The 56665-nt window shown below is 62.1% G+C and carries 54 protein-coding genes and 1 pseudogene (2 of these 55 only partly in view); 28 read left to right on the forward strand and 27 right to left on the reverse strand.

Annotated features, from left to right (window positions below; all coding sequences use genetic code 11):
* The 6 genes from P9273_RS26990 to P9273_RS27015 all read right to left on the reverse strand — a co-directional run.
* Positions 1-1994, reverse strand: the 5' portion of a protein-coding gene (locus P9273_RS26990; protein WP_278051491.1) for a GumC family protein. Its footprint begins 211 nt before the window's first position; the window shows 1994 of its 2205 coding nt (coding positions 1-1994); it begins with the start codon at positions 1992-1994; its stop codon lies off the left edge, out of view.
* A 1-nt stretch (position 1995) separates the two neighbouring features.
* Positions 1996-3981, reverse strand: coding sequence for an asparagine synthase (glutamine-hydrolyzing) (gene asnB, locus P9273_RS26995; RefSeq protein WP_278051492.1), 1986 nt, complete (start codon positions 3979-3981; stop codon positions 1996-1998).
* Entirely contained in the window at positions 3981-5132 is a 1152-nt protein-coding gene (locus P9273_RS27000) for an O-antigen ligase family protein (RefSeq protein ID WP_278051493.1), read from the reverse strand. Before P9273_RS27000 ends, asnB begins: the two co-directional genes overlap by 1 nt.
* 107 nt (positions 5133-5239) lie before the next feature.
* The gene (locus P9273_RS27005) at positions 5240-6451 is read right to left on the reverse strand and encodes a glycosyltransferase (protein ID WP_278051494.1); all 1212 of its coding nucleotides are present in this window, start codon (positions 6449-6451) and stop codon (positions 5240-5242) included.
* A gap of 328 nt (positions 6452-6779) precedes the next feature.
* A complete protein-coding gene (locus tag P9273_RS27010) occupies positions 6780-7010 on the reverse strand; it encodes a hypothetical protein (RefSeq protein WP_278051495.1) in 231 nt (76 codons plus the stop codon).
* A gap of 284 nt (positions 7011-7294) precedes the next feature.
* Positions 7295-8794 (reverse strand): calcium-binding protein, encoded by a 1500-nt coding sequence (locus tag P9273_RS27015; protein ID WP_278051496.1) that lies wholly within the window; start codon positions 8792-8794, stop codon positions 7295-7297.
* A gap of 405 nt (positions 8795-9199) precedes the next feature.
* Here P9273_RS27015 and P9273_RS27020 point away from each other — a divergent pair, with 405 nt between their 5' ends.
* Together P9273_RS27020 and P9273_RS27025 are read left to right on the forward strand one after the other, a co-directional pair.
* The gene (locus P9273_RS27020; RefSeq protein ID WP_278051497.1) at positions 9200-10948 is read left to right on the forward strand and encodes a type I secretion system permease/ATPase; all 1749 of its coding nucleotides are present in this window, start codon (positions 9200-9202) and stop codon (positions 10946-10948) included.
* A complete protein-coding gene (locus P9273_RS27025) occupies positions 10941-12347 on the forward strand; it encodes an HlyD family type I secretion periplasmic adaptor subunit (protein ID WP_278051498.1) in 1407 nt (468 codons plus the stop codon). Before P9273_RS27020 ends, P9273_RS27025 begins: the two co-directional genes overlap by 8 nt.
* Before the next feature lie 689 nt (positions 12348-13036).
* Here the strand turns inward: P9273_RS27025 and P9273_RS27030 are convergent.
* The gene (locus P9273_RS27030) at positions 13037-13318 is read right to left on the reverse strand and encodes a hypothetical protein (RefSeq protein ID WP_278051499.1); all 282 of its coding nucleotides are present in this window, start codon (positions 13316-13318) and stop codon (positions 13037-13039) included.
* Between the two features lie 392 nt (positions 13319-13710).
* Here P9273_RS27030 and P9273_RS27035 point away from each other — a divergent pair, with 392 nt between their 5' ends.
* The 3 genes from P9273_RS27035 to P9273_RS27045 are packed head-to-tail and all read left to right on the forward strand — an operon-like array spanning position 13711 to position 15239.
* Positions 13711-14439: a DUF4142 domain-containing protein gene (locus P9273_RS27035; protein WP_278051500.1), complete on the forward strand. Its 729-nt coding sequence runs from the start codon at positions 13711-13713 to the stop codon at positions 14437-14439.
* A gap of 18 nt (positions 14440-14457) precedes the next feature.
* Positions 14458-15018, forward strand: a complete 561-nt coding sequence (locus P9273_RS27040; protein ID WP_278051501.1) for a hypothetical protein — start codon at positions 14458-14460, stop codon at positions 15016-15018.
* A gap of 8 nt (positions 15019-15026) precedes the next feature.
* Positions 15027-15239: a hypothetical protein gene (locus tag P9273_RS27045; RefSeq protein WP_052458971.1), complete on the forward strand. Its 213-nt coding sequence runs from the start codon at positions 15027-15029 to the stop codon at positions 15237-15239.
* A 45-nt stretch (positions 15240-15284) separates the two neighbouring features.
* Here P9273_RS27045 and P9273_RS27050 read toward each other — a convergent pair whose 3' ends face one another.
* From P9273_RS27050 to P9273_RS27070, 5 genes are all read right to left on the reverse strand, one after another.
* On the reverse strand, positions 15285-15548 hold the full coding sequence (locus P9273_RS27050; protein ID WP_041003375.1) for a hypothetical protein: 264 nt from the start codon (positions 15546-15548) through the stop codon (positions 15285-15287).
* 753 nt (positions 15549-16301) lie between these two features.
* A complete protein-coding gene (locus P9273_RS27055) occupies positions 16302-16904 on the reverse strand; it encodes a diguanylate cyclase (RefSeq protein ID WP_278051502.1) in 603 nt (200 codons plus the stop codon).
* A gap of 154 nt (positions 16905-17058) precedes the next feature.
* Positions 17059-17484, reverse strand: coding sequence for a hypothetical protein (locus P9273_RS27060; protein WP_041003371.1), 426 nt, complete (start codon positions 17482-17484; stop codon positions 17059-17061).
* Between the two features lie 258 nt (positions 17485-17742).
* The gene (locus P9273_RS27065) at positions 17743-18093 is read right to left on the reverse strand and encodes a response regulator (RefSeq protein ID WP_278051503.1); all 351 of its coding nucleotides are present in this window, start codon (positions 18091-18093) and stop codon (positions 17743-17745) included.
* A 370-nt stretch (positions 18094-18463) separates the two neighbouring features.
* Positions 18464-18901, reverse strand: a complete 438-nt coding sequence (locus P9273_RS27070) for a DUF6894 family protein (RefSeq protein ID WP_278051504.1) — start codon at positions 18899-18901, stop codon at positions 18464-18466.
* 139 nt (positions 18902-19040) lie between these two features.
* On the opposite strand from P9273_RS27070, the gene P9273_RS27075 reads away from it, so the two are divergent.
* A complete protein-coding gene (locus P9273_RS27075; protein ID WP_442920263.1) occupies positions 19041-19466 on the forward strand; it encodes a hypothetical protein in 426 nt (141 codons plus the stop codon).
* A 593-nt stretch (positions 19467-20059) separates the two neighbouring features.
* Here P9273_RS27075 and P9273_RS27080 read toward each other — a convergent pair.
* Together P9273_RS27080 and P9273_RS27085 are read right to left on the reverse strand one after the other, a co-directional pair.
* Positions 20060-20323 (reverse strand): DUF3606 domain-containing protein, encoded by a 264-nt coding sequence (locus P9273_RS27080; protein WP_041003365.1) that lies wholly within the window; start codon positions 20321-20323, stop codon positions 20060-20062.
* A 114-nt stretch (positions 20324-20437) separates the two neighbouring features.
* Positions 20438-20677 (reverse strand): hypothetical protein, encoded by a 240-nt coding sequence (locus P9273_RS27085; RefSeq protein WP_278051505.1) that lies wholly within the window; start codon positions 20675-20677, stop codon positions 20438-20440.
* Positions 20678-20857: 180 nt separating this feature from the next.
* Between P9273_RS27085 and P9273_RS27090 the strand changes: the two genes are divergently transcribed.
* Both P9273_RS27090 and P9273_RS27095 read left to right on the forward strand, forming a co-directional pair.
* Positions 20858-21643: an SDR family NAD(P)-dependent oxidoreductase gene (locus P9273_RS27090; RefSeq protein ID WP_278051506.1), complete on the forward strand. Its 786-nt coding sequence runs from the start codon at positions 20858-20860 to the stop codon at positions 21641-21643.
* 80 nt (positions 21644-21723) lie between these two features.
* Positions 21724-22902, forward strand: a complete 1179-nt coding sequence (locus tag P9273_RS27095; RefSeq protein ID WP_278051507.1) for a zinc-dependent alcohol dehydrogenase — start codon at positions 21724-21726, stop codon at positions 22900-22902.
* 362 nt (positions 22903-23264) lie between these two features.
* Here P9273_RS27095 and P9273_RS27100 read toward each other — a convergent pair whose 3' ends face one another.
* Positions 23265-23537, reverse strand: coding sequence for a hypothetical protein (locus P9273_RS27100; RefSeq protein ID WP_041003357.1), 273 nt, complete (start codon positions 23535-23537; stop codon positions 23265-23267).
* 184 nt (positions 23538-23721) lie between these two features.
* Between P9273_RS27100 and P9273_RS27105 the strand changes: the two genes are divergently transcribed.
* The 9 genes and pseudogenes from P9273_RS27105 to P9273_RS27145 all read left to right on the forward strand — a co-directional run bounded on the left by P9273_RS27105 (position 23722) and on the right by P9273_RS27145 (position 33167).
* On the forward strand, positions 23722-24828 hold the full coding sequence (locus tag P9273_RS27105) for an NAD-dependent epimerase/dehydratase family protein (protein ID WP_041003355.1): 1107 nt from the start codon (positions 23722-23724) through the stop codon (positions 24826-24828).
* 32 nt (positions 24829-24860) lie between these two features.
* Positions 24861-25898 (forward strand): NAD-dependent epimerase/dehydratase family protein, encoded by a 1038-nt coding sequence (locus P9273_RS27110; RefSeq protein WP_278051508.1) that lies wholly within the window; start codon positions 24861-24863, stop codon positions 25896-25898.
* The gene (locus tag P9273_RS27115; protein ID WP_278051509.1) at positions 25895-27187 is read left to right on the forward strand and encodes a TIGR04295 family B12-binding domain-containing radical SAM protein; all 1293 of its coding nucleotides are present in this window, start codon (positions 25895-25897) and stop codon (positions 27185-27187) included. Before P9273_RS27110 ends, P9273_RS27115 begins: the two co-directional genes overlap by 4 nt.
* A complete protein-coding gene (locus P9273_RS27120; protein WP_278051510.1) occupies positions 27172-28272 on the forward strand; it encodes a glycosyltransferase family 4 protein in 1101 nt (366 codons plus the stop codon). The genes P9273_RS27115 and P9273_RS27120 overlap by 16 nt, the downstream gene beginning before the upstream one ends.
* A gap of 2 nt (positions 28273-28274) precedes the next feature.
* On the forward strand, positions 28275-29405 hold the full coding sequence (locus P9273_RS27125) for a CgeB family protein (RefSeq protein ID WP_278051511.1): 1131 nt from the start codon (positions 28275-28277) through the stop codon (positions 29403-29405).
* Entirely contained in the window at positions 29402-30496 is a 1095-nt protein-coding gene (locus P9273_RS27130; protein WP_041003344.1) for a CgeB family protein, read from the forward strand. Before P9273_RS27125 ends, P9273_RS27130 begins: the two co-directional genes overlap by 4 nt.
* Positions 30493-31599, forward strand: coding sequence for a CgeB family protein (locus P9273_RS27135; protein ID WP_041003342.1), 1107 nt, complete (start codon positions 30493-30495; stop codon positions 31597-31599). The genes P9273_RS27130 and P9273_RS27135 overlap by 4 nt, the downstream gene beginning before the upstream one ends.
* A gap of 23 nt (positions 31600-31622) precedes the next feature.
* Positions 31623-32585 (forward strand): annotated as a pseudogene (locus P9273_RS27140) (UDP-glucuronic acid decarboxylase family protein); the annotation flags it as partial.
* A 423-nt stretch (positions 32586-33008) separates the two neighbouring features.
* Entirely contained in the window at positions 33009-33167 is a 159-nt protein-coding gene (locus tag P9273_RS27145) for a DUF3309 family protein (protein WP_041003338.1), read from the forward strand.
* 296 nt (positions 33168-33463) lie between these two features.
* Here P9273_RS27145 and P9273_RS27150 read toward each other — a convergent pair whose 3' ends face one another.
* The 6 genes from P9273_RS27150 to P9273_RS27175 all read right to left on the reverse strand — a co-directional run bounded on the left by P9273_RS27150 (position 33464) and on the right by P9273_RS27175 (position 39122).
* Entirely contained in the window at positions 33464-33706 is a 243-nt protein-coding gene (locus P9273_RS27150; protein ID WP_278051512.1) for a hypothetical protein, read from the reverse strand.
* Positions 33707-33767: 61 nt separating this feature from the next.
* The gene (locus tag P9273_RS27155) at positions 33768-34364 is read right to left on the reverse strand and encodes a cytochrome c oxidase subunit 3 (RefSeq protein ID WP_278051513.1); all 597 of its coding nucleotides are present in this window, start codon (positions 34362-34364) and stop codon (positions 33768-33770) included.
* The gene (gene ctaD / locus P9273_RS27160; RefSeq protein WP_278051514.1) at positions 34365-36278 is read right to left on the reverse strand and encodes a cytochrome c oxidase subunit I; all 1914 of its coding nucleotides are present in this window, start codon (positions 36276-36278) and stop codon (positions 34365-34367) included. It abuts the gene before it with no gap.
* Positions 36275-37357 (reverse strand): cytochrome c oxidase subunit II, encoded by a 1083-nt coding sequence (gene coxB / locus P9273_RS27165; protein ID WP_278051515.1) that lies wholly within the window; start codon positions 37355-37357, stop codon positions 36275-36277. The genes ctaD and coxB overlap by 4 nt, the downstream gene beginning before the upstream one ends.
* A gap of 170 nt (positions 37358-37527) precedes the next feature.
* Positions 37528-38580: a c-type cytochrome gene (locus P9273_RS27170; protein ID WP_278051516.1), complete on the reverse strand. Its 1053-nt coding sequence runs from the start codon at positions 38578-38580 to the stop codon at positions 37528-37530.
* Between the two features lie 89 nt (positions 38581-38669).
* Positions 38670-39122 (reverse strand): c-type cytochrome, encoded by a 453-nt coding sequence (locus P9273_RS27175; RefSeq protein ID WP_278051517.1) that lies wholly within the window; start codon positions 39120-39122, stop codon positions 38670-38672.
* Positions 39123-39304: 182 nt separating this feature from the next.
* Here P9273_RS27175 and P9273_RS27180 point away from each other — a divergent pair, with 182 nt between their 5' ends.
* The 11 genes from P9273_RS27180 (at position 39305) to P9273_RS27230 (ending at position 48501) form a co-directional block, all read left to right on the forward strand.
* On the forward strand, positions 39305-40408 hold the full coding sequence (locus P9273_RS27180) for an inositol-3-phosphate synthase (protein WP_041003328.1): 1104 nt from the start codon (positions 39305-39307) through the stop codon (positions 40406-40408).
* On the forward strand, positions 40405-41001 hold the full coding sequence (locus P9273_RS27185) for a histidine phosphatase family protein (RefSeq protein ID WP_278051518.1): 597 nt from the start codon (positions 40405-40407) through the stop codon (positions 40999-41001). Before P9273_RS27180 ends, P9273_RS27185 begins: the two co-directional genes overlap by 4 nt.
* Before the next feature lie 13 nt (positions 41002-41014).
* The gene (locus tag P9273_RS27190; RefSeq protein ID WP_278051519.1) at positions 41015-42115 is read left to right on the forward strand and encodes a CgeB family protein; all 1101 of its coding nucleotides are present in this window, start codon (positions 41015-41017) and stop codon (positions 42113-42115) included.
* A complete protein-coding gene (locus P9273_RS27195; RefSeq protein WP_278051520.1) occupies positions 42115-42918 on the forward strand; it encodes a nucleotidyltransferase family protein in 804 nt (267 codons plus the stop codon). The genes P9273_RS27190 and P9273_RS27195 overlap by 1 nt, the downstream gene beginning before the upstream one ends.
* A gap of 2 nt (positions 42919-42920) precedes the next feature.
* Entirely contained in the window at positions 42921-43682 is a 762-nt protein-coding gene (locus tag P9273_RS27200) for a TIGR04290 family methyltransferase (protein WP_278051521.1), read from the forward strand.
* Positions 43675-44607 (forward strand): beta-xylosidase, encoded by a 933-nt coding sequence (locus tag P9273_RS27205; protein WP_278051522.1) that lies wholly within the window; start codon positions 43675-43677, stop codon positions 44605-44607. Before P9273_RS27200 ends, P9273_RS27205 begins: the two co-directional genes overlap by 8 nt.
* 192 nt (positions 44608-44799) lie before the next feature.
* Positions 44800-45864 carry a glycosyltransferase gene (locus P9273_RS27210; protein WP_041003316.1) on the forward strand — a complete coding sequence of 355 codons (1065 nt, stop codon included), beginning with the start codon at positions 44800-44802 and terminating at the stop codon, positions 45862-45864.
* A complete protein-coding gene (locus P9273_RS27215) occupies positions 45861-46847 on the forward strand; it encodes a GNAT family N-acetyltransferase (protein WP_278051523.1) in 987 nt (328 codons plus the stop codon). The genes P9273_RS27210 and P9273_RS27215 overlap by 4 nt, the downstream gene beginning before the upstream one ends.
* Before the next feature lie 50 nt (positions 46848-46897).
* The gene (locus P9273_RS27220; RefSeq protein WP_278051524.1) at positions 46898-47758 is read left to right on the forward strand and encodes a class I SAM-dependent methyltransferase; all 861 of its coding nucleotides are present in this window, start codon (positions 46898-46900) and stop codon (positions 47756-47758) included.
* A gap of 64 nt (positions 47759-47822) precedes the next feature.
* The gene (locus P9273_RS27225; protein WP_278051525.1) at positions 47823-48041 is read left to right on the forward strand and encodes a hypothetical protein; all 219 of its coding nucleotides are present in this window, start codon (positions 47823-47825) and stop codon (positions 48039-48041) included.
* 283 nt (positions 48042-48324) lie between these two features.
* On the forward strand, positions 48325-48501 hold the full coding sequence (locus tag P9273_RS27230; protein WP_278051526.1) for a hypothetical protein: 177 nt from the start codon (positions 48325-48327) through the stop codon (positions 48499-48501).
* 3 nt (positions 48502-48504) lie between these two features.
* On the opposite strand, the gene P9273_RS27235 is transcribed toward P9273_RS27230, so the two are convergent.
* The 6 genes from P9273_RS27235 to P9273_RS27260 form a co-directional block, all read right to left on the reverse strand.
* Positions 48505-49089, reverse strand: a complete 585-nt coding sequence (locus P9273_RS27235) for a sigma-70 family RNA polymerase sigma factor (RefSeq protein ID WP_278051563.1) — start codon at positions 49087-49089, stop codon at positions 48505-48507.
* A gap of 262 nt (positions 49090-49351) precedes the next feature.
* On the reverse strand, positions 49352-49732 hold the full coding sequence (locus P9273_RS27240; RefSeq protein ID WP_278051527.1) for a response regulator: 381 nt from the start codon (positions 49730-49732) through the stop codon (positions 49352-49354).
* Between the two features lie 25 nt (positions 49733-49757).
* Positions 49758-53318, reverse strand: coding sequence for a CheR family methyltransferase (locus P9273_RS27245; protein ID WP_278051528.1), 3561 nt, complete (start codon positions 53316-53318; stop codon positions 49758-49760).
* Complete coding sequence (locus P9273_RS27250; RefSeq protein WP_278051564.1) at positions 53272-54348, reverse strand: chemotaxis protein CheB; 1077 nt, start codon at positions 54346-54348, stop codon at positions 53272-53274. Before P9273_RS27250 ends, P9273_RS27245 begins: the two co-directional genes overlap by 47 nt.
* A gap of 150 nt (positions 54349-54498) precedes the next feature.
* Positions 54499-55404 carry a YihY/virulence factor BrkB family protein gene (locus P9273_RS27255; protein ID WP_278051529.1) on the reverse strand — a complete coding sequence of 302 codons (906 nt, stop codon included), beginning with the start codon at positions 55402-55404 and terminating at the stop codon, positions 54499-54501.
* A 279-nt stretch (positions 55405-55683) separates the two neighbouring features.
* On the reverse strand, positions 55684-56665 hold the 3' portion of the coding sequence (locus tag P9273_RS27260; protein ID WP_278051565.1) for an SDR family oxidoreductase. Its footprint extends 8 nt past the window's final position; the window shows 982 of its 990 coding nt (coding positions 9-990); its start codon lies beyond the right edge, outside the window; its stop codon occupies positions 55684-55686.

Consider the following 56665-nt stretch of genomic DNA (forward strand, 5'->3'; position numbering starts at 1 on the left):
CTTGCTTCCGGTCCGGCGAGGCCGGATGGCCCGTTGATAATGACCAGGCTGTACTCAGCCTGCAGTTCATCCCTGCATTCAAGGCTATCTGCGCGCGCGAGAAGCTCGAGCAAATCCTCGGCCGGCGCAACGGTCATCAGGTCGATGCCCGCACCGGGCACACTCACGATCGCATCCTCCAGAGTACAGCGATTGCGGATAAAATCGCCGAATGAGCGGTGAGCCTTCGGCCCGCCGCCCTGGCGGACGAACTCCTGCGTTAGTTGATGGCGCGTGGGTTCCAGATCGATCAGAAGAACCGGGCCACCCAACCGTATAGCGGCCAAAGCCAAACTCCAGGCAAGCTCGTTCGCACCCTCATAGCGCAAGCTGGACGTGACCATGATGGTACGTGGGGAACGCAACCTTGCTTGGTTTGGTGCCGCGCTAACCAGAAGCGACGTGACGGCACGACTGTAAGCGGATTTGGGCTGATCCAGAATCAATTGCCGCAGTTGCTTCATTGCGATCTTGCCAGGCTCAGGAATGAGGCCAATGCAAGGAATTCCGAGCGCTGCCTCGGTCTCGGCCTCCCCGCGCAGGGCGCGATTGAACCTGTTGCGGAACAGCACGAAGGCTGCACCGAGTATGGCGAAAGCGATCATCCCCGGAGGCACCAGGAAAATCGGCGGCAAAGTCTGCGGTTTGGCCGGCGGCCATGCCGGGGAAAGGATCGAGACGCCTGCTGAAGGAGCGGCGATGCGCCGCGTCAGATCCTGCTGCCGGCTCAGGAGCTCGTTGTATCTTTGGGTTAGCAGGTTGACCTGGGGTTCGAGCGCGCGCAAACCGGAAAGCCGGCTGGCGGTGTCGGCCACCACGACATCGAGAACATTCTTGCGATCTTCCAGCGCCTTGACCTGAGCCCGGTAAGTGTTCACCTGCGTCTCGGCGCTCGCCAGGCCCTGCTGGATCTCGTTGTCGATCCTCGCGCTCAGATCCTTGTCCGCCGGCGTCTTGGCCTGGCGGGCCGCAAGGTCGGCCAGATCCGGAGTACCCATGGCTTCGGCCAGCGAGGTGATTGGCGCACCCTGTTTGCGAAGATCCTGGATATGTTGAAGGCGCGCCTCCATCGCCGCGAGATCGGCCTTGGACATCGATATCTGCTGGCTGAGATCAGCCCTTTCCCTGGCCGCATTGTCAGCCGCGCCTTGATCGACGGCCCCATGGCTCAGCCTGTATTTCTCCAGCCGATCGGTCGCCGAAACAAGGTCGCTTTGCACGGCGGGCAGACTGGCGACCACTGTATCGAGTTCTTGCCTGTCTTCGGCTTGTCGCCTTTTCGCGAGCTCATCGATATAGACTTGTGAAAATGTATTGGCGACCGTGGCGGCTCGTACCGGATCTTCGTCCGCGAAGGCAACGGAGATCACCCTTGAGCGCAACTCCTGCCCAATCCTTATCCTATTCCTCAGCAGCTTCAGGTCGGGATCGATGGCGGCTTCCCCACTCTGGGGCCAAAGTCGCTCGATGATCTCGGCAGCACGCGACCTTATCGACACAGGAGCTGGACCAGGCCCGGACGTTCCGGTTGTAGGCGAACCCTGCGCCGCCGTGGTGCCTTCGAGTTTGTGCAGCGCAGCCGCTACGCGGCGCAGATGGCCCTGAGACGAAAGCATGGTGATGTGGTCATCGATGCTGGAATCGACAAGGTCCTGCGCGGACGACCCGCCCGGAGCAACGGAACTGCGCGCCGGCGGATCGATTATCAACTGGCTGGTCGCCTCGAACATCACAGGGCGGACCAGGCCGGCCAGCGCCACGAGGATCCCACCGACAAGCGCAAAGGCAAGGATCAGCCATTTTCTTCTTGCCAGGGCAGCCATCAGTTCGTGCGTGGGCGTAGGTGGTTCGTATTCGCGCCGTTGCCGGATGCGATCCCTCTGTTCGACAACTGTTGGAGCAGGTTGGGGAATGCCTTGCGGAAGTTTCATTCGGCTGACGGCGGAACCTGCCATTTCATACTCCTGCCATGTCGAGTTCACGCGACCCGGTCGCGATTGGCGCTTGCCTTGTCTCATAGCGCCAGGCCTGAAACATCAAGGCGGACCACAATTCGCGCGAGCGATCCTGCCCCCGCATATGATCGCGCCAGCAACCGTCTACCTTGGCGCTGTCCAGCACGTCCTCACCGTCATGCCGGATATCGGCGAGAAGATCGGTCGCCCAGCTCCGCAGAGGACCTCTCAGCCATGCGGCAACGGGAACGTCGAATCCTTGCTTCGGCCTGTCGATCAGCCGGTCTGGAAGATAGCGACGCAGCAGATTGCGAAGGATCCACTTGCCTCTGCCGTCGCGCACCTTTGCATCCGACGGCAAGCGCCAGGCGAACTCGATGACGCGGTGGTCAAGCAAGGGACACCGCCCCTCAAGTCCGTTGGCCATGGTGGCGCGGTCCAGCTTCACCAGTATGTCGCCAGGCAAATAACCGGCCATGTCGTCGTAGAGAACGCGCGATAGCAGCCCGTCGAGTTTCGGCGCGGCGATCGATGAAGACTGGTCGTGCCGCGTGAGGCTGGCGGTCGGTGATGTTACCAACCGCTGATACAAATCATCTTCATGCCTTGCGCTGAGCAGGCCGGCGAACCGATTAAGCCGGTCGCTCCGCAGCATGTGGCGCATATTTGCGGCAAGCGGGAGCCTGTCGAGGATATCCTCGCGTGCCGCGCGGGCCAGCAAGTCCAGGCCGGTCGCTAGCGTGCGCCGCACTGCCAACGGAAGACTTTGCTGACGCTTCAGCCGGTCCGCCATGAAGTGACGACCATAGCCGGCGAAGCATTCATCGCCGCCGTCGCCCGACAGGGCGACCGTCACATGCTGGCGAGCGAGCCGTGCCACCAGCAGCGTCGGTATCTGGGATTCGTCGGCGAATGGCTCGTCCCATATCCGGGGCAGTTCCGGAATGACCTGGCGTGCCGCCTCGGGCGAAAGGTGAAGCTCCGTATGATCCGTGCCCAGATGTTTTGCCACGTCGGCCGCATAACCGCTCTCGTCAAATCCCCCCTCCGAGAACGCGATGGTGAAAGTGCGCACCGGGCTTCTGGATTGAGCCTGCATCAAAGCCACGACGGTGGAGCTGTCGATGCCGCCCGACAGGAAGCTGCCCAAAGGCACATCGGCGATCATGCGTTCGCGAACTGCGAGCCGCAGCAGATCGTCGAGCTCGTTGGTGAGATCGTCGTCACTGCCGGCGATCGGGTCCTCGCGGCCCTTGGTGGCAATTTCGGCCAGCGACCACCAGTGCTTGACACGCTGGGAAAGCGATGTGACGCTGCCCGCCTGTGCGATATCCGTCGACCTGACCGAGAGCACGGAACCGGGCGGCAACTTGAACGCATTCCGCCAGATGCATGCGTGATCCGGCACCCATCCTTTCGAAAGCATGGCTCCGGCGGCGCCGAAATCGAGCTCGGGAGAGAAGCTGGGAAAGCACCGGATTGCCTTGAGCTCCGACGCAAAAACCAGGGCATGCCCAGCTAATGCGACGTAGAGAGGTTTTTTGCCGATCCTGTCCCGGGCAAGGTGAAGGGTCTTGGTCTCCAAATCCCATAGCGCAAAGGCAAACATCCCCGCGCAGCGCCTCAGGGAAGACTCAAGACCCCACGTCTCAATGGCGCACAACAGGACTTCGGTATCGCCGGTCCCACGGAACTGTCGACCCGCGCTTTCGAGTTCGCGCCGCAGGTCGCGGAAATTGTAGATCTCGCCGTTGAAGGTGATCACGTAACGGCCGCTGGCGGAGCGCATCGGCTGCCGCCCTGTGCTCGACAGGTCGACGATGGCGAGCCGCCGGTGGCCGAAGGCAATCCCGGCGTCGCGATCCACCCACAGCCCCTGGCCGTCAGGACCGCGGAGCCGAAGCGAGCTTGTCATAGGCCCAATCGCCTCGAGCAACTTCGGGTCCATTTGCGCCGGTGAGATCAGAATTCCAGCGATACCGCACATCACGCCACCCTTACCTGCTGGGGCCGCAGGTGAATCTCGGGACGCATTCCTGCGACGAGGCAGAACGTCAGCGCGAACCACACGATCGGATGACGAATGATCAGATGCGGCATGCTGAAGACGACCACCGAAGCAAGAAGCACCGAGAGCGCGTCGAACCGGCTGCGCCAAGCAGACATGGCGGCCGACCCGACAATCCAAACCAGGGCGAGGACTGCCACCAATCCCCCCTGCAGATAGAGATCAAGAATGGTGTTGTGGGCTTCGAACGGCCGCTCCAGGAATTGCCTGTCCGCGACCGGCGGCCGCTCCAGGTGCGGACCGGGACCAAGGCCGAGCGACCAGGACTGCAGTCCCTTCTCGATCGCTTCGCCCCACAGAAAAACCCGCAGGTCAAACGTCTCCGCAGTCGCCTCGCCACCTCCGTCCTTGGTGAGGCTCTTGGCGAACTGCGCCACGCTGCTCTCCTCGGCGACGGCATATGGCGCAACCGCGACCGCCAGCGGCACGGCGCCGACGATCAGCAAGAGCGCAATCTGCCGGGAAAGACTGGCTCTGCCATCGGCGGATGCGAACCAGGCCCCGAGCCGCATTCCAAGAAACACGAGGCCGCTCAGAATGGTGGTGTAGAGATAGGTGTCGCTTTTGGTCAGCCGTCCGACGTAAAAGATCGGAATAAGGCTGGATAGTGCGAAAAACTGGGCCCACCGGTTGTTGGTGGTCACCGCAAGGTGCAGAGCCAGCGGGCCGAAGACGGCGCAATAAAGCGCGAGTTGGTTTGGATTTTCCGACCAGCCGCGGAAGCGATCCCAATACCACGGATCTACCCCCGACTGATGGACCCAACCCCAGGCAAGTCCGAGTTGGACCATGAAGGCGCCAAAAGCGATTGCGATCACCCACCAGCCGCTGCGCCGAAGACGGGACTCGGCGTCGGGTTCCAAGACGGCAAGACAGGTGACGCTCGCCAGGAGCGCATAGGCCATCGCGTCGTGCGACAGCCCTGTGAGATAGAGCACCGTGGTGGAGTAGCCGACGGCGGTGCCGATCGCCAAAGTCAGCGACAGAAGCAACCAGAACTTCGCCAATTTTAGAAAGGCTGGCGTCGCTTCGATCGGGCCGCCTGCCAGGATTCGGCCGATCGACAGCATGATCCAGAGCACGAGGAAAAGCTCGCCGTAGCCGAATGGCAAGCCCGGTACGGATATCTGCGACGCGAAGGACAAGACGACGCCCGCAGCGAGCAATGCATCCCTTATCATCGGCGTGCCTCGCCCAATCGGCGCTTGGCGATACGGCCCGCCGACGCGGAATGCGCAAGACCGCCCCTGGCCCGAGCCGCCAGCACGCTCCTGTAAAGATCGCAATACTGCTCGACCACTCCCGGTAGGGCAAAACGCTCTCTGACGAGCGCGGCGCTACGAGCACCCATAGCCTTGGCGCGCTTACGATCCGAGAGCAGGTCGACTATGCGATCCGCCAATGCGTCCGCGTCCCGCGGCGCAACCAGATAACCGTTCCATCCATCCTGGACGACATCGGTGCAGCCTGGCATTCTCGAGGCAACGATGGGCAGGCCCGCAAGCCCGGCTTCCAGCAGCACGCGAGGAACTCCCTCGCGGTATTCGGTTGGAAAGGCGAAGACGTCAGCCATGCCAAGAAGCGCAGGAACGTCCTGGCGTTTCCCCAACACAAGTACCTCTGGACCAAGGCGTCGAATTTCCGTTTCGTCGACGGCAAATGGGCCTTCGGATTGCCACGGTCCAATCAACACGAAGCGCGCGTCCGGCCGTTTGGCGAGAACTTTTGGCATGGCCTTAAGGAGGGTCGGAATCCCCTTCTGCCGGGTCAGTCGACCGACAAACATCACGACTTCAGCCGTCTGAAGCCCCAATTCCTGGCGCATCCTTGCAGGCGGCGGCCCAAGGTGCCTCGCCGCCGCGAATGCGCCTATGTCGACGCCTGAACCGGCGATGAGGCGCTTGTCGCTGTATCCAAGCAGCCGATATCGCTCGAAGAAAGTCTGATCGTCGCGGTTCTGGAACACTGTCGCCGCTGTCCAAAGCGACGCCAGCCACTGCAGACCGCAGAAGATCGGCCGAAGCGCCAAGGCGCGCGGCGCACGTGACGAGAAGGTCCAGCCCAGCCCGTTGATCGTGCGGACAACCGGCACCTGCCCTCGCACCGCGAGCGGGGTCAAAAGATTGGGCTTGGTGTCGAAACTCTGCACGATGTCAGGGCGCAACTCGGCCATCAATCCGCGCAGCGCCCTAATCGTGCCCGCTTTCCCGCTGCCGTTGCTGAAGCGGTCGAAGCCATAGCGCCTGTGCGCGATCCCATGCCTTAGGAATGAGGCGCCGTCGCAGGTCGAAACGGCAGTGATCTGGAAGCCCCTCTCACGCACCTCCATGAGAAATGGAATTCGCAGCGCGTGATCCTCGCCGCCAACGCAGACCAGGTGTGGCTTCATTTCACCACTCCCCAAAAGCTGCGGTCCACCAGCTGCCCGAAATGGCTGGAACTTGGATAGTCTTTCATGGCCCGCTGTCTTTGCGAGGAAAGCGTTCAGTCCACCATCAAAGCTAGGGGCGGCCCCTAGACTTGTCCTCGTCTGTTCGAATGACAGGACCAGTGGTCAGGGCAATGGGTATCGGAAACCGCTGCAGATTCGGCAGGACGCCCCGATGGTTACTGCTGGCTGGATGAGAGTCTCTCGCTATCGAGCGTAGAAATGGAGCCACAGCACGGCTCTTCGGAGGAAGCCGGCCGCAAACACGACGCCGACGGACGCCAAGGCTCTATGATGGCCCAGCGCGCGATACAAACTGCGGTCGCTCGATGACGGTGTATTCATACGCCCGGTGCCTTCGGTCTTCTTCAAAGACCCGTATCCATCGGACTTCGGAGTTTCGCAGCGTAACGTCCCGATTGGTTGCGAGCTTTGCGGCCCGGAAGGGCGTTGGCGCAACGATCTTGTGAGAGACGATCACCTTTCCGGCGAAGATCTCCTCGACCTCGTAATTCGGCATGTCACCCTCCGCCCCTTGCTCCACCACCAGCCCATCAACCTGGATCGGGGCAAAATGTTCCCGCGAGCCGCGAAAAACGCGAGGCTGCGGCCCGGCACAAGCAAGAGTTGATCGATTTTTGGAGCGGATGTCCAGGGAAAGTGGAGATCACAAAGGAGATTGAATACCGATCGACGGGAGCTAAGCTCACCGTCAGCTTAGGCCGAACTCCAGCAGGAACGACCTAGGCCGGTCTCGAGGGCTTGCCGGCAGGAGCTGGTCGCTCCCGCCGGTGAGGCATCTTGTCAGACTACAAGAAAGGAGTTTTCACCCAGGTGGAGATGCGGGGCCAGACTCGCAAATTGAGTCTGCGCATGGCCGCCAACTCCGTCGCTGTCGAAGGAAAGCGCTCCTGTCGAGCTGTTGTAGATTATGTGATCGCTCGCATCATGTGCGCTGCGGCCGATGTGGAAATCGCCGGCTGCAAGCGCTCCCTTCTGAAGCCCGGCGAATATGCCGTGGTCGAGATGGATCTTGTCTCGAGAGACGTCGAAACCGGCGATCCTGTCGATATTGTACTTTCCAAGTGCTGTGTTGAACACGAAGGCATCGTGTCCGCCATAGCCCTTCAGCAGGTCCGACCCGCCGCCGCCATTTATCTTGTTATCGCCATTGTTGCCGATGATCGTCTGGCCGAACTCGTTGCCTTTCAGATCGATGGCGGTTTTGCCAGCCTTATTGGAGGTGGAAAGTTGCTCGATATGCGAGCCGGCGGACAGGGCATAGCTGACCGACGCCATCACTTTGTCGAAGCCGCCACGGCTAGCTTCCATGACTTTGTCATGCACATTGTTGATGTGGTAGGTGTCGTTGCCCTTGCCGCCATTGATCACATGATCGTTGTGAGAAGAGTCTGTGGTCGTCTCCGGCGGCGTCGCGTCTGACGTTGGCGGCGTCGGCTGGGAGGTGGCCGGCGGTATCGGCTGGGAGGTAGCCGGCGGTGTCGACTCAGTGGTCGCCGGCGGTGTCGGCTCAGTGGTCGCCGGCGGCGTTGACGAGGTCGAGCTGGCATTGTGCTGCCGGAACACGGCCTGCAGTTCCGGCGAGTTCTCAAGCGCGGTGTCGCCGTTCTGCGAGCCCCATGCATAGGCGTAGTCGAACGCCGGCGACGGCACCAGCTTGGCCCAGTGATCCATCATCGTCTGCATTTGCGACGAGGTGGGCATGACGTGCTTTCCGCCCGTATCGGTTTCCCAGCCGCCGCCGCCAAAGGTCTGGTAGACGGGAATGATCTTGTCGATCGGGATACCTGATTTGACTGCGGCAGCCACGGCCCTGTCGATCATGTCGTAGTCGACGCTGGTTGTGCCGGTGCGCACCGGATAGGGGTCAAGACCGTAGTAGTCGATGCCGGTGTTTGCGGGATTGTAGGTGTTGGTGAAATCGGGGTTGGTGGAAGATCCCATATTCATCATCGTGATGAAGGTCTTCGCGCCCGGAAAATGTGAGTGAATCCAGTCCGATTCCGCTTTCAGATTCTCCGCGCTGGCGTAAGTCCCCCATCTGCCGGTCGGATCCGGCTCGTCCATCAGGAAGAATCCGAAAACCTTCGGGTTGTTGAGGAACGGAGTGACTTTATCGATGAAGGATTGGGTGACGCCATCATGGGCGCTGAGATAGACCAATCCCTTCATTCCGTCGGGAAGCGCGTTCACCTGGGAAAGATATTGGACATCGACCAGATTGAAACCGGCCGTTGCCACCTCGGCGGCCGAGCCGCCAGACGCGTAATGCAGAGTTGCCATGCTTGTCCCTTTTTGTGATTCGGCAACGCCCCCTGCACCCATCGCTTGCCTAGACGAAAGATATATTAGACAGAAATCACATACGGATTTCGCCGGTCAAAATAATTGATCGCAGCCCTTCCTTCGTGGCCACTCTTCACGAAAAACTTAAATGTTTTCAGTCCAGTCACGCTTCGTCACTCAACGTATCAGGAAAATTTTCTTTTGATATTGTCCCCGGTTTCCACCGATTTTACTGCGCCGTTTTGGGACAGAGCCACGATTTCGCTTCATTTGGATTAAAGTAGGCTACATTAGCGACGCTTCACGTCCGGCAATCGCCCGGACTTGGCATATCCAGTCAAAGTTTCCCATCTCGGGCAGCTCCAACAAAGCCGCGCGGTTATCCGCGTGAATCGGAAGGCAATGAAGAGCAAGCAAGAATCCTCCTCCCTTTTACGGATCGCAATGTCGGACTGCGCTCAGGGCTTGTTCGGTGTTGGGATTTTTTCAGCAGTGACGAACCTCCTGGCGTTGACAGGGTCTCTCTATATGCTCCAGGTCTATGATCGGGTGCTGCCCTCCCAGAGCGTTCCGACCCTTGTCGTGTTGACGATTGGAATGCTGGGCCTTTACGCAGCCTACGGGCTGCTCGACTTCGTGCGGCTTCGCCTGTTGGTCCGCATTGCCAGCCGGCTCTATAGAAATCTTCACCAAAGGGCATTCGCGATATCGGTGCTTCTGCCGCTCAAGGCCGGACGGGAGGCGGACAGGCTCAATCCGTTGCGGGATCTTGACCATCTGCGCGGCTTTCTGTCGGGATCCGGGCCGACCGTCATATTCGATGCGCCTTGGATTCCTTTCTACCTGCTGATCATCTATATGCTGCACCCGTCGCTCGGCGTGCTGGCGACGATCGGCGCTCTTGTCGTGGTGGCGCTGACCGCGGTCGCGGAGATCTTCGGTCGCGGGCCTGCCAGACTGACGTCCGAAGCCATGATCTCGCAGCGCGCCCTTGCCGAATCCGGCCGCCGCAATGCGGAGGTCGTCCACGCGATGGGCCTCTCTTCCAGACTGGCCGGGCGCTGGAGCGACATCGTTCATAGCTACCTGACGCATCAGGAGCGGCTCTCCGACATCATAGGAGGAACCGGTTCATTGTCGAAAGCGCTGAGGATGGCGCTGCAGTCTTCAGTGCTGGGCCTCGGCGCTTATCTGGTCATCGGCGGCGAAGCGTCCCCCGGTGTGATCATCGCATCATCGATATTGCTGGGTCGAGCGCTTGCTCCGGTCGATGCGGCGATTGCAAACTGGAAAGGCTTTCTGTCGACGCGGCACAGCTATTTCCAACTCAAGGCAATGTTGGATTCATTCGAAGACCCGATCGAGCCCTTGGAATTGCCCCGACCGCAGACGCGGCTGACGGTCGAGAGGTTAACGGTCGCGCCGCCCGGAATGCCAAAGCCGACCGTGCTCGATGTAAGTTTCCAGCTCTCCAGCGGCGCGGGCATGGCGATCGTGGGCCCGAGCGGTTCCGGCAAGACGACGCTCGTGCGGGCCTTGGTCGGAGCCTGGAGGCCGCTCAACGGCAAAGTAAGGCTGGACGGGGCCCCTCTCGATCAATGGGACCCGCATTCGCTCGGCGCCCATATCGGTTATCTGCCGCAGGATGTTGAGCTTTTCGATGGAACCGTGGCCGACAACATCTCGAGATTCGGCGGCAAGAGCGATCCCAAAGGGGTGCTCGCAGCCGCGAGGGCCGCGGGCGTCTACTCGATGATCATGCATCTGCCTGAAGGTTTCCAAACCCGCATCGGCGAGGGAGGCAGGGCCCTGTCGGCAGGCCAGAGGCAATTGATCGGCCTCGCCAGGGCGCTCTATGGCGACCCGTTTCTGGTCGTCCTGGACGAGCCCAACTCAAATCTCGATGTCGAAGGTGACGCGGCACTTGCCGGAGCGATTCTGGCCGTGCGTCAACGCGGAGGCATCGTGATTGTTGTCGCGCACCGGCCGTCCGCTCTCACCAACATCGACCAGGTTTTGGTGCTGGCCAACGGCATGGTCCGTTCGTTTGGTTCCCGCGAGGAGATCTTGGCGAGCATGACGCGACCACCCGCTCCGCCCACCCACCGTCCGATCATTCCGACCCAGAGAGGTGTAAGCGGACATGCGTGACGTCCTGCCTCGCCTCTTTGCGGACATGCGTGACGTCCTGCCTCGCCTCTTTGCGGACCTGCGCTCCTATGCTGGCTTCGGTGCTGTTTCGCCCTCCGCAGGCGCGAACGCGCTCAAGCCGCCCGGCAGTCTCGGCCCAAGCCTGGCCCTTGGCCTGGCGGTGACTTGCCTGCTTGTCGTTGGCGGAGGGCTGTGGCTCGGCCTGACCGAGATTGCCGGTGCCGTGATCGCCCCCGCGACCGTGGTGGTTGAAAGCAACACCAAGAAGGTGCAGCACCAGGCCGGCGGCACGATCAGCGGCATCTTCGCACAGGATGGCGATCATGTTCGGGCGGGCGACGTGTTGGTCAGGCTGGATGATACGCTGGCACGCGCAAACCTCGAGATCATCAGCGAGGATTTCGACCGCGCCACAGCCCGGCTTGCCCGTCTGGAGGCGGAGCGTCAGGGGCTGACGACAATGCAGATCCCAGCCGCCCTTCAAGCGGAGATGAACAAGCCGGGCGTGGTGGCGCTGGTCGATGGCGAGCGCGCCTTGCTGCAAACGCGGGCTTCGGAATTGGCCGGCCAAAAAACGCTTCTTCGCAGCCAGACCGAGCAGATCCAGCGACAGCTCGAAGGCCTGAAGGCGCAGCAGGCCGCGATGGACGAATCCGCGTCTTTGCTGGGCCGCGATCTCACCGATGTGGATGCCCTCTACTCCAAGAAACTGGTTTCGAAGGAGAGGCTCAGCAACGTCAGGCTGGACGCGACACGGGCCAAAGGCGAGTCCGGGCGGCTGGCGGCGGCCGTCGCGGAGGCGCAGGTCAAGATCACCGAAACCGAGTTGCAGGTCCTGCAGCTTGACGAGCAAAGGCGCAGCGAAGTGACAAAGGAGCTGCGCGAAACGGAAGCCAAACGGACCGAGCTCGAAGAGCGCAAGATCGTGGCTCAGGACGAACTGACCAAAACTGAAATCCGCGCCCCGCAATCGGGGACGATACAGCAATCCACCGTCCACACGATCGGCGGTGTAGTCGCTCCAGGCGAATTGCTGATGACGATTGTCCCCGATGCGGACAATCTTGTCGTCGATGCGCTCATTCCTCCGGCGCGGGTGGATGACATTCAGCCAGGTCAGCCGGTCTCGATCCGTTTCCCGGCCTTCGATGCCGGCACCACACCTGCCTGCCAGGGCGAGGTGAAGTGGATCTCCGCAGACCTGATCAAGGACCCGCAGCGCCAGCTCTCCTATTTCTCGGCACGCATCAGCGTCGAGAACAAGACGAGTTGCCTAAGGGATGCCAAGGTGCTCAAGCCCGGCATGCCGGCCGAGGTTCATATAAGCACAGGCCAGCGCAGTGTCTGGTCTTATCTGCTGAAGCCGCTCACCGACCAAATGTCACGCGCTTTCCGATAGACAGACATAGGGTCTAATCCGGCGCCTCCGAATGTCTGCAAGGCGGCATCTGGCTGAGCGCATCGGTCATGAGGAGCAGCGGGCATGCTTGGAATGATTGCGGGGGCATGAAAGGCGAGAGCGCCTGACCAACGGCGGCCGGATTCAATCATCCTGCCAGTCGCAGGTGCCGCTCGAAAATGGCGGGCTTGTCTCCACAGGGCAGCCGAACCGTTTTCTTGGCATCGCTCGCATTTGAATCTCGTCCTCGCCGCTGCTCCTCACTCTTGTGCGCCGTGCCTCCAAAAAACGCGGCGGCGTCCGGCCGTTCTTGCTTGGGCCGCCCCGCATCCTTCGTTCGCATGGCAAAAAAATTAGCGAACCCTGATATGTCTTGGTTCAGCCGGTGCCATGTTTTTCGTTCCAGCCCCCACCGGTTAGGCCCGGCGCATTGGCGACTCGAGCCGCCGAGTGCCGGGCCGCTCCCGTGCAGAACCGCTGAGCGACGGAGCAAGCGGTCGGGCTGGAATGGACAGGAATCCCCATTGTCGGCGCCGGGAAATCTCTAACGCCAGCCTATCCGGTGATCGATCGGAGGTGAGCCGCGACACCTTGATCCTTAGCGTGGCCTTTCCCGCGGCTCTTTTTGACGCGTTGGCTCATCATCCCTTGCCGCGCACGGCCCGGTTGCGCCTAAAAGAGATGGCCCGCTATGGCTGGAGCAGAGCGCCACCAAATCGCGCCCAAAGATGTTCGCAGTCCCACACCCTCAAGCTTGGTGTTCCTGGTTCGCCATATAAGACCATTGCACCGCGAACATCGTATCCAAGCACTGACGCATTCGCGACGAACTGGATGGCTTGTCCTAAGCTGATGGCGCTGATCCGGGTTTCGATTTTGCTGTTGAGATCGACGACGCCGAAGACCTCCGCGCCTGCACCTCTGCCGGCCAAAACAGCCGTTGAGATCGCATCGTCCAACGCAAGGAGCATCGCACAGTCCCCGCAGTCCAACTCCCCCTAACTTCGACACGCGAAATTTGTTCCGTGTCGCTGACAAGAATCTTCAACTGTCGCTCAAGCGCGGCTAAGCCGCCGAGGCGTCTCTTGGGGCCGCCGAAGCGGCAACCTTGAGAGCTTGGGTTTCTCGGCCAAGGCGACGCCGCGCCGCGCGCCAGGTCGGCGAGCACGGCCGGCGATGATACTATCTGCGCAACCCGGTCGCGACCATGGATGAGGGAAAATACGCAACCATATCGACCAGCTCCGAAAAGCGATCTTGAACGTGAACGGCAGCGCCATTCTCCAATCCGAACGGCTGCGATTGGAACAAAGCCCCAAGACGGTTGTTCGGCCCTATTCCATCGAGCAAAGGAGCTTGGGCCATGAACACGCGGACGCTTCTCGCATCATTGGCAATCGCTGCGACGTCGTTCGCCTTTCCGGCCGTCGCCGCCGATAACGCCCAGACCTTCGTCGACAAGGCCGCCGTCGGCGGGATGTTCGAGGTGGATTCCAGCAAGCTTGCGAAGGAAAGAGCCAAGGAGCAGCAGGTCAAGAATTTTGCGGAGAAGATGATTGCCGATCATGGCGCGGCGAATGACAAGCTGAAAAAGCTCGCCACGGAGCAGAAGCTGCAAGTGCCGGCTCAACTCGACGCCACGCATAAAAGCGACATTGAAAAGCTGCAGAACACCAGGACAGGATTTGACCAGCCTTACGTCGAGATGCAGCGCAGCGCGCATGCCGATGCGGTCAATCTTTTCCAGTCCTATGCCACGGACGGCGACAATCCAAGCCTGAAGGCGTTCGCCGCGGAGACCCTGCCGACACTGAAAATGCATCAGGACATGATCGAGAAGATCGCGGCAGCGAACGCAGGCATGCCGGCAGTCAAGTCGGCATCGACACCCAAGCCGCCTGCCCCCGTTCCGGGCGCCAATAGCTTCACCGAGTCTCAGGCAAAAAACCGCATCCAAGACGCCGGCTATACCGACGTCTCGCCGCTCGCCAAGGACGGCCAGGGGATCTGGCGCGGTCAGGCGAAGAAGGATGGCAAGACCATCTCCGTCGCGCTCGACTATCAGGGCAACGTCTTTGCCGGCCAGCAGTAATCATCACAGGAGCACCAGATGCAAACGATCACCGCGCTGTTCGACGATTATGACGATGCCGCCGATGCCGTCGGGGAGCTTGAGTCCATGGGCGTGCCGACATCCGATCTCAGTATCATCGCAAACAATGCCGATGGCAGACATTCCCCCGCGGCCGAAGACGCGGCCAGCGGAGCCGGCATCGGGGCCGTCGTGGGCGGTGCCGGTGGCTTGGCAACTGGTCTCGGCGCTATCGCAATACCCGGCGTCGGTCCAGTCGTGGCGGCTGGCTGGCTCGCGGCGACCGCCGCGGGCGCGGTCGCCGGCGCCGTCGTGGGTGGAGCGGCCGGCGGCATCATCGGCAGCCTGACGGATGGCGCCGATGTATCGGAACGTGATGCCCAGATTTATGCTGAAGGCCTCCGCCGCGGCGGCACGCTGGTCACCGCCCGCGTCGAGGATGACCTCGCTCCGCACGCACAAGCGATCCTTCACGGTTCCAGGTCCGTGGATATCGCCGAACGGCGGAACGAATACGAAGCGGACGGCTGGACGGGATTTGACCCGGCGGCCAGCGGTTACCGCCAGCAGAGCAAATAGAGGTCGGCGTGAAACGGGTACTGTGGCCCCTGATACTGACAATCGTGGTCCTGCTGGCGTGCTACGGGGCGTTCATCTATGTCGAGCGAGGCTGGCCAACGGCCCCGCTGAAGCGGACGCCCGAGCAGAACCAGGGTGGCAACGCACCGCAGGATACGTCCCCGGCGGCCGGCATAGAGAAGAACCCGCAAGACAGCAACAAAATGCCGGGCAATCAGTGAGCGCCAGGCGAGCGAGTGCGTTCGCCTGATCGTCTGGTGGCGCGCTCAACCGCGTTCGACGAATTTGTTGAAACGGCTGGGCACGCCTTCCGCAGTGATGTCCTGATGCACAAAGGCAAGTTCGTTGTCGTCCAGTATGGTGAAGAACTCTTCCCATTCGATGGGTTCCAGATCGTCTTCCTGGTCACCGAAGTCCACACGCAGCATCGCGCCCTTCGCCGCGGTCCGCGCGACCGCGGGTCTGCCTTGGCGGGCTTCTATCCACGCCCGGATCACCTCGTGATTTGTGGTTTTCAGTGGCTCGCTCATGGGGAATCCTTTCGACTCTGAATCTCCTTCCGCTCTCGCCAGCGAATAAAACTCAATCCTTGTCCGGCTCGCTCGTTCCCGCGGTCTCGCCAAAAACCCTTCGCGGCAGGCATCGACGGGCAAGACAAGGCTCAAACGAGCCTGGATGTCGCGGCTCATCATGCGTCGGCGATCCGGCCACAAAGCCGTTGGCCGGAGCAGACTTTTTCACGGTTCGAAAACTTTGTGAGCGCCTATGCCCTCGAGCTTTGTTGCCTCGAAGCAATCAGAAATTCCTCTATCGTTTCGCCCACCTGCCTTGGTGCCTCCGGGCGCAGCCTTGCACCACCGAGGGAACCAACAGCCGACCTACTGGTTCGGAGGGCATTCAGCGGGGCCTTACCATGCCAATGCAGCCGAAATTGTCGTCGATACCCTGATTGACGGGAACGTCGAGGCCGTGATGGGCCTGCCAGGCGACGGCATCAAGGCACTATGGAAGGCGCTGCAGAAATGCGGGATCAGATTTTCCAAATGCGCCATGATGGCCTGCTGCATTCGAGCACAACAGGCCGGGTAGCCGGGAACCCTTGGGAAAGATTTCAGATGTCTCGAACGTTTACGTGGGCCACGGCCGTGGTAATCGTGCTTATACTTGTCGCCGTCTGGGCTTGGACGGCTCGAGACTCCAGGCGCCCGCCCGGCCAGCAGCCTCCGCCTCACGCGATCAACCAGAACGGCTGATGACGGGCCTCGACGCGACCGGAGGCTTGCTCAGCGCGTTGCCGTCTCGCCCGCTTTGTTTCGCCGCGCCTTGGGAGGAACCAGCCGGCCGGACGCGGCTCGCAAACCCCTGAAAAACTCTTCCACATAAGGCAAGAGCTCGAACAGCAGAATCACCGTCATCACGGTTCCAATATACCCCACGGGCAGTGGCTGCTCCTTCCAGGCGAGGTCAAACCGAGCCTTCTCAGGCCCAAATCCGAACAGCGCCAGGAACTGGCCCCAGTGCAACGAAACCACGCTGACAAGGCCCATCAGCGGGATCATTTCCAGAAAACTGTGCACATGCTGTTCGATGGGAGTTACGGTGCGCGCGGTGGTCGCGTAACGCACATCCCATAGGGCGGTGGCCTCGTGGACAACGAACATGATCATCATCACGGCGATGATCAGTGCATTGATCTCCAAGAACATCGCCGCGAGCAAAGGAATGCCTACCTCGGCGAACATCAGCAGATGGATCAGCGATTCCTTCGCGCCGGTCGTCGATTCGATGTGCGTCGCGCGGTGGCAGAGCCAATCCGCAATTCCGGCAAGCAGCCAGAGGGGCAATACGAAGTACATCAGTATCAGCACCATTGGATCGCTCAGCATTGAGCCGCGCTCCAGCTCTGATCTTTCCGTGCTGCCACGTCTTCTAGGACATCCCTCATGTGAACTCACATTCACGCAAACACCGCCGGGGCCGAACTCCGGCCCGGCAATCGGATGCCGAGCGAGTTCAGGTGCTGCCGACAGCTCGCTTCAATCAGTGCGCAAAGCGGCTTCTCAGCCAGCCAAGCAGACGACTGCCGGTGATGATCCTGCGGACGCGCTGAGCAGCCCAACCTGCCTGCATGGTTGCGCCGGCATGGCAGCTGCAGACGATTTCATGCAACTGCCAATCGGACAGCTCAAAGAAACGTCTGGCTTCCCCGTAGGTGTCGGATCGCAAGCCTGACGCCCTGAGCAGCGGGTCCTCAAAGGCAACCGTGAGCGGGGATCCTGCCGCACGGGCTTCCTCGCGCATCCCTGGGTAAAGATATTCAGTGCCGGTGAGCGCGGCGAGACAGCGCAGCGGATTGCGGTCGAGCAGTTCTGCCCACCTCTCAATCTTTTCAGTCCGCGTGGCGAGCGGCACCAACGGGTTAATATCAGCGACTGTGTGCAATTGGTCGAGCGTTTGGTGTTTCATAGTAGGCTCCCATCCATCCTTCCGTGACCGGTTAATTCCAGCGAGAGGTCGGCGGGCCCGCGCCCGAGGGACCAAAGCGCGGGCCGATCAGTGTTGCCCACCGATCTTCGGCAGACGTCCAGCAGCGGCGCCTGCACAGCACCGAACTGACGGCCATCCCGAATGTTCCGAAGGAAGACCGAATCCCGCGCATTTGGCGGCCGTCGCGGGAAGCGGCGGCGTGTCGGACCGAGGCGTGCTCGGAAATTCGACTGGATCTTAGGCTCGAGCTCGACTTTCGATCATCCGATTTGCAAGCCTGACCAGATCCTGGATCGCCGCCGGCTTCGGCAGGTATGGCGCGTCGTGAAAGGCGGGTGCCTGAAATTCAGGCTCGTAGCCCGAATGCACCACGAAGGGCACACTCAGTGCTTTGAGAAGGCTGGCGGCAACGCCGCGCTGGCCGTCCAGCAATTGTATGTCGATTATGGCCAAATCCGGCCGGTGATCGGCCAGCCATGTTTGGGCTGCCCGGTCGGAGGCCACGCAGGCGACGTCGAAACCGCCGTCCATCAATCCATTCGCTACGTCCGAAGCGATCAGATACTCGTCTTCCACGATCAGAGCCAAGGGCGACCTCATATCTGCCTCCTAGCGTTCACTGCTTGTTGCGGTCTGGGAGGCGAAGGGCTCCTCGTTGGCGCTGGCCCTCGTCTAAGCCTTGCGGCGTCGCGCTTTGAGACCTTGCCGGGCGGGAAACCGAAGCACTTCCCCTTGCAGCTCCCCGTCGACATTGCCGACGGGGTTGGGACCGGCCTGAACCGGGCCGCTCTCCCGGGGCTGGTGGAGCATGACCACGCCTGGCATAGCCAACGCGAGGCGCGACCTGAGCAGGCAGGCAAGCTTTGGGTGCAACCCGTCGCCTTTGGGAGCCGCCATCGCGTCCAGCGAGAGGAAGGGGAGCATCATTTTTCCTTTCTTAGGCTGTGCGGCGCGGTCCTCATTCCGCCGCCGCCTTTACGCGCCTTGCCTCATTGAAGTCGACCGACGACACGATCTTGCCGCTTCCGTCGCGGACGCGGACGGCCCAGCCCTCTTGCCCGCCTTCGGTCCTGTCGTCCAACAGATCGATTGCCGAACGCAATGCCTCGTCATGCACGGCCTCCAGGCTCGCCAACTCCACCCCCTGGAGCTGGCGCACGCTGTTGTTGTCGCGATACTCGAATGTGAACGGACCCCGCGGCTTATCCGCAGGTCCACCGATGTCGCGATAGCTGTCCGGCCCGGATAGCTCGTCCGTATTGCCGAAAGCCGCACACTGGACCATCATCTCTGTGGCGCAGCCGACGAGGGCGGCTTTGTCAAGCGTCAGATGCGGGTCGGATATCGCCATTGTGACGGCAATCTTTTCGCCGCCCTCGCCGAGAAATTCGACCACCGTGCCTTCCGGCCCGGCATGTATTTCAGTTCCGAGAACCTGCATTGCTGCCTCGTCGTCTTCGCATCGGTGAAGATTAAAGCTGGCCCAATCGGAAAGGTTCCGGGTCCACTACGGCTCGTCCTCCGCGATGGGTGCCATGCCCGAAAACGCGCGCCACGTCGTGGCGGCATTCTTCTTCACCTCCGACGGCCTTGTTGGAACAGCAGGGCCGAACAGATGTTTGGTTGCGAAGGAGCTATCCATGATCTCGCCGAGCAAGCGAACATCTGCCGAAGACCGAGGCCAAATCCAGGCGGGCATGACCGAAGACAAGACGCCCGGGTTCGATCCGGCGGCCGCGCCCCAGGAGACGGATGCCGAAGCCGGCGACGGCGCCAATCCGACTGGCCCCGCGACACGACATGAAGCGAAGTTCACCAACCAGGCGACTTTCGCCAATGCAATGCGGCGCCCGGATAATGCGTCCGGCCTTCATCCTGAAAGGAAAGGGCCCGTCTTGGTGATCGCTGCAGCCGTGGTTCTCGCGGCCGCCGTGTTCCTGCTTGCCGCGCTGCTCGGGTAGCTCCCGTGCCGGGCTCTCGCCAACGGACGTGGCGTTCCAACGCTGAAATATCGTCTCCCATTCAACAGCCCAGGAGGTGATTTTTGATGTCAACGTTGAAAAAGCTCCTTCGCCATCTGTGGCGACGGAAAATCCAACCGACGGCTGCCCCGTCTCCGGTCGATGCGATCGTGCGGTTGTTGCGCGAAGCAAAGGACCAGGAGTTGCGCGGCGGCAAAGGGTAGAAATTTCGATCCTTTCGCGTCCTGCCGTTCGGAACAACCGCCCACCGGGCAAGTTGGGGGCGCTCCAACGGTTGCTGGAACAACGCACGGTGACGGCGCGAAAGATAGACAAGGGCAGACATGAGCGCACATCGGCTGCGGCGCGCGCGTTGGTTGAAGCAGAACGACTGACGCGCCAAGCAAAGACGGCTCGACTGCGGGAACAGCGTCTGGCGGCGACGCCGCCAACAGAGGCGCCCTCGCCCGCAAAACCGCCACCTCACGCGACTAGACCCAAGCCGCCAATGAAGAAGCGAAAAACAACCGATATCAGCTAGCATGTAGCTCCGGCTCAGTGCTGCCGCATCCTGACAAAATGGCGGGAAGAGATCAGTGCGGCCGGGTCGTCTTGCCCAGATGCATCGGCGTGGCCTGCTGGCGTGCCTGCCTTGTCACTTGGTCAGCCCCGCCGACATCTTGATCGCCGGACTCCTTCAGTGCCTTGGCAGCCTCGGTCAAAGTGGCGCGATCGTCCCCATGTTCAGCAATGAGCCGCTTTACCTGCTCGACAGCGAGCCCGTTCTGGCGGGCGAAATGCTCGATCTCGTGGTCTTGCTCGACTGCGTCTCGTGATTTGCCTGTGCTGTTCGCCACCTCGGATCCTCCTCGAAATGCATCGACGGAAGAGCAACGCCTTCCAGCGCCATTTGTTGCCACTACGCGGGAAGCAGGCCTTACACGGGCTGGCGTGATCGAGTGTTACGAAAACTAGTCCCCGGCCGCTGGATCTTCAGACCCGGTCTCGACCTCATCAAATATATGTTCGTGGACAATACCCAGGATTTGCAGCCTCACCGCCTCACGCGCCTCCGGCTGAATAAACGGCATTAGGAGGTCGACCGTCTCTACGACCCGTCGTGGCAGATCGGCGCTGCGGTCGGTCAAACGGCTTCCATGGTCGTAAATGTTTTCAGTTAGCTTTTTATCCAGATCCGAGAAAGTGCCCATCGCTATCGCTCCGAAGCTGACGTCGGAACGGCCGGATCCTAAAAATGGTTCCGTGCTTCGGGAGCACCACTGGTTTCGCCGCTGCAATGTTCGCCGGGCCCGCCAGATCACAAAACGCCCGGAACAATCGCACGCGTCGCATGTTCGGCCAGACCATTCTTGAACGGCTGGAGGAACCAAATGAATAACGAGAAGCTCGCGGTCGTGACCGGCGCCTCCAGCGGCATTGGCAAGGAACTCGCCAAACTATGCGCGAAGGACGGATACGACTTGGTGATTGCCGCTGACGAACCGGCGATAGAGCCGGCCGCGGAGGCGCTGCGGTCGCACAATGTCGCAGTCGAAGCCGTCGAAGCCGATCTCGCGACCGAGCAAGGCGCCAACGCATTGATCACGCAGGTTGGCGACCGCGATATCGACCTTCTGTTGCTCAACGCCGGGCGCGGCCTGGGCAGAGGTTTCGTCGACCAGGACTGGGTCAAGGCTCGCCGCGTGATCGATACCAATATCACCGGCACCGTCTATCTGGCGCATCGGCTCGGCCAACAGATGGTTCGTCGCGGCAGGGGCCGGATCCTGTTTACAGGCTCCATCGCCGGCTTCATGCCCGGCACTTTCCAGGCCGTCTACAACGGCACCAAGGCCTTCATCGATTCCTTCGCCATCGCACTGGGCCATGAGCTGAAGGACAGCGGTGTGACCGTGACGCTGCTGATGCCCGGCGCGACGCAGACCCGCTTCTTCGAGCGCGCCGACATGTTGGATACCGAAGTGGGGACGCAGGAGAAGGACAATCCCGCCGACGTGGCCAAAGATGGCTATGAAGCAATGATGGCTGGAGAAGCACAGGTCGTCAGCGGTTTGGCGAACAAGCTGCAGGCCGCCGCCGCCCACGTCACGCCGGCCGGCACCCTGGCCGAACAGCATCGCAAGATGGCAGAGCCGGGCTCCGCGAACAACGCGTGAGACGGGCGAAGCCTGCGGAACATTCGAGACAGGCGCAAGTTCGGCCAGCGATCCGGCAACATCCAGTCGAGGACAGTCCGATGAAAGCACTGACGTGGCACGGCAAAGGCGACATCCGGTGCGACGCGGTCGCCGATCCATCGATCGAGGACGATCGCGACGTCATCATAAAAGTCACATGCTGTGCCATCTGCGGCTCGGACCTGCACCTCATGGACGGCTATATGCCGACGATGAAATCGGGCGACGTGCTGGGTCACGAAACGATGGGCGAAGTGGTGGAGGTCGGCCGTGGCCACACCAAGTTCAAAAAAGGCGATCGTATTGTCGTGCCCTTCAACATCTCGTGCGGCGAATGCTGGTTCTGCCAGAAGGGCTTGTTTTCGCTCTGCGATCGTTCCAACCCCAATGCCGAGCAGGCGGCCAAGGTGATGGGCCAGTCGCCCGCCGGGCTGTTCGGCTATTCGCATCTCGTCGGAGGCTACTGGGGCGGTCAGGCAGAGTACCTGCGTGTGCCGTTCGCCGATGTCGGCCCGATCAAGGTGCCTGACGGACTGGACGACGAGCAGGTGCTTTTTCTGTCCGATATCTTCCCGACCGGTTATATGGCGGCAGAAAATGCCAACATCCAGGAGGGCGACACCGTCGCCATATGGGGCTGCGGACCGGTCGGCCAGTTCGCGATCCAGAGCGCGTGGATGCTCGGTGCTGGCCGGGTGATCGCCATCGACAAGGTGCCGGAGCGGCTTGCCATGGCGCGCGACCACGGCAAGGCGGAGACACTCGATTTTAGCACCTCCGATATCTACGACGCCCTAATGGACATGACCGAGGGGCGTGGACCGGACAGTTGCATCGACTGCGTCGGTACCGAGGCGAACGCCGGCGGCAGCTTCGATTCCATAGTCGATAAGGTCAAGGCCACTGTCTATCTCGGCACCGACCGGCCGCATGTGCTGCGCGAGACGATCTATTGCTGCCGCAAGGGCGGCACCATCTCGGTGCCCGGCGTCTACATCGGCCTTGTCGACCATATCCCATTCGGCGCAGCGATGAACAAAGGGCTCACATTCCGCATGGGGCAGACCCATACCCAGCGCTATCTAGAGCCGCTCCTGCAGAAGGTGCAGGGCGGCGATATCGACCCCTCCTTCGTCATCACCCACCGCGCCGGCCTTGAGGCCGGACCCGATCTATACAGGAAATTCCGCGACAAGCAGGATGGCTGCGTCAAAGTGGTGATGCGCCCCCAAGGCTGACATATCGCGTCTCGGCCAAATCCGCATGGGCGCCGCGTCGTCCGATCCACACACGGAGATTTGCCATGGCTCGACCGAAAAGTACATCCAAGCCGGCTGTCAGAACGCCCAATGCAGAAGGCCTGCCGCGCCCCCGTCGCGACGCAAGAGACAGCGATGCCGGTGCAAAACCGGTGGCTCCGAAAAACGCCGGCGCTGCCGAGAAGCCGTATTCCTCGCAGCTCGACAGCAGGGTTGCCGATCGGAATGCCGGGCGCAGGCACGAAGCCGGTGCGACGCCGCGGCCGACAGACAAGCCGTTGGATTGAGGCGCGGCGCCGGCCGTCGCTCCAGCGCGCTAAAATGGGTCCGCTGGCGCCTGGTCAGCTTTTTGCGCCGCGCTCGACGAATTTGTTGAAACGGCTTTCTCCTCCGCTTTCGGCCTTGTCCTGGTGAAGGAAAGCCAGATCGTTCTCGTCGAAGATCCTGAAGAACTCATCCCACTCGATCGGCTCGAGCGCTTCTTCCGGTTCGCCGAAATCGATGCGCAGGATGCCACCCTTGCCTTTGGTGCGGACCACGGCGGGATGGCCATCCCTTTCCTCCACCCATTTACGGATTTCGTCGTGATTGGTGGTCGTCTTCGCCTCGGACATGGCTTTTCCTTTCTCGCAGCGGGACCGACGCGGCCCTAACAGCGCGCAAAGGGCAATGTTCCAACCGATCGGCAGTCCGACAGCGGATTGTCACGCGCATTGCGGGAGGAACTTTGTTGAAGCAGGGAACAAACCTTTTGGCCCGCAGTTCGGGAGCCCAACGCCAAATCCGCAAGGAGTTCTCGTGAAACGTGTACTGGTTACGGGGGGCTGCGGTTTCATCGGCCGGCATGTCGCCCAGGAGCTCATCGAACATAACTATGAAGTGCGTATCCTGGACGTGCTTCTGGATCAGGTACATGGCAGCGAGGCCATCAGCATCCCAGCTGGCGTCGAGTTGATAAAGGGTGATGTGCGCGACGCAGGAGCAATGGCCGAAGCCGTTTCGGGTATCGACGCCGTCATCCATCTCGCTGCCGAGGTCGGCGTCGGCCAATCCATGTACGAGATCGCTCGCTACGTCGGCACCAACGATCTCGGCACCGCGACCCTGCTCGAGGCATTGATCAAGAAACCGGTCGAACGGATCGTCGTCGCGTCCTCGATGAGCATCTACGGCGAAGGTCTCTATGAGACACCGGACGGGCGGCGCATCGACGATGCCCGCCGCAAGCCAAGCGATATCAGGAACGGCCAGTGGAACCTGTTGTCGGCCGCGGGCGAAAGCCTGTCGCCGATTCCGACGGACGAGGAGAAGCGGCCTGACCTCGCCTCGATCTATGCGCTGACCAAATATGCGCAGGAGCGTGCAGTGCTGATCTTCGGTCAGGCCTATGATGCGGATGCGGTGGCATTGCGCCTGTTCAACGTCTTCGGCGCCGGACAGGCGCTCGCCAATCCCTACACCGGCGTGCTCGCCAACTTCGCCTCGCGCCTTGCCAACGGGAAGCGGCCGATGGTCTTCGAGGACGGCAAGCAAAAGCGCGACTTCGTCCATGTGCAAGACGTTGCCCGCGCCTTCCGTCTGGCATTGGAGCAACGCCAGGCAGCCGGCCACGCCATCAACATCGGCAGCGGCCGGTCCTACGCGATCAGCGACGTCGCCCGCCTGCTCGCCGAGGCGATGGGCGTGCCGAAGCGGCCGCCCGAAATTCTCGGCAAGGCGCGCTCCGGCGACATCCGCAACTGCTTCGCCGACATCGGCAAGGCGCGCGAGCTGCTCGGCTTCGAGCCGAGCCGCCGGCTGGAGGACTCGCTTGGCGAATTCGCGGCCTGGGTTCGCAACAGCGTCGCCATCGACCGCGGCGCCGATATGAAGCGTGAGCTTGAAGAGCGAGGGTTGGTGTCATGAGCCAACGGCATCGGAACCTTCGCAACCCGCCTGTGGCGATTGTCGGCGGCAGCGGCTTCATAGGCTCCAATCTGGCCGACAGCCTGCTGTCGGACGGCGAGCCGGTGCTGGTCATCGACAATTTCAGCCGTCCCGGCGTCGAACAGAACCTCGAATGGCTGGCGCAAAAGCACGGCAGCCGGCTCAGCGTGGAAACCGTTGATATCCGCGACGGGAGCGGCCTGACCTCAGCCCTGGCGCCGGCCAAGGCGATCTTCCACCTGGCCGCCCAGACCGCCGTGACCACGAGCCTGGTCGATCCCGCACAAGACCTCGACATCAATCTCAAAGGCACGTTCAACGTGCTCGAAGCGGCGCGACGGGTGAACGCGCCGGTAGTCTTCGCCAGCACCAACAAAGTCTATGGCAGCTTGCCTCAGATCGCGGTGCGCGAGGCCGCCGATCGTTACATTCCCGGCGACGAAGCCATCCGCGCCAATGGCGTGGACGAGACGATCGGCCTCGATTTCTGCACCCCCTATGGCTGTTCCAAGGGCGCTGCGGACCAGTATGTCCTCGACTATGCCAAGTCCTACGGCCTGCCGACGGCGGTGCTGCGCATGAGCTGCATCTACGGCCCCCGCCAGTTCGGCACCGAGGACCAGGGCTGGGTTGCGCATTTCCTGCTCAGCGCGCTCGACGGCCGGCCGATCACGATCTACGGCGACGGCAAGCAGGTGCGCGACATCCTGCACGTATCGGACGCGGTTGCCGCCTATCGCGGTGTGCTCGCCAGGATCGAAGATCTCAAAGGCCAAGCCTTCAACCTCGGCGGTGGACCGCACAACGCCGTCAGCCTGCGCGCGCTATTGTCGGAGATCGCCGCCATGACAGGTCGCGACATCGCACTCCGCCACGACCTGCAACGGACCGGTGATCAGCCCTTCTTCGTCGCCGATACCCGCAAGCTAGAGGCCGCGCTGGGCTGGCGGGCGCGCGTCCCATGGCGCGAGGGTATTTGCGACCTCGCCGAATGGCTGCGCCGGCACCGTGTACAGCCCCGCCCCGAAGTCGCGAGGTATGTCGCATGAAAGTCGCACTGGTCAACCCGCGCTGGACATACGAGCACAGCATCTATTTCGGATGCCGGCAGCCGCATCTGCCGCTGGAGCTTGGCTACTGCAAAGCGCTGCTGGAAGCCAACCGCCACGAGGTGCTGATGCTGGATGGACAGCTGCAGGATCTCGACAACGCCGCGCTCGCCGAGCGAGTGGCCGCGTTCGGGGCGAACATGACCGTGGTGACCACGGCGCCTACTTACCTGTTCTGGCGCTGCGCGCCCCCGGAGTTGCGGGTGCCGGCAGAGTTCCTCAAGCATCTCGCCGGACGCGGTGGCCGCACCGTCGCCGTCGGGCCGCATGGCTCGGCAACTCCTGCCCCCACCCTGCGCAAGCTTGGCGTCGACATCGTCGTGCGAGGCGAATGCGAGGAAGTGGTGGCCGAGCTTGCCGGGTGCGATGACTGGAGCGCCGTCCCCCACACGGCATGGTTGGACGGCGACGCGCCGTCCAGCAACGGTGGCGTCGCGGTCAGCCGCTTCTTGGACCACCCGGCCCTCCATTGGCCGTCCGATTGGATTGCCGCCCATGCACACCATCATCATCGGTTCGATGCAAACCAAAAGGGCTTCGGCGCGGAAGTAGAGGCATCCCGAGGCTGCCCATACAATTGCAGCTTCTGCGCTAAAATCGATTTTCGCGATACATACCGGCGCAGGAACCATGACGCCATCATTGCCGAGATTGACGGCCTGATCGCGCAAGGCGTCGGCTATGTTTATTTTATCGATGAGATTTTCCTGCCGCAGAAGGCGCTGCTCGAGGCGTTGATCGGCCGCGACGTCCAATTCGGTGTCCAGACCCGCATCGACCTTTGGAAACCGGAGCTGCTCGAGTTGCTGGGCGAGGCCGGCTGTGTTTCGATCGAAGCAGGCCTCGAAAGCCTGACCGTCGAAGGCCGCGAGATGCTGGCCAAGCGCTGCCGGCTGGGCACGGAGGAACTGGCCGCGCTGCTGGTTGATGCCCGGCGTCACGTTCCCTTCGTCCAAGCCAATCTGATTGGCGTGGTCGAGGACGACCCGGCGCTGGTGGATTATTGGCGCAAGCATCTCATCGACAACGGCGTCTGGGCCAACGAACCGGTGCCGCTCTATCCCTACCCGAGCTCGCCCAGTTACCGCGAGCTATGGGGCGAGCCCGACGATCTCGCGTGGGAGCGCGCGCATGAGCATTACCTCGCCTCGTTTCGGACATTCAGCGACATCCAGGACCAGCGTCCGCGCGCGCTGGCCGAGTTGGAGTCCTCATGCTGCAATCGCTGATCCATCGCCCAAGGCGTATCCTGATGACCACCGACGCCGTCGGCGGAGTTTGGCGCTATTCGCTCGATCTGGCACGCGAGCTTGTTACCGGCGGTGACACCGTCCTGCTGGCCGGGCTGGGACCGCGGCCTTCAGCGGAACAGGTCCGGGAAGTGCAATCGTTCGCCTCGCTCGCATGGCTTGAAACCCCGCCGGACTGGATGACGCACGACGAGAGCGCTCTCGATCGGTTTCCCGGAGAATTGCGGACCATCGCAACAGCCTTCGCTGCGGATCTTGTTCATCTCAACGCACCGGCTCAGGCGGCCAGGGTCGATCTACCCTGCCCCCTCGTAGTGGTCTCGCATTCGTGCGTCGTGACGTGGTTGCGTGCTGTGCGCGGCCAAGACGTGGCGGGCGACTGGGCGTGGCAGAAGGATCGCAACAGGGCTGGATTCGACCGTGCCGGGGTAGTCGTCGCACCCAGCCGCAGCCACGCCGCCATGCTTGAGTCCTGCTATGGAGCGATCTCGCGCCTGAGCGTCATCCACAACGGCGCCCTGCCTGGCCCAGCGGATTCGCGCCGCGAATCGTTCGCTTTCGCCGCCGCCCGCTGGTGGGACGAAGGCAAGAACGCCAAGGTGCTCGATGCCGCCGCCGCGATCACCGAATGGCCGATTTACGCCGCCGGCCCGCTCGACAGTGGGGATGGACAGAGGATTTGCCTCGATCATTGCGTCACGCTTGGCCCGGTCGGCCACGCCGAGGCGCGGCGGCTGATGGCGCGGGCCAGCATTTTCGTTTCGCCCTCTATCTACGAGCCTTTCGGACTTGCCGCTTTGGAGGCTGCGCTCTCGGGTGCGCCCTTGGTGCTCGCCGACATTGCGACCTATCGCGAGATCTGGGACGGCGTGGCCATGTTCTTCGATATGCACGATCCTTACGCACTTGCCCAATGCATTTCCCACCTCGCCCGCGATGCGGACCTGCGGCGCCAATTCGGCCGGCGCGCCGCTCGGCGCGCGCGTCAACTTTCGCTGCAGGCTCAGGCAGCGGCGATGCGCGAAATCTACGATCGGGCGGCGATGGCCGTCGCGGGGGACTGACCATGCGGTTCGTGTTCTATACCCACTCCGTCGTTTCCGACTGGAACCATGGCAATGCGCATTTCCAGCGCGGCGTCATGCGGGAACTTATCGCGAGCGGACATCACGCATTCGCGCTCGAGCCCGCGGACGGATGGAGCCGATCGAACCTGCTGGCCGAGAAAGGCCCCTTCGCGATCGAACGCTTCCGAAAGGATTTTCCCGAGCTGATACCGGTGACTTACGACGCGTCCTTCGATCATGAGGCCTGGATCGCGAACGCGGATGTGGTGATCGTCCATGAATGGACCGATCCAGATCTTGTCGCCCGTATCGGCCGGGCCAAGCTCAACGGCGGCAATTTCACGCTGCTGTTCCACGATACGCATCATCGCGCCGTATCGGCCACGCAGTGGATCTCGGCACTGAACCTTGAGCATTATGACGGCGTCTTGTTGTTCGGCGAGGCGTTGCGGGAGAGCTATCTTCGCGCCGGCTGGGGCAAACGGGCTTTCACCTGGCACGAAGCAGCCGACGACCGTTTGTTTAGGCCGCAGCTCGATGTCGAGCCTCAATCGGATCTGGTCTGGATCGGCAACTGGGGCGATGACGAACGCAGCGCCGAAATCGATCAGTTCCTGATAGAGCCGGCCCGCGGGCTTGGCCTGTCGGGCACCGTCCACGGGGTGCGCTATCCAGCGGAGGCGCTTGCCGCGCTTGCAGACGCCGGGTTACGGCACGAAGGCTGGATCGCCAATGCCGATGTCCCGAAGACCTTCGCGCAGCATCGTGTGACGGTGCACATTCCGCGCCGGCCTTACCGCGAACACCTGCCCGGCATTCCGACGATCCGCATGTTCGAGGCGTTGGCCTGCGGCATTCCCCTGATCTCGGCACCCTGGTCTGACGTAGAAGGGCTGTTCCGCCCCGGCAAAGATTTCCTGTTTGCCCGCGACGGCGCCGAATTGCGTCGGCACCTGCGCGATGTGCTGCATGACGCCGAACTTGCAAAGGCGTTGGCGGTGGCCGGACTGGAAACCATTCTCGCCCGGCACACCTGCCGGCACCGCGTGGACGAACTGTTCGACATACTCGCCGCATGCGGCAATCGCGCTGCGGTCGACAGCACGACAGCAAAGGAGGCTGCCGCATGAAAATCGCCTTTTACGGATCCAGCCTGTTATCATCCTACTGGAACGGCGCCGCCACCTATTATCGGGGCCTGCTGAAGGCGCTTTCCCGGCATGGCTATGACATCGTCTTTTATGAGCCGGATGCCTTCGATCGTCAGAACCATCGCGATATTGACGTTCCCGACTGGTGCGACGTCGTCGTCTACGAGGCGACGCCGAATGCGCTGATGCAGGTCGCGTCCCGCGCCGCGCAGGCCGATATCGTCGTCAAGGCGAGCGGCGTCGGCTTCGAAGACGAGGCCCTGTTGCGCGCCGTGCTCGACCACTCCCGCAGCGACGCGCTGACGGTGTTCTGGGACGTTGACGCCCCGGCAACTCTTAATGAACTGCGGAACGACTCCGATCATCCTCTCCATGAGGCCCTGCAGAGAATCGGCCTCGTGCTGACCTATGGCGGCGGCGATCCCGTCGTATGGGATTACCGGGCGCTTGGCGCGGCCGAATGCGTGCCGATCTACAACGCACTCGACCCAGAGACACATTTCCCCGTCGCCCGAGAACCCCGCTTCGCCTGCGATCTCGCTTTTCTCGGCAATCGCCTGCCGGACCGCGAAGCGCGCGTGGAGGCCTTTTTCCTCGATCCCGCCAGCGCCCTGGAGGACCAGAAATTCCTGCTCGGAGGATCGGGGTGGGGCGACAAGCCGTTGCCTGCGAATGTTTCCTGGCTCGGTCATGTCGGCACGCGAGATCACAATGCGTTCAACGTCACGCCGAAGGCGGTGCTGAATATCAGCCGCGACAGCATGGCCAGCAACGGATTTTCGCCAGCAACGCGGGTGTTTGAGGCGGCCGGCGCGGGCGCATGCCTGATAACGGACGCCTGGGCCGGCATCGAGTTGTTCCTGACGCCGGGCGAGGAAATCCTGGTGGCGCGGGACGGCGCCGACGTTGTCGAAATCATGCGCACGCTTACGCCGGAGCGCGCGATGGGAATCGGCGCGGCGGCGCTTCGGCGCGTTCTTGCCGAACACACCTACACATTGAGGGCCGAGCTGGTTGACGCCATCTTCAAGGCTCATTTCGAGCGCCGGACCGTGGAGGCTGCGGAATGACGAAGCCGCTCGACATCGTTTTCCTCGGTCTGTCGTTGTCCTCTTCCTGGGGCAACGGCCATGCGACAACCTTCCGCGGGCTGCTGCGAGCGCTCAACAAGCTCGGCCATCGCGTCACATTCCTGGAGCGCGACGTGCCCTGGTATGCGCATCATCGCGACCTGCGCGATCCCGATTTCTGCGATTTGCGCTATTACGACACGGTCGAGGAACTCCGCCGCAACCATCAGCGAGATCTTCGACTTGCCGATGTCGTAGTCATCGGTTCGTTCGTACCTGAAGGCAAAGCGATCATCGACGATCTCGCGTCCTTGTGCACCGGGCAATTCTGCTTCTACGACATCGACACTCCGGTGACGCTGGCAAGGGTCGCCGAAGACAACTGCGACTACCTCGCGCGTCGGCAGATCCCCTATTTCGACGTCTATTTCTCCTTCACGGGGGGACCGACCCTCGAACGCCTGAAGCTTGAATTCGGCGCGCGCCGGGCGGAGCCGCTCTACTGCTCGGTCGACCCCGAGCGGCACCATCGGATCGGAAGCAAGATCGAATGGGATCTGGGCTATCTCGGTACCTACAGCGCGGACCGGCAGCCAATGCTGGAAGCGCTGCTGATCGAGCCAGCCCGCAGGCTGCCGCAGCGACGGTTCGCGGTTGCCGGTTCGCAATACCCGTCCGAGATCGCCTGGCCTTCCAACGTCGAGCGAATCGAGCACCTGCCACCCGGCGATCATGCAGCCTTCTACAGCAGGCAGCGCTACACGCTGAACCTGACACGCACCTCGATGATCTCAGCCGGATGGTCGCCCAGCGTGCGGCTCTTCGAAGCCGCGGCGTGCAGAACGCCGATCATCAGCGACCGCTGGCCCGGCCTGGAAAGTTTCTTTCCGGCCTCGGCAATCCAGACGGCCGCGAGCGCGGAAGATGTGACGGAAATCCTTCTGAAACAGTCGGACCGCGCCAGGCTCAATATGGCCAGGCAGGCTTGTTCGCTGGTCCTCGACGGCCACACCGGAGATGCTCGGGCACGTGAGTTCACGTCAGTGCTCGTGCAGCCACAGACACGTCCCTTGCTCGATCTGGACGTCGAAAGTGCAGCATGACAGGCATACAGGAGAACGTAGAGATGCGGCGTTCAAGAACGGTTCAACAGACACGGACGGTGCTTGTCGCCGGCGGTGCCGGTTTCCTCGGTTCGCACCTATGCGAGGCCCTGTTTGGCGATGGCCATCGCGTGATCTGTGTCGACAACTTTCTTACCGGGCGTATGGAAAACATCACCCCCCTTATCGGCCAATCGCGGTTTCGGCTGATCGAGCAGGATATCTGCACTCCGCTCGAGCTCGGTGAGCCGGTCGACCATATCTTTAACCTGGCATGCGCGGCGTCCCCGCCCCGGTACCAAGCCGATCCGGTTCACACGACCCGCACCTGCGTGATCGGAACGCTCAACCTGCTTGAGCTTGCGGTGCGCGACGGCGCGCGGTTCCTGCAGGCCTCGACAAGCGAAATCTATGGCGATCCCGAACAGCATCCGCAGCGCGAGGATTACCTTGGCCATGTGAACTGCACCGGCCCGCGCGCCTGCTATGACGAAGGCAAGCGCGCCGCAGAGACGCTTTGCTTCGATTATCTGCGGGCCGAGATGGCCGATGTGCGTGTCGCCCGTATCTTCAACACTTACGGCCCGAGAATGGACCCTGCCGATGGCCGCATCGTCTCGAATCTGGTTATGCAGGCACTTGAAAAGCGGCCGTTGACGATATTCGGCGACGGCCGACAAACGCGATCCTTCTGCTACGTCACCGATCTGGTCGATGGCCTGCTGCGGCTCATGAACATCGAGCCCAATCCACGCCAGCCGGTCAATCTTGGCAATCCCGGAGAATTCACCATCCTCGAATTGGCCGACCTGGTGAGGGAACTGACCGGCACCAGGTCGCCCATGAAATTCCTGCCTTTGCCGCAAGACGATCCTCGCCGGCGACGCCCCGACATAGCGCGTGCGAAAACGCTTCTCGGCTGGTCGCCCAAGGTGCCGCTCAGGCAGGGCCTGCTGCAGACAATCGTTTACTTCGCCGATCTTGACGACACGGCGACGGTGCCGCCGGCCGAATCGACTGCCAAGTCGGGGACGGGCAGATCTGGACCTCTCAGCTCCAACGATGCGGATCCGGCGAACGTTCTTTTCGCTCGAGCGGAACATCCGACCAAGGTTCTGGTTGGACCTGACAACCAGTTAGGAGAACATAACCGTGCAGTCGAAGCGATCAGCCAAGGACATCGACCAGATGGCGGCCGCGGAAACCGCCGCCTTCCTGCGACGAGCCTCCATCACGTATCTCGAATGCTGCGTCAGTCTGATGATGACGCATCTCCAGCGCGAGGAAGTCGCCAGCATCCTCGAACAGGAAGCTGACATGCTGCGCAAGCTGGACTGAGGCCCCGGGGCACTGTTCCATTTTTCGCGACTGCCGGGCCGGTATTGCGCAAACCAGGAAGGAGAGCCGATATGGGTCTCGGTACAATTCTCATTATCATTCTTATCTTGGTGCTGATCGGCGCGATCCCGGCTTGGCCGTATTCGGCGGGCTGGGGCTACGGCCCTTCAGGCCTCGTCGGCGTCATACTTATCATCCTGGTGATCCTGGTTCTAATGGGCAGGATTTGAGGGGCCGGATAGCCCGGCCACACCTGGTCGATGTCTCTGTCGAAACGCGAATCCCGTGCTGCCTGAACGCTTCCGGATGACAAAATCCTGTCGCACGAGGGCGGTTCACGGAAACGGCGAAGCGCTTTACTCTTTGTTTTTCACGCAATTCCGGAAGGCAAGCCGCTCATCCTTCCTGGATTGCTCTAATTTCGCATGGAATTCGCGCTGCCGGCCTTCACAGCGGGTGATCCGCTTCCGATCCAAAGAGCCATCAGGACCAATGCGGCCGCCAGGTAGAACGCGGAGGCGCCCACTCAATTCGTGTAGCGGAGACACAAGGGCCGCAGCAAGCGCTGCCCAGCCCGTCGCGAAGCAGGCCGGTGCCACCATGCGACGCCGCGCCCCACTCCTGCCTGCCGCCAAAGCCGCAACACGCCACCGATGTAGAGCAGCAATGCAAGGCCAAGCGGGATGACGATCATGCCGGAGATGGGCCAGCCGCCACCAGGCACTTGATCCGCGCCATGCGCAAATGCGATGGCCAGCGTCAGCGCCATGCATGCTGCCGAACAAGCGCTCCGAGCAATTGCACCTCACCGATGCGAAGAACGACCCGCATCAGAGCCTCGGCAGCCAGTAGAGCAACGCGTAGAGCGGCAGCCACGACAGCACGACAAAATACCAGTAGAAAGCATTGTCCTCGGCATCGCTGAAGCGTTTGCCCGTTCCGTGCCTGGTGAACATCAGCACGGCCAGGACGAGTGTGTCGGCGACGTCCGTCAGCACATGCACGCCATGCAGGCCGAGCAGAAGCCAGACAAAAGAGCCGTACGCGTTGTCGCTCCAGCGTACCGGCAAGGCCGAGAACTCCATGACGCGCAGTCCGATAAGCACCAGGCCGATCGCGCTCATGACCAGCAGCAGCACACGGACCGAGCGCCGGCTCTCCCGCATAGCCGCTCGCCTTATCAAGAAGTTCGGCAGCGCGCTGACGACAAGGAGGAGCGTGAAGAGCGCGGACCAGACCAAACTCAAGGGAACCGCGTCCTTCGCCCAATGCCTGTTGGTGACGGCCAGGTAAAGATAACCGCCAATGCCAAGGGCAAAGCCAGTTCCCTCCAGCAGGCAAAATGAGAAGGTCCCCCACCAGGGAGTGACACGCGAGCCGAAGGCATAGGTCGGCAAATCGGAGACATCGATGACGCTGCGGGCCATCTAAACGTTTTCCTCGGTGGTTTTCGGCCAGAACCAGGCGACCAGCACAATGGCGACGACAGGCGAGCCCCAGGTGATCGCCCACGGTGTGTAGATCGAACCGATGAAGGCGACGGCGGTAGCGAGCGCCGCCAGAAAGGGCCAGATCGACGGCGCCGGAGATTCCTCGCGAATGTCAGGCCGAGCCTCGGTGAGGCTGGTCACGACCAGTTCGCGCTCATCAACCTTGAGACCGCCGACCACCGCCTTATCGCCGCCCCGATCCCAGAGCGGCGAGCGGCATGTGATGTAGGGAATGCGGTCGAAATTCTGGGGCTGGGGCGGCGAGCTGGTCGCCCATTCCAGCGTTTCGGCATCCCAGGGATTGTGGCCGGCAAAGGAACCCGAGCGGGCGCTGACGACCATATTCCAGAGCATGAGCAGAAAGCTTGCAAAGAACAGCAGCGCACCGGCGCTGGCGAGCAGGTTAAGCCCGCCCCAACCCATCTCCGCGGGATAGGTGTAGACCCTGCGCGGCATGCCGTGCAGGCCAAGCAGATGCATCGGAAAGAAGGCGGTGTTGAAGCCGATGAAGGCGAGCGCGAACTGCCATTTGCCGACCCGCTCATCCATCAGCCGACCCGTCACCTTCGGGAACCAGTAGTAGACCGCCGCGACAAGCGGAAAGAGAGTGCCGCCGATAAGCACGTAGTGGAAATGGGCGACGACGAAATAGGTGTCGTGCACTTGCGTATCGATCGGAACCGATGCCAGCATCACGCCCGAGAGGCCGCCCGCGACAAAGATGAAGAAGAAACCGAGCACGAAGATCAGCGGCGTCTTGAGCACCGGCTTGCCGTCCCAGAGCGTCGCGATCCAGCAGAATATCTGGACGCCGTTCGGAATTGCGATCGCCATGCTGGAGGCAGTGAAGAAGGCGGCGCCCACCTCGGGCAGGCCGGTCACGAACATGTGGTGAACCCACAAGCCAAAGGACAGAAAGCCGATCGCGATCAGCGACAGCACCATCGGCAGATAGCCGAAGACTGGCCGCCTGGAGAATGTTGCCACGATCGCCGACACGAAGGCGGTTCCAGGCAGGAAGATGATGTAGACTTCGGGGTGGCCAAAGAACCAGAAAAGGTGCTGCCAAAGCAGCGGATCCCCGCCCGCATCGGCATTGAAAAACTGCGTGCCTACCAGCCGGTCCATGATCAGCATCGACGAGGCGAGCATGACCGCCGGCATAGCGAAAATGATGATGAACGAATGGACAAGCATGGTCCATACGAAGAGCGGAATGCGGTCAAGCGTCATGCCCGGCGCGCGCTGCTTCAGGACCGTGACGACGATCTCCACCGACACCGCGAGCGCGGCGACTTCGGTAAAAGTGATCATCTGCGCCCAATAATCGGGCCCCTTGCCTGGAGTGAAATCCAGGCTTGCGAGCGGGACGTAGGAGAACCAGCCGACATCCGGGCGAATGCTCAATGCGAAGCCGCCCCACAACATCAGGCCGCCGAACAGGTAGACGTAGTAGGAGAAGGCGTTGAGGCGCGGGAAGGCGATGTTGCGGGTGCCGACCATGAGCGGCACCAGATAGACGGCGAACGCCTCGCCAACCGGCACGCCGAACAGGAACATCATCGTTGTGCCGTGCATGGTGAAAAGCTGGTTGTAGAGCTCGGCGCCGACGAGGTGGCTGTCCGGCCGCGCGAGCTGCAGCCGCATGATGATCGCCATGATGCCGCCGGCCAACAGGAAGGCGAAGGCAGTCACGGCATACCGGATGCCAATGATCTTGTGATCGACCGTCGAGAGAACGCCGATCAGACCGCGCGCCGTGCCCCAGGTCTTGCTCAGCCTCGCGCGCAGTTCCTCGTCACCCAGATCGGTGTCACGGGTCTCGTGACGTTCTTGGGCCGCCGGGCTCATTGCGAACTCTCCGAAAGAGCGGCGGATGGAGACGATCTCGCGGAAGCAAGAACGCTTTGTCTTGGAAGATGCGCCATCGGCTTTGCCGGTGCGGCTTGATTGGCGCGCCAGCGTTCGAATTGGTTCGGCTCCATTGCCACCACGAAGATCGCCATATGCGCATGCTGCTGGCCGCAGAATTCGGCACACTGGCCGCGATATGTGCCTGGCTTGTCGGCTTCAATACGGAGCTCGTTGCTTGTGCCGGGAATGAGATCGAGCTTGCCGGCGAGGCTCGGTATCCAGAAAGAGTGGATGACATCGGCTGTGGCGAGCTTGATGTCGACCGGGCTGCCGACCGGAATGCGAATCTCGTTTGCCGTCTCGAAGCCGTCGTTTCCTTCATACCGGACCTGCCACCACCACTGGTGCCCTATAACGGAGATCGTCAGCGCCGCGCCTGCCCCGCTCCTGAAAACCGCCTTTTGTCCGCCGAAGCTGAGCACGGTCAAGCCTGAGAGAATGATGGTGCTCGACGCCAACATAGCAGCAAAGGCAGCCTTCATTGCTGGTTTGACGGCTGGATGGGCCTCAGCAGGCTCGCCGCGACTGCCGCGCCTGTGCACAAGCGCGAGCAGCAGCCCCGTCATGGTGACGAGCCAGACGACGCCGAGTACTGCCGTGAAGGTCCAGAACAGAACGGCCAGAGCGTCGGCCTGCCTGCCATGCGGATCGAGGACCGACTGCGTGTCGGTGCAGCCCGAGACGAGAATGCAGGCTGCAGCACCGACGAGACCGGGTAACGCCGCCGCTCCCCCTTCGGAGACTTTCGGAAACGGAGAAAGCGGGACATTCGGAACTCTCCAGTTCCGTTCCGTGTTGTTGGGTCGATCCGAGGCCGAGGAAGCCGAGCCGTGAGTCTCAGACGCGACATGAGGATTTTCCGCGAGCCCGGATTTTACCTCGGGGCATTCCTCGCCTTCTGCCTGGTCGGTGGCGTTCTTCTGTTTTGCGGCATCTATGCGCCATAACGTCGGCGGATGCCGGGAGTGATCGCCCGCCCCGAAATTCTGCATCTCGTGAGCCTGCCAGAAATCCATGCAGCGTGGTTCACCCGGAGGAGGACGCTTCAGCCGGCTGTCCGCCTTATGCGGCCGTCTGTGCGCATTCGGAACTGGCAGCAAGGGATAAAGTTCCTTGGAGCTGATCCCGACCTGTCCGTGCAGCATCGGCCCTTTTTGCTTTGGATTCCACGAGCCGCGCATCCCCCTCATTGAGGAGCTTCGGAACGCTTTGAGAAAAAGGCCGATACGGCGGTTATATCGTCGTCCGTGAGGCGTTGCGCCGCGGTCGCCATGATACGCCAAAATCGCGTACCGCCGCGGGTCTCGGACCGGAACAGCTTCAGTTGCCGTTCGAGGTAAGCGGCGTGCTGGCCGTCAAGGCGCGGATAGAGCGGATTCTTGTCGGAGCCGATGTGGCAGCCGGCACAGGCAGGTACATTCCGCTCCGGAATTCCGGCTTCCGCGATTTGCCGTCCCCTGCCGATCACCTCCGCCGAAGCTCGATCAGGGTCCACCGGTGACGGCGGCAGCGCAGCAAAATGCCGGGCAAGCGCAGCCAGGTCGGAGGGGTCAACGCCGGTCACCGGCAGAGCCATGAAGCCGCTCGTGCGATCGCCTCTGGCATAGGCTTGGAGACTGGCGAGCAGATAGGCTTCCTTCTGCCCGGCGAGAGCGGGTACGAGACCACCCCTGCCCTCGCCGTTGCCGCCGTGACAGCGCGTGCAGTCCGCGAGTGCCGCCGGAGCGGTAGGTTGCGATCCGTCTAAGGCAAGTTCCCGAAATCCGTTTGCATCGAGTTTCGGAAGCTCCCGCAGGAACGCAACCATGGCCCAGACCTCGTCATCCCGATCGCGGGCCGGCCAGGCGGGCATGCCCGTGAAACGTATTCCATGCTTGACGATCCTAAACAGCTGAGCGTCGGTCCAGTCTCCGACCGTGAGCGCAAGGTCCGGCGGCTGCGGAAGCATCCGCATCACCGCCGGTGAGCGGGGCTCACCTGGTTCGCCGTGGCAAATCGCGCAACCCCTGGCAAAATGGCCGGCTGCCGCCGGAAGGCCCCGGCTGTCGAGCGTTTTCGGGGCGTCCACGGCCAATGCATAAGTGCGCACGGCCGAACGCATGGCGAGTTGGAGGAACCAGGCGGTCACCTTCCAATGACCACTGCTGGCACCGACGTTGAAGAAGCCGATCCATGCCCCAAGCAATATGACCACAGGCAAACCGACAGCGCCGAACACGACATGCTTCAGGCGGATCATTATCGGCTGGTTTGCCACGCGAACGACGTCATCTTCTTCGGCGGCGGCACTGGACGGTTTTGCCCCAGGATCAGCACGAGAACCGCGCATCACTGCAAGGCTTTCAAATATCGCGCGATCATCCGGATTTCGATTTGCGGCAGCATATCGAATGCCGGCATTTTCACGCCAGGCTTGAGCAGATCAGGCCGAGCGATGAATCGCGCAATCGCTTCCTCCGTATTGGGCAGAATGCCTGCACCGATCGCTGTTCGCGACCCGAGGTGGGAAAGGTCCGGGCCTATCGTTCCACGGGCATCGGTGCCTCTTATGGTGTGGCATGCGCCGCAACCGTTGCGCAGGAACAGCGAAAGCCCACCGCCCGGCGGGTCTTGAGGTGCGGCTACGTTCGAGAATTGCGGCGCAGCCAAACTCACCGACGCGATTGGAGGTTTGACGACCTCCGTCCGTTGATGCCCGAGTTCCTCAGCTGCGGCCCAGCAGCTGCCCTTGGCAAGAAACCAAAAAGCGCAGCCCACCAGAAGGCCGGTGTTTGCGGACATGACAACGCTCCCGCGCCTTAACTTCGCAAGATGGGCGAGGTTCCATCGCCCGCACGCCCGCCCTTCTTCGAAAGCGCTGGCCGGCATCGCGCCCAGCATTTTTTCCGACGGGAAGGAACATTCCTTGCCAGTCCTAGTTCGGCGGCCAGGAACTTACCTCCAACGGCAGAGGCGGCGGTTTCGTGACATCGAAGAAAGTTCGCATCGGCATCGTCGGCGTCGGCAATTGCGCATCCTCCCTTGTGCAAGGCCTTACCTACTATCGCCAGGCAAAAAGCAACGAGCCGATACCGGGGCTGATGCATGCGGATCTCGGCGGCTATCATGTCGAGGACATCGAGGTCGCCTGCGCCTTTGACGTCGCAAAGGGCAAGGTAGGACGCGATGTGGCCGAAGCGATCTACAGCGCCCCGAACAACACCTTCCGGTTTGCCGATGTGGCTCCGATCGGTGTCGATGTGGAACGCGGACCGACGCTCGACGGCATCGGCAGATATCTGCGCGATGAAATCGAGGAAGCGGATGAACCGGTCGTCGACGTGACCGCGAGCCTCCGGGAAAGCGGGGCCGAGGTACTGGTTTCGTATCTGCCGGTCGGCTCTGAGGCGGCGACCCGTTTCTATGCCGAATGCGCGCTCGCAGCCGGCTGCGCATTCGTGAACTGTATACCGGTCTTCATCGCTTCGCGGCCGGAGTGGCGACAGCGTTTCGAGGAGCGTGGCCTCCCCCTCGTCGGTGACGACATCAAAAGCCAGGTGGGTGCCACCATCGTTCACCGGCTGCTCGCCAATCTATTTCGGGAGCGCGGCGTGCGCATTGATCGCACCTACCAGCTCAATTTCGGCGGCAACACAGATTTTCTCAACATGTTGGAGCGGGAGCGGCTGGAATCCAAGAAGATCTCCAAGACGCAATCGGTCACCAGCCAGATCGATGTTCCGCTCGAACCGGGCAATATCCATGTCGGACCCAGCGACCATGTACCTTGGCTCACCGATCGCAAATGGGCCTATATTCGCGTCGAAGGCACGACCTTCGGCGGTGTGCCGCTGAATGCCGAGCTGAAGCTGGAGGTGTGGGATTCGCCCAACTCCGCCGGCGTGGTGATCGATGCCGTGCGATGCGCCAAGCTGGCCCTCGATCGCGGCATTGCAGGGGCACTCACCGGGCCTTGCAGCTACTTCATGAAGTCGCCACCGGAGCAGTTCACCGACGCCGAGGCCCGTCTGCGCACGCTTGCCTTCATCGCCGGCAGGGACGAGCCGATGCTCGACGCCGCCGAATGACCACGATCTTCTTTCTGATCCGGCATGCGGAGCACGACAATGTCGGCCGCTATCTGCCGGGGCGCCTCGACGACGTCGATCTCGGCCGCGCCGGCCAATCGCAGGCGCGGCAACTGGCGGACCGCATGGCGAAGGAGCCGCTTGCCGGGATCTTGAGCAGCCCACGCAAGCGCACCCTGGAAACCGCGAAACCTATCGCTGTGGCCTGCGGCATCGAGCGGATCTCGATACGTCAGGAGCTGGACGAGATCGATTTCGGCGCGTGGTCGGGCAAGACATTCGAGGAGCTGAATGGCGATGCCACTTGGCGGACGTGGAACGACCAGCGACAGAACGCACGCACGCCAAACGGCGAGACCATGCAGGATACGCAGCAGCGGGTTGTCGGCCTGATGGATGCGCTGCGCCAACAACACCCAAACCGATGCGTTGCGCTGATCAGCCATGCGGATGTCATCAAGGCCGCGGTGTGCAAGGTCCTTGGCCTTCAGCTCGGCGACTGCTTCCGTTTCGACATTGAGCCCGCCTCGATCACGACCATCGTCCATGGCGACTGGGGTTCAAAGCTCATTCGCCTGAACGAAGCCGCCTGACAGGAGCTGTCCGATGCGGATGGTGATCTTCGGCCTCACGGTCACTTCCTCTTGGGGAAACGGACATGCCACGCTCTGGCGCGGGCTGATACGCGCATTGGCGCCGCTCGGCTGGTCCATCAGCTTCTTCGAACGCGACGTGCCCTATTATGCCGGCGCAAGGGATCTCCATCACCTCGATGGCGGCGAGGTCGTGCTTTACCCGCGTTGGAACGAGATCGCGCAGGTCGCGTCTGTCGCGGTCCGGGAAGCTGACGTCGTGATAGTTACCTCCTACTGCCCGGATGCCGTTGAAGCTTCCCGCCTCGCGCAAGAGAGCTGCCGCGGACTGAAGGTGTTCTACGATCTCGACACCGCGGTGACCCTGGCACGCATCGAGCAAGGCGACCAACCAGCCTATTTCGGTCCCGAAGGCCTTCGCGATTTCGACCTAGTGCTAAGCTACACCGGCGGCCCGGCGCTGGACGCACTGAAGACGATGCTGGGCGCGCGTCTCGTCGTGCCGCTCTACGGACATGTCGACCCCGACCGCCATCGGCCGGCGCAGCCCAGACCGGAGTTTACCGGCGATCTTTCCTATCTCGGGACCTATGCCGAGGATCGCCAGGCGGGCGTCGAGACATTGCTGGTGGCGCCTGCTGTGCGGATGCCGGGTTGCCGCTTCATCATCGGGGGCGCGCAATACCCGCAGGATTTTCCGTGGAGCGACAACATCTTCTTTGTCAGGCATCTGCCGCCTGCCGACCATCCGGCCTTCTTCTGCTCCTCACGCCTGACGCTGAACGTCACCCGTGAAGCAATGGCGCGCAAGGGCTGGTGTCCATCCGGCCGGCTGTTCGAAGCGGCAGCCTGCGGCGCGGCGATGATTTCCGATGACTGGCCGGGCATCGACAGCTTCTTCAGCCCAGGCAGCGAAATCGTGCTTGCACATTCGACGGACGACGTGGTCGCCGCGCTCGGTTTGTCGGATGCGGAGCTCGAGGCGCTGCGCCGCAAGGCCCGCCAGCGCGTCCTCGATGAACACACATCGGCGCGCCGCGCTGCGGAACTGGACCGCATCCTGAACGAAGCCGTTCGGGCGCAGGCAAGCGAACCTTTGAAGGAAGCCGTCTGATGTTGGGTATCGTGCCTGCCGCCGGGCGGGGCAGCCGCATTCAACCGCTTGGCTTTTCCAAGGAACTGCTGCCGGTCGGCAGTCGAATGGACGGGCAAACCGAACGTCCCTGCGCCGTCAGCGAATATCTGGTGCGCCGGATGGTGCGAAACGGTGTCGACAGGATCTGCTTCATCATCGGCTCGGGCAAGTCGGACATCCTCGAATATTATGCGGCCGGCTATGAGAGCGCCGTCGCCATCTTCGTGGCGCAACCTTCTCCGGTCGGCCTTTGCGACGCGATCTTCCGCGCAGCGCCGATCGTTGCGCCAGAAGAGACGGTGCTGATCGGCCTGCCCGACACGATCTGGTTTCCCGAGGACGGCTTCTGCCATCTTCCGGACGACCGGCTGTCCTTCCTGCTGTTCCCCGTCGACCGGCCGGAGCTTTTTGACGCCGTGGCCGTGGATCAGGATGGCCGCGTCGAGCAGATCCAGGTCAAGCAGCGGGATGCTGTCACGAACTGGGTCTGGGGAGCATTCAAGATGCCGGGCCGCATTTTTCACCGACTCGCTGCGCTCTGGCGCGAACGGGACGGCTGCGACGAGTATTTCGGAACGCTGATCAATGCCTATCTTGCCGCCGGAGGTGAGGCTTGGGGCGTCAAGGCGGGCTCGGCCTATGTGGATGTCGGAACCTTCAACGGCTACCGCACCGCGCTCCGGCTGCTTGAAAACAATGATGCGCCGAAAGACGACGGCACGCCGATATTTGTGCCGTCGAGCCGCTCGCAAATACCGTTCTCGCCAGGCAAAGGAGCCTGAACATGCTGCATTCCGCCGCGGAAATACGCCGTCGCATCGACGCGCTGGGCCCTTGGTTCCACAACATGGACCTGGCGGGCGTGCAGACGGCTCCCGACCATTTCCTTGGCAATTATCCCCTGATCAAGTGGCAGAAGTTCGCGGATGCGATCCCGGCCGATCTGTCGGGCAAGTCCGTGCTCGATATCGGCTGCAATGCCGGCTTCTATTCGATCGAAATGAAGCGGCGGGGCGCCGACCGTGTGCTCGGCATCGACTTCGATGTGGGTTACCTGACGCAGGCGCGCTTCGCCGCCGAAATCGCGGATTGCGATATAGAGTTCCGCGAGCTCTCGGTATACGACGTCGCCGCTCTCGGCGAGACCTTCGACATCGTGCTCTTCATGGGTGTCTTCTACCACCTGCGCCACCCGTTGCTGGCCCTGGATCTGATCCGTGAGCACATCGCGCCTGACTTGATGATCTTCCAATCCATGCAACGCGGGAGCAGCGAGGTCCCAGCGCTCGAACAAAACTACCCTTTCTGGACGCACGAGCCGTTCGATCGACCCGAATTCCCGAAGCTGCACTTCATCGAGCATCGCTATGCCGATGATCCGACCAACTGGTGGATCCCGAACCGCAGTTGCATCGAGGCAATGCTGCGCAGCGCCGGCTTCGAGATCCTGCTTCACCCTGAAGACGAGGTCTATTTCTGCCGTGCCTCCGGTGAGCCGGCGGGCGGAGGCGCAGTCCATCCGGCGAAAGGAGGAAACGATGATTGAAGCCGCCATGATCTGGAACGAGCCCAACAATAAGTCCCATTGGGATCCCGAGCTCGATCCGGACTGGAGCCGCTTCGCCAGCATGGCGATCCTGGCGGGCGATGCGATCGGTCTCGAAAACCCGGCGATCACCCGGGTCCTCGGCGGCATTTCGCCGATCGATGCCGGCTTCATGTCGCTGATGAAGGGGTTCGGAGTACTCGATCACGTCGACGCCGTTGCCGTGCATGGCTTCCCGCTCGACTGGAATCTTTGGCAGATTCATGAATGGCCGCAAAAGCTCCGCGAGATCGCCGAAGTCACCGATCTGCCGATCTGGATCAGCGAAGTCGGGGTGTCGAGTTTCGGCGCCGAGGAGGTCCAGCTCTGGGGCCTGCGCCGGACAGCGGAGTTGCTGCTTGGCCACGCGCCCCGCGTGCAATGGTACAGCCTCTACGACTTGCCTCACGCATGGGGAGCGACGACGCGGCATCGCGAGGTGGAAGGCTCTTCCTACTATCGTCATTTCTACATGGGCCTGCTGCGCGAGGATGGCACGCCCAAGCCGGCACTCGAGGAGTTCCTGCGCCACACTCCGGAAATGGGGCTGGTCCAGTGGTTTCATTTCGAGGACCATCGGCTGGACGACGCCGTCGCCTGGATGAAGCGCCTGGGCGTCACCAATCTGCGCACGGGGCTTTCCTGGGCCGACAGTTTCAGACCGAACGCGCTCGACTGGTTTGATCGCCAGATGGAAGCGCTCACCGACTTCGACGTCACCGTCACCTTTTGTTTCACGCCCGAACATCGCGGCCTGCAGCCCCATCACACCAGCCCGCCACAGATGCCCGAAGAATTCGCCGAATTCTGTGCAAGCATGATCCGCCGCTATGCCCCGGCTGTGCACAACGCCGCCATGCCCGCGCGGCGGGTCTCGGCGGCGTGAGTTCACCATGCCGTCCGCCGATCACCCGTCAAATACGCCGACCGAATTCGCCGCAGGGCGAAAACAAGCCATGCTGGCCAGCCGCGTGACGCAAACCCTGACGTTGGCGCCACTCTCCGGTTCGGTCGAGCGCTTTCGGCGGGCGCCTGCATACGACTGCCGCGAACCTGAGGGACTTCGGCTCGATCAGCCATGACGCTCACCGTGCTCAACGTCGCCTACCCGCTTGCGCCTGTCGGCCTCAATGCGGTCGGCGGCGCCGAGCAGGTACTGTCGGCCCTGGATCGAGCGCTGGTGCGGCAAGGTCATCGTTCCATCGTCGTCGCCTGCGAAGGTTCCAGCACTGCCGGCATCCTGGTGGAGACGCCTGCCGAAACAGGCGCGCTCGACGAGACGGCAAAGAGCCGCGCCCAGCGCGCGCATCGCGCGGCGATCGCTGCCGCCCGGGCGCGCTGGCCGGTTGACGTGGTCCACCTGCACGGCATCGATTTCGACGCCTATCTGCCCGACGACGGCCCGACACTCGTGACGCTGCATCTGCCGCTCGCCTGGTATCCGCAAGAAGTTCTGAGGCCGGCACGTGACGACCTGTGGCTGCACGCGGTGTCCGACGCGCAGCAAAACACAGCGCCGGCAGGATCGAGGCTGATCCCGCCCATTCCAAACGGGGTCGACGTCAATGCGCTGAACGATCCCCGGTCGCGTCGCAATTTCGCGCTCGTGTTGAGCCGAATATGCCCGGAAAAAGGCATCCACCTGGCGATCGACGCGGCGAAGCGAGCCGGCGTGCCGCTTGCAATAGGAGGCCAACTCTATCCCTATCAGACACATGTTCAGTATTTCGCCGACGAAGTGGAGCCTCGTCTCGACAGGCGGCGCCGCTTCCTGGGACCGCTCGGGTTTTCCGCCAAGCGGCGACTCCTCAATTCCGCCCGCTGCCTGGTTGTTCCGAGCCTTGCCGCGGAAACGAGTTCGCTGGTTGCCATGGAGGCCCTCGCCTGCGGCACGCCCGTTGTGGCCTTCCCGAATGGCGCCCTGCCCAATATCGTCGAGCACGGCAAGACCGGTTTTCTGGTCAATGACATCGATGAGATGGCGATAGCTATCGACGCCGCGGGCGACCTCGACAACGAAACATGCCGGGCAGAGGCGCGAGACCGGTTTTCGCTCGATCGCATGGTCTCGGCCTATATGGAAGTCTATCGGGCGCTGGCAGAGCTCGGCGCTTCGCGCGCAGCGTCGAGGGCCGCGCGGTGAGCGGCCTTCGTGCCGATATCATCCGAGACCAAGCTGCGTTCGATGACCTCGAGCCGCATTGGTGGGCACTATGGTCCCGAAGCGCCTCCGCGACGCCTTTCCAGTCACCCGCTTGGCTATTGCCGTGGTGGCAGACATTCTCGCCCGGTGATCTCTCCGCGATCGCCGTGTGGAGCGGAAACGATCTTGTCGGCCTGGCGCCCCTCTATCGCGAAGCGTGCGCATCCGGCTGGCTACTGCTGCCGGTCGGAATTTCGCTGAGCGATTACCTCGATATCCTCTGCGCGCCAAGCCAAGAGGCAGCTGTAAGCGCCGCTATTGCCGAGGCCACGCTGTCGCTGGAGTGGTCGCAATGGATCTTGCCGGATCTGCCGGCCGGGGCTGCCTCCCTTCACCTCGGCCTGCCGAACGTCATAGAGAGGCGATCTTCGAACCATGCCGCTTGCCCAGTGCTTTCGCTTGCCGGCGGTGAGACGTTCGCACGCTCGATACCTTCCCGGCGACGGCGTCAACTGCGCCGCGCCGAAAGAGCCGCGCAACGACGAGGGCGGGTAGCCATCGAGCGATGCGAGGCCGATCCGAAGACATTCATGGACCAGCTGGTCCGACTGCACCGCGCCCGTTGGGTCGGACAGGGTGTACTCAACGAGATCGCACAGGGTTTCCACAGGAGTGCACTGCCTCGCCTTGCCGCGAACGGGCTGGCCAGGTGCTGGTTGATCGAGATCGGCGATACTGTCGTTGGCGCGTATTACGGGTTCCATCATCGTGGTCGCGCATATGCCTATCTCGGTGGCTTCGACCCCGCTTATGCTCAGGAGAGCCCCGGAGCGATCCTGATCGGCAAGGCCATTGCTGAAGCCGCCCGAGAGGGGGCACGGGAGTTCGACTTTCTGCGCGGCCGCGAGAGTTACAAATACGGCTGGGGGGCAGAAGATCGCTGGACGACGCAAAGGATCTGGACCCGGAACGCGTCGCCATGACCATAGCGGAACGAGAGAGGATAACCGCGAGTCACATCCTCGAAAGATGCATGGCAAACGGCCTGTCCGCCGAAGTCGCGGTCGCCAGATTGGCGCTTCATCTCCAGCCGGGCGTCAAGCCGGCAGAGTTGGCCGATATTGCACTGGGTATGCGTTCACATGCCCCTCGCCGGAGAGGCTGGCTTGACGAAGTGGCCATGCTGCTTTCTCGCAAGGAGATTTCCTTTGACGATCTTCGGACAACGGCAGCTTCCGTACGTCATGACCGTCTGGGCGGCGAAACGCATGAGATGATTGTCAGCAGGCTGGCTAGCAGCTTCGATCAGGCCGCTGCCATTTCTCCAGCTGCCAGCGTCCAACTCTCGTCGCTTGGCAACGAGGAGAAGCTTTCGGCCGCGACTGCCGAGATTGCTTCTTGGCTGGAACAACAAGGCTTTTTGGGCAGAGACAAGACAATACTTGACATCGGCTGCGGCATCGGCCGCTTCGAGAGCGCGCTCCGCCAAAGAGTAAAGCGCATTGTCGGCATCGATATCTCTTCGGGAATGCTCGACATCGCCCGCCAGCGCTGCGCCGGCCTCGGCAATGTGGAGTTCCGCCAAACATCGGGTCTCGATCTTGGCGAGTTCGTCGCCGGCGGTTTTGATGGTGTGCTGGCCGTGGACTGTTTCCCCTATCTGGTGCTCGCCGGCGTCGCCGATCGGCACTTCAGCGAAATCGCGCGCCTGCTGCGGCCAGGAGGACTGGCGGCCATTCTCAACTATTCATACCGCATGTCGCCAGCCGTCGATTCTTTCGATGTCCGCCATCTTGCCCACGCATGCGCCATGGACGTCGTCGTCGATGGCGAGTTGCCTTTCCGTCGCTGGGACGGCACCGCGTTTCTTGTTCGCCGTTCCGGCGGAACATAACCGGAAGACCGAAGTTGGGACGCCGAACCACTCTCGCAGAGGCTGACAGGCCCAGGAGAAGAAGATGGCATCCGGTGGCAAGAAACATATGGGTCGCGGCAGTCGGGGCAAGGGTTCGGGCGCCGGGGCGAATACGGAGCTCCCGAAAGACATGGTCGGCGAAAACGACGTGCTGTCGAACCGGGATAAGAAGCAACACACGAAAGAGCGCGGTCTCGATAGCGATCGCATCAAGTCCGATCAATATCAGGACAATGCGGCAAACCGGCTCCCCATGGATTGAGGTCGCGGTGGCTTTGGTTTCTTAGGGACCCGGCAGGCGCGCTTAGAGCAATTCGAGGAAAAGTACGCAGCGCGGTTTTCCGTCCGGATTTGCGAACAAAATGTTCAGAGCGGGTCAGCAATTCGCCGAAAGCCGAACCCGCTCCAGGCGATCGGGTAGGTCTTTCGCTCTGCCCACAGCCTGTGCGGGGCCGAAGCCGATTGACGGCCGGCTGCGCCTTGCAAACTGCGACCGTCTATGGTCTCAACGTGAAATTAAGGGACCTGTTTGCTAAGAGAATGACATGACTCGTCCGAGCCAGCGCGACGTCGGCCGCCAGGAGAATCCGAACGTGGACGAAGAGATTGCGTCGTTGTTGAAGGCCATAGAGCAGGAGAGAGTTCCTGATCGCCTGACCGAACTCGCGATCGAGTTGCAGAATGCTCTGATCCAGAAGCGTCACTGCAAACCGGAGAGCTGATGCCTATCGGTGTTGGTCGGCGCCCCGGTCCCAGCGGTCTTCCAGGAGATGGTCTTGCCTTTCGACCAGCGTCTGCGATGAGCGTTCATCCAGGAGTTCCAGAACGTGCGCGCGTGCGCGGTTGAGGCGGCTTTTCACGGTTCCAACCGCACAATCGCATATCTCAGCCGTTTCTTCGTAGCTGACCCCCAGCACACCGATCAGCACCAATACTTCACGCTGATGCGCAGGAAGCTTCTGGATGGCCCCATGAACTTCCTTGCTCCGAAGGGACCAGTCCTGGGTGGCTTCCGAAACCGGTCGGCTGGAGGCGCAATCGAGCAACCCCGGCGCTTCCCTGGCCGCAGCCTTGACGCGCGTATAGTGCGTATTGCGCATGATGGTGAAAAGCCAGGACTTCAATCGGGTTCCCGGTTCGAACTTGTCCAAATTGCCAAGCGCTTTGGTCAAGGTCTCCTGAACCAAATCGTCGGCGTCATCAGGAATACGGCAAAAACTACGCGCGAAAGCGCGCAAGGCGGGGATCAGATCGACGACGGCGATTTCAGCCGGTGCACAATCTGGCGCGGCATGACCATTGGGTAGCACGGTTCGAACCCCAGCAGAGACAGATGAGTCTTGATCTGGGACAATGCGTGACAAAGATGATCGTTCCTGTTCGAAACGAACTTGCCTAGAGGGCTCAGCCAGCGCGCCTAAAAGAACCAGCTCGAACCGCGAAATCAGATGTTTTGTTCCGCCGCAAAGTCGGCCTGATCCGGCCGTCAGGTGTCGCGTCCCGCAAGCCGAATCTTGCGTGGTTATGGACCTGTGCGTGGCGACGGAAGGCGCTGCTGCGGGAGAGGACCGCTCAAAGCTTATGCTGGCTGAAACGTGAAATCGCCTCGAACAGCAGTCTGGTGTCGACCGGCTTCGACAACCTTGGTGAATCGCGGAACTGATCGGGAAAGACGGTTGTGCTGTCATAGCCGGTCAGGAAAACAAACGGCACGTCGCGGGCGGCGAGATGCTCGGCAAGCGGAAAACTGCGTTCGCCTTGCAGGTTGACGTCGAGCACCGCGCCATCCAACTCGATGCCGTCGATCTGCTTGAGCGCCTGTTTGACGGAGGGCGCGGGACCGACGACATCGCACCCTGCGTCGGTCAACTCGTCGGAGAGATCGAGCGCAACCAGAAAAGAGTCCTCGACGACGAGGATGCGCAGGCCCGACAATGGAGCGCTCTTGTTCATGCGTGCCTGGGCAAAGGCTCGACGCTTACGTCCGGGACAGGGGAATCTCAAGCAAACACTCCAGGCCGGCCGGCCTGAAGTCCAAAGAAATACTCCCTCCCAACTCGTACTCTAAACTCTGCTGGATGAAAGTGGTTCCAAAATTCCTTCGCGACGGCTCCCGCACGGGCGGGCCGCCCACTTCCTTCCAGCGGATCGAAAGCCTGCCCGGCTTCACGACGGCCCAGGAGATTTCGACGTGGCCGGTGTCGGCGGAAAGGGCCCCGTATTTGGCGGCGTTGCTGGCAAGTTCGAAGAACACCATGCCTAGTGCGGCCGCCGTTGCCGCATCGAGATGGAACGGCGGGCCATGGAGGATGAGGTTTTGGCGTTGCGTGCTGTTGTAGGGAGAAAATGTCGCCCTGAGCAGCTGCTCTAGGTCAGCATCGCCCCAATTGTGGGAAGACAGCACGTCATGCGTGCGGGCCATCGCGTGCAGCCGCTCATGGAACGAGGCTGCGAATTCGCCCATCGAGCTTGACGAGCGGATCATACGCCCGACGAGCGCCGTGATCGTCGCGAGAATGTTCTTCACGCGATGCTGCAGCTCATGCAGCAGCCTCTCCTGGGCCCGCTCGGATTCCTTGTGGCTGGATATGTCGACCAGCGTCGCTATGGCGCCACGCACCTTGCCGTTTTCGTCGAACAGCGGGTTGGCCGACATCATGACGTCGATGCCGGAGCCGTCCTCGCGCAGGATTTTCGCCTCATAGCCGGGGATTGCCTTGCCGGTTCGGATCGCCTTGAACAGAGGCTGGTCGGCGGCGTCCACTTTGGCCCCGTTGAGCGTCAGCGGCAGGGTAGCTGGCACCGGTATTAGCTTGTCTCCGGTGGCGCGCAGTCCCGCGAGCTCCACCGCACGCCGATTGGCGCGTATCTCCGCGCCGCCGCCGTCCTCGGCGATGAAGATACCGACCGGCACCAGGTCGAGCAGGGTTTCGAGGCTTTCGACGCGATTGCGCAAATCATGCGAGAGCACGCCGATCCTTTCTTCCGCCCGCGCGATCTGGGTGACGTCGACGAAGGTGACGACGACGCCGGCGATGACGTTGTCGACTGTGCGGTAAGGCAGGACGCGCATGATGTAGCGCCTGCCGCTGTCGGTGCCCGCGACCTGCCGCTCGATGGTGCCGAGCCGCTGCAGCACCTGCTCCATGTCAGTCTGCAGCCCGTCGGCGGGAAAACGCGGGCGCACATGCGCGAGCGGCCGGCCGACATCGCTCTCGACCAGCCTGAACAGGTCGCGCGCCGTCGGCGTGAAGCTCTTGATGCAGAGGTCGCGGTCGAGAAACACGGTGGCGATCTGTGTGCTTTCGAGCAGGTTCGCCATATCGTTGTTGGCGCGGCTGAGCTCATCGACGCGAATGTGGAGCTCGGCATTGACGGTCTGCAGCTCTTCATTGATCGACTGCAGCTCTTCCTTGGAAGTCTCCAGTTCCTCGTTGGACGATTGCAACTCCTCGTTGATGGAGGACAGTTCCTCGTTCGAGGATTTCAGCTCCTCATTGGAGGATTCGAGCTCCTCCGTCGTGATCTGCAACCGCTCCTTGGTTTCCCTCAGCTCCCTTTCGAGCTGGCTGACATTGGCGCTTTCCACATCGTCGGTCGTGTGGACCGGCTCGTCCTCCGACTCCGGCTTGATGCCGCCGACGTCACGGAAGACCAGCATGTAGAGCGGGTCCGACGAGCCGTCGGAGGGCAATGGCTGCACGGCCAGGCTGATCGTCTGGCGGCCGCCATTGGTGCCGACGGTGATCTTGTTCTGGATCGCCACCTGTCCGGTGCTGGCCGCCTTGTGGAGCGCGGCACGGAGATCCATGCGAAGGCCCCGCCTTGCCATGGAAAAGACGTTGTGGTCGGGGGCGCCCGCGGCGAGCTCGAGATATTTGCCGGTGCCGCCCGAACTGTGCATCAATTCGCCGCCGGCGTTGACCACGACATAAGCCGGCGCAAATCGCTCGACGAGAAGGCGCTCCGCCGCCTCCTGCAGCGTTCCTGTCCTCGCCTGAGGGCGCGCGCTAGGCACCTGCCTGGCAGCAGCCGCGAGCGGGAATTCCGGCAGCCGCTGTGCCGCCACCCCGTTGCGTTTCTGGAAGATCCGGCTCGTCTTGTCGACGGTCGAGAACAGGCGCGCATGGCGCGTCACGTTCTCCGACGATCCGAGGAAGAGATAGCCGTTGTTGCGCAGCGCGTAATGGAAGATCGGGACGATCTTTTCCTGCAATTCCGGCCCCATATAGATCAGGAGGTTGCGGCAGGCGACCAGGTCGAGCTTGGAAAAGGGCGGGTCGCGCAACAGATTATGCGAGGAGAACAGGCAGATCTCCCGCAGTTCGGCTGCGACGCGGTAAGTGCCGTCCTCGCGGGAGAAGAACTCCTTCAGGCGCTTGGGCGTGATGTCGCTCGCGATCGTCGCCGGATAGCGGCCTGCGCGAGCCACCTCCAGCGCGCGCTCGTCGATGTCGGTGGCGAAGATCTGCAGATTGGGCGAGGCGGCGCCCCGTGGCGCATTCTCCTTCAGGAGCATGGCGATCGAATAGGCCTCTTCGCCCGTGGCGCAGCCCGGCACCCATACGCGGATCGTCTCGTCGGGCTTGCGGTCCTCGAACAGCCGGGGGATGACAAGTCTTTCCAGGACATCGAAGGCGTGCTCGTCGCGGAAGAAGCTGGTGACGCCGATCAAAAGGTCCTGGAACAGCAGATCGATCTGCTGTGGCTCGTCGCGTAGCCGCTCGTAAAAGGCGGATGGGTCGTCGATCTGCAGCACCTGCATGCGGCGCTGAATGCGCCTGAGGATGGTATTGTCCTTGTAGCCGCTGAAATCATGGCCGGTTCGCACGCGCAGCAGCGCCGTGATGCGCGAAAGCTGGTCGGCTACATCGCGGTTGCGGCGGTCGCGCTCGCTTTCGTTGCGGTTGGCGTGGTTGAAATAACCAACCAGCTTTGCGGCCATCTCCTCGGCTGGCATCACCATGTCGACCAGGCCGGTCTGCACGGCGCTGCGCATCATGCCGTCATATTCGGCACTTTCCTGGGCAAGCGTCAGGCCACCGCGCTCCTTCACCGCCTTCAGTCCGATCGTGCCGTCGCTGCCGGTTCCGGAGAGGATCAGCGCTGCCGCCTGTTCCGACTGCTCCTCGGCCAGGGAGGTGAAGAAATCGTCGATCGGCGTCCGCCTGGCGCGCGTCGCCACCATCTTGGTCATATGGAAATGCTGGCCACGCAGCATCACCGACACACCTGGCGGCGTGACGTAGATCTTGTCGGGCTCGATCTCCATGCCCTCGACCACCGTTTGCGTTTCCATCGTGGTGGAGCGCTGGATGATGCTGGCAAGGACGCTTTCGTGCTCGGCGTCGAGATGTTGAATCACCACATAGGCAAAGCCGCTGTCGGCCGGCACCTGGGGGAAGAATTGCTGCAATGCCGCGATGCCGCCGGCCGACGCGCCGATGCCTATGATCGGGAAGGACGTGGCCTCTTTCGCGCCGTCGCGCGAGCTAGCGCTTGCTTTCTTTTTGCTTGCCTTCCTCGCCGCCTGCGCCATTGCCTGCCTGTGCCCGCCTGCTTTCCAGGATGCGCTCGATAACAGCGGCATCCGCTTCGTATTCCCTCGCCCGCTTGCCGAACTCGCTGGCGAGTCCGGAGCGATCCTTAGTTCTTTCCCGCTCGGCCGCGCGCCGGGCAAATTCAGCCCGCTGCTGGTGTGTCCGCAACAGGCTCCACAGGATCTCGTCCGCCTCGATCGCCTGCGCTTCCATCACCGCGTCGGCGGTGAAGGCGTGACCGGTATGGCACCGATAACGCAGCATGTCACCGTCTTCGATCTCCCACAGCGGCCCGTGGCATTCAGGGCATGTAAACACCGACAATTCGCCAAGTCGATCTGCTTCTTGCATGGACGCATGCTCCTGCGCGGCAATCGCCGCCTCCAGCCTGACCGCCGGTGGGGCCGGCAAGGTTTCACCCGCCGGCTGGGCCGCCAGTTTCGCCAATAAGCCGCCAAGCTTGGCGGCGGGTTCGCAATGGTCGATCTCGGCATAACGCAGCGCGCTTTCTACCATGGAGGGTACCAGCGCGTCCTTGGGGTGCTGGACCACAGCGAGCCCGCCAACCGTCTTGATGGCCCGCAGGCCGGCAGTACCGTCGGAAAGCGCGCCCGACAGCACCACGCCGATGACGCTCGCGCCGTAGCTCAGCGCTGCCGAGCGGAACAGCGGGTCTATCGCCGGCCGGGCGAGGTTTTCGCGCGGGCCGCGGCGCAGCATCATGTGGTCGTCATGGAGCAGGAGGTGAGCTCCGGGAGGAGCCACATAGATGTTGCCGGTTTCGACTCTGGCGCCGTTCTCGGCCACAGAGGTCTTGAGCGCCGCGACGCGCTGGAGAATCCCCGGCAGATAGCTGACCTGCCCGACATGAACCACGATGAACACGGCCGCCGGCAAATCGGCGGGAAGATCGCTCACTACCTTGTTCAGCGCCTCGACCCCGCCCGCGGAGGCGCCGATGACGATGACGGAGCGGTTGCGCGCACTGGGTCGCCGCGAGCCTGTCGCCGTCTCGCGAGCAGGTGAAATGCGGTTTCATCGTCGGCCATATCACCCTTACTATGTGCCCGCCCCAAAACCATAAGTCGTTTCAGGGGGACTCAGTTCCACGGGCACTCGACCTGGTTCGTGCAGGTCAGCCTGGAAAAGCAGCTCCGTTGTCAAGCACGTGGCGATTGGTCACTTTCGTGTCTTTTGCTTCACAACCGGCGCGAGATCGGCGCGGCTTCCGTTGCTCACCGAATAGGCGCGCGTGATTTCGGCGCCGAACAGAAAGATCTGAGCCGAGTAATAGACCCACAGCAACACCACCATCAGCGCACCTGCGGCGCCGTAGGAGGTCGCGATCGAACTGCTGCCAATATACCAGCCGATCAGCGACTTCCCGACGGTGAACAGAAGCGCGGTGACCAGGGCGCCGACGGCGACATCCCGCCATTTGAGGCTGCGGTCCGGCAGGACTTTGTAGATCGCCGCGAAGAGCAGCGCGATCAGCAGGAACGAAACGACCGTGTTGATGGAACTCACGATCAGTTCGCCGAACGGCAGGCGCTGGTTGATCGCATCGCTCAATGCCGAGATGGCCGTGCTCGCCGCGAGCGACACCAGGAGCATAAAGCCCAGCGCCGCCACGAGGCCAAGGCTCGCTATCCTCGCCCGCACAAGGCTCGAAAGCGACATATCGCTTGGTTCGACTTTCCAGATCTTGTTCAGCGACTGCTGCATCTCGCCGAAGACGCCAGAGGCCGTTATCAGGAGCGTCACCAGCCCGATGATCGTGGCGAGCGCGCCGGACCATCCGCGCGAAGCGGTCTCGATCGTGGCCTTCAGGAGATCGGCACTCTGCGGACCCATGACGCCCGATATCTCGGCCGAGAGCGCGAGTTGCGCGGCGTCTCTGCCGACAACGATGCCGGCGACCGCCACCACGATCAGAAGGATCGGCGCAAGCGAGGTGGTGGCATAAAAGGCAATCGCCGCGCCATGGCTCAAGGCGTTGTCGTCGATGTAGCCGCTTACGCTTTGCTTCAGCAGTGGCCAGGCCTCTTGAGGCCAGCCGGTCTTCGATTTCCTGTCCTGCACCATGTGCGCTGCCCGCCTCGAACCGATGCGGGCCGGGTGGGACAAGAGCTCGACTGCCTTTTCGTTGGCCAGGATGCGAAGCCGGAAAAATCATCCTGTTCTCTCTGCCACCAGGTCCGGCTAACGCGGCCCGCTGAAGTCAATAACGATCAGGTTCAATTGTTCCGAACCAGTTCGTCGGCGCCCGGATCATGGCGGGCCGGCCGCGGGCATGTCCCCGCCGCACGGCCGAAGTCGCCTGGAGGGTTCTCCTCGGGCTTTGCCCAGCCTTCCGGGCGGTGTTCAGTAGCCTCCTATGATGGGCAGGATCTCGCCGGTGATGTAGCTGGAGCATTGCGGCGAGGCTAAAAACACATAAGCCGGCGCGATCTCCTCCGGCTGGGCGGGCCGCTTCATCGGTGTCTTCGCGCCGAAGCGCGAAACGTCCTCAGCCTCCTTCTCCGAGGGGTTGAGCGGCGTCCATACCGGGCCCGGCGCCACCGCGTTCACGCGAATGCCCTTGCTGATGAGATTGCCGGAGAGTGCCCGGGTGAAGGCGTGGATTCCGCCCTTGGTCATCGAATAGTCAACCAGATCCTTCGAACCTTCGATGCCGGTGACGGAACCGGTATTGATGATCGCCGACCCGGGTTTCATATGCGGCACCGCCTCCTGCGCCATGTGGAAATAGCCATAGAGGTTCGTCTTCAGCGTGGTGTCGAAATGCTGCTCGGTAAGGTCGGCGAAGTCGGTCGAATGAACCTGGAAGGCCGCGTTGTTGACGAGCACGTCAATCCTGCCGAACGTCTTGACGGTCTGCTCGACCAGCTTGTGGCAAAAGGTTCGTCTGGCGACGTCTCCGCGAAGCGTGATGCAGCGCCTGCCTTCAGCCTCGACTGCCTGTTTCGTCACCTTTGCGTCGCGGTCCTCGTTGAGATATGCGATCGCGACATCCGCCCCTTCCCGCGCGAACAGAACCGCCACCGCGCGGCCGATGCCGGAATCGCCGCCGGTGATCAGGGCCACCTTGCCGTCCAGCTTGCCCGACCCTTGCCAGAACGGCGCGTCATAAAGCGGCGCCGGTTCGATCGCCCATTCCTCGCCGGGCTTCGGATGATGCTGCTTGGGGAATGGCGGCGCTGGATATTGCCTGGCGCCGGCCTGCATGGCTCCCTGCGATTTGGATTTGCCGTTCGGCTTGGCGCGGTCGGCCGCGTCGACCTTGCGCTGCACGCTCCGCTGCCGGCTCGCCGCGTGCTCGGTGGCGGATTTGGCCGGTGAGGTG

This window comes from Mesorhizobium sp. WSM4935 (assembly GCF_029625735.1).
In the GTDB taxonomy this organism is placed as follows: domain Bacteria; phylum Pseudomonadota; class Alphaproteobacteria; order Rhizobiales; family Rhizobiaceae; genus Mesorhizobium.

Coding starts and splice junctions, on each gene's coding strand:
- asnB (WP_278051492.1), bottom strand. CDS start 3,981: ATGTGCGGTATCGCTGGAATTCTGATCTCACCGGCGCAAATGGACCCG.
- P9273_RS27000 (WP_278051493.1), bottom strand. CDS start 5,132: ATGCTGTCGATCGGCCGAATCCTGGCAGGCGGCCCGATCGAAGCGACG.
- P9273_RS27005 (WP_278051494.1), bottom strand. CDS start 6,451: ATGAAGCCACACCTGGTCTGCGTTGGCGGCGAGGATCACGCGCTGCGA.
- P9273_RS27010 (WP_278051495.1), bottom strand. CDS start 7,010: ATGCCGAATTACGAGGTCGAGGAGATCTTCGCCGGAAAGGTGATCGTC.
- P9273_RS27015 (WP_278051496.1), bottom strand. CDS start 8,794: ATGGCAACTCTGCATTACGCGTCTGGCGGCTCGGCCGCCGAGGTGGCA.
- P9273_RS27020 (WP_278051497.1), top strand. CDS start 9,200: ATGAAGAGCAAGCAAGAATCCTCCTCCCTTTTACGGATCGCAATGTCG.
- P9273_RS27025 (WP_278051498.1), top strand. CDS start 10,941: ATGCGTGACGTCCTGCCTCGCCTCTTTGCGGACATGCGTGACGTCCTG.
- P9273_RS27030 (WP_278051499.1), bottom strand. CDS start 13,318: ATGCTCCTTGCGTTGGACGATGCGATCTCAACGGCTGTTTTGGCCGGC.
- P9273_RS27035 (WP_278051500.1), top strand. CDS start 13,711: ATGAACACGCGGACGCTTCTCGCATCATTGGCAATCGCTGCGACGTCG.
- P9273_RS27040 (WP_278051501.1), top strand. CDS start 14,458: ATGCAAACGATCACCGCGCTGTTCGACGATTATGACGATGCCGCCGAT.
- P9273_RS27050 (WP_041003375.1), bottom strand. CDS start 15,548: ATGAGCGAGCCACTGAAAACCACAAATCACGAGGTGATCCGGGCGTGG.
- P9273_RS27055 (WP_278051502.1), bottom strand. CDS start 16,904: ATGCTGAGCGATCCAATGGTGCTGATACTGATGTACTTCGTATTGCCC.
- P9273_RS27060 (WP_041003371.1), bottom strand. CDS start 17,484: ATGAAACACCAAACGCTCGACCAATTGCACACAGTCGCTGATATTAAC.
- P9273_RS27075 (WP_442920263.1), top strand. CDS start 19,041: ATGCCCGAAAACGCGCGCCACGTCGTGGCGGCATTCTTCTTCACCTCC.
- P9273_RS27085 (WP_278051505.1), bottom strand. CDS start 20,677: ATGGGCACTTTCTCGGATCTGGATAAAAAGCTAACTGAAAACATTTAC.
- P9273_RS27090 (WP_278051506.1), top strand. CDS start 20,858: ATGAATAACGAGAAGCTCGCGGTCGTGACCGGCGCCTCCAGCGGCATT.
- P9273_RS27095 (WP_278051507.1), top strand. CDS start 21,724: ATGAAAGCACTGACGTGGCACGGCAAAGGCGACATCCGGTGCGACGCG.
- P9273_RS27100 (WP_041003357.1), bottom strand. CDS start 23,537: ATGTCCGAGGCGAAGACGACCACCAATCACGACGAAATCCGTAAATGG.
- P9273_RS27115 (WP_278051509.1), top strand. CDS start 25,895: ATGAAAGTCGCACTGGTCAACCCGCGCTGGACATACGAGCACAGCATC.
- P9273_RS27120 (WP_278051510.1), top strand. CDS start 27,172: ATGCTGCAATCGCTGATCCATCGCCCAAGGCGTATCCTGATGACCACC.
- P9273_RS27125 (WP_278051511.1), top strand. CDS start 28,275: ATGCGGTTCGTGTTCTATACCCACTCCGTCGTTTCCGACTGGAACCAT.
- P9273_RS27130 (WP_041003344.1), top strand. CDS start 29,402: ATGAAAATCGCCTTTTACGGATCCAGCCTGTTATCATCCTACTGGAAC.
- P9273_RS27135 (WP_041003342.1), top strand. CDS start 30,493: ATGACGAAGCCGCTCGACATCGTTTTCCTCGGTCTGTCGTTGTCCTCT.
- P9273_RS27145 (WP_041003338.1), top strand. CDS start 33,009: ATGGGTCTCGGTACAATTCTCATTATCATTCTTATCTTGGTGCTGATC.
- P9273_RS27150 (WP_278051512.1), bottom strand. CDS start 33,706: ATGGCGCTGACGCTGGCCATCGCATTTGCGCATGGCGCGGATCAAGTG.
- P9273_RS27155 (WP_278051513.1), bottom strand. CDS start 34,364: ATGGCCCGCAGCGTCATCGATGTCTCCGATTTGCCGACCTATGCCTTC.
- ctaD (WP_278051514.1), bottom strand. CDS start 36,278: ATGAGCCCGGCGGCCCAAGAACGTCACGAGACCCGTGACACCGATCTG.
- coxB (WP_278051515.1), bottom strand. CDS start 37,357: ATGGATTTCTGGCAGGCTCACGAGATGCAGAATTTCGGGGCGGGCGAT.
- P9273_RS27170 (WP_278051516.1), bottom strand. CDS start 38,580: ATGATCCGCCTGAAGCATGTCGTGTTCGGCGCTGTCGGTTTGCCTGTG.
- P9273_RS27175 (WP_278051517.1), bottom strand. CDS start 39,122: ATGTCCGCAAACACCGGCCTTCTGGTGGGCTGCGCTTTTTGGTTTCTT.
- P9273_RS27185 (WP_278051518.1), top strand. CDS start 40,405: ATGACCACGATCTTCTTTCTGATCCGGCATGCGGAGCACGACAATGTC.
- P9273_RS27190 (WP_278051519.1), top strand. CDS start 41,015: ATGCGGATGGTGATCTTCGGCCTCACGGTCACTTCCTCTTGGGGAAAC.
- P9273_RS27195 (WP_278051520.1), top strand. CDS start 42,115: ATGTTGGGTATCGTGCCTGCCGCCGGGCGGGGCAGCCGCATTCAACCG.
- P9273_RS27200 (WP_278051521.1), top strand. CDS start 42,921: ATGCTGCATTCCGCCGCGGAAATACGCCGTCGCATCGACGCGCTGGGC.
- P9273_RS27205 (WP_278051522.1), top strand. CDS start 43,675: ATGATTGAAGCCGCCATGATCTGGAACGAGCCCAACAATAAGTCCCAT.
- P9273_RS27210 (WP_041003316.1), top strand. CDS start 44,800: ATGACGCTCACCGTGCTCAACGTCGCCTACCCGCTTGCGCCTGTCGGC.
- P9273_RS27220 (WP_278051524.1), top strand. CDS start 46,898: ATGGCAAACGGCCTGTCCGCCGAAGTCGCGGTCGCCAGATTGGCGCTT.
- P9273_RS27225 (WP_278051525.1), top strand. CDS start 47,823: ATGGCATCCGGTGGCAAGAAACATATGGGTCGCGGCAGTCGGGGCAAG.
- P9273_RS27230 (WP_278051526.1), top strand. CDS start 48,325: ATGACTCGTCCGAGCCAGCGCGACGTCGGCCGCCAGGAGAATCCGAAC.
- P9273_RS27240 (WP_278051527.1), bottom strand. CDS start 49,732: ATGAACAAGAGCGCTCCATTGTCGGGCCTGCGCATCCTCGTCGTCGAG.
- P9273_RS27245 (WP_278051528.1), bottom strand. CDS start 53,318: ATGGCGCAGGCGGCGAGGAAGGCAAGCAAAAAGAAAGCAAGCGCTAGC.
- P9273_RS27255 (WP_278051529.1), bottom strand. CDS start 55,404: ATGGTGCAGGACAGGAAATCGAAGACCGGCTGGCCTCAAGAGGCCTGG.